General features: G+C 39.4%; 28 protein-coding genes (2 of these 28 only partly in view). 8 read left to right on the top strand and 20 right to left on the bottom strand.

The window, feature by feature from the left end; all coding sequences use genetic code 11:
• From ACSYTE_RS08705 to ACSYTE_RS08670, 8 genes are all read right to left on the bottom strand, one after another.
• On the bottom strand, positions 1-30,883 hold part of the coding region annotated (locus tag ACSYTE_RS08705; RefSeq protein WP_491717666.1) for a beta strand repeat-containing protein (this coding region is incomplete at its 3' end). The annotated region extends 2,993 nt beyond the left edge of the window; 30,883 of 33,876 annotated nt are visible.
• A 273-nt stretch (positions 30,884-31,156) separates the two neighbouring features.
• Entirely contained in the window at positions 31,157-31,933 is a 777-nt protein-coding gene (locus ACSYTE_RS08700; RefSeq protein WP_491717665.1) for a (S)-acetoin forming diacetyl reductase, read from the bottom strand.
• A 67-nt stretch (positions 31,934-32,000) separates the two neighbouring features.
• Positions 32,001-32,570 (bottom strand): NAD(P)H-dependent oxidoreductase, encoded by a 570-nt coding sequence (locus ACSYTE_RS08695; protein WP_491717664.1) that lies wholly within the window; start codon positions 32,568-32,570, stop codon positions 32,001-32,003.
• A gap of 55 nt (positions 32,571-32,625) precedes the next feature.
• Positions 32,626-32,943, bottom strand: a complete 318-nt coding sequence (locus ACSYTE_RS08690) for a hypothetical protein (protein ID WP_491717663.1) — start codon at positions 32,941-32,943, stop codon at positions 32,626-32,628.
• Between the two features lie 84 nt (positions 32,944-33,027).
• Entirely contained in the window at positions 33,028-35,556 is a 2,529-nt protein-coding gene (locus tag ACSYTE_RS08685) for a M1 family metallopeptidase (RefSeq protein ID WP_491717662.1), read from the bottom strand.
• 104 nt (positions 35,557-35,660) lie between these two features.
• Entirely contained in the window at positions 35,661-36,488 is an 828-nt protein-coding gene (locus tag ACSYTE_RS08680; RefSeq protein WP_491717661.1) for a methylenetetrahydrofolate reductase, read from the bottom strand.
• A gap of 299 nt (positions 36,489-36,787) precedes the next feature.
• Positions 36,788-38,125 (bottom strand): aspartate kinase, encoded by a 1,338-nt coding sequence (locus ACSYTE_RS08675; protein WP_491717660.1) that lies wholly within the window; start codon positions 38,123-38,125, stop codon positions 36,788-36,790.
• On the bottom strand, positions 38,125-39,303 hold the full coding sequence (locus ACSYTE_RS08670) for a homoserine dehydrogenase (protein WP_491717659.1): 1,179 nt from the start codon (positions 39,301-39,303) through the stop codon (positions 38,125-38,127). The genes ACSYTE_RS08675 and ACSYTE_RS08670 overlap by 1 nt, the downstream gene beginning before the upstream one ends.
• 118 nt (positions 39,304-39,421) lie before the next feature.
• Between ACSYTE_RS08670 and thrC the strand changes: the two genes are divergently transcribed.
• Genes thrC through ACSYTE_RS08655 form a run of 3 tightly spaced genes read left to right on the top strand, consistent with a single transcriptional unit; the run spans position 39,422 to position 42,222 of the window.
• Positions 39,422-40,909: a threonine synthase gene (gene thrC / locus ACSYTE_RS08665; protein ID WP_491717658.1), complete on the top strand. Its 1,488-nt coding sequence runs from the start codon at positions 39,422-39,424 to the stop codon at positions 40,907-40,909.
• Positions 40,902-41,795: a homoserine kinase gene (thrB, locus tag ACSYTE_RS08660; RefSeq protein WP_491717657.1), complete on the top strand. Its 894-nt coding sequence runs from the start codon at positions 40,902-40,904 to the stop codon at positions 41,793-41,795. The genes thrC and thrB overlap by 8 nt, the downstream gene beginning before the upstream one ends.
• Positions 41,788-42,222 (top strand): ACT domain-containing protein, encoded by a 435-nt coding sequence (locus tag ACSYTE_RS08655; RefSeq protein ID WP_491717679.1) that lies wholly within the window; start codon positions 41,788-41,790, stop codon positions 42,220-42,222. The genes thrB and ACSYTE_RS08655 overlap by 8 nt, the downstream gene beginning before the upstream one ends.
• Positions 42,223-42,259: 37 nt before the next feature.
• Here the strand turns inward: ACSYTE_RS08655 and ACSYTE_RS08650 are convergent, their stop codons facing one another.
• From ACSYTE_RS08650 to ACSYTE_RS08635, 4 genes are all read right to left on the bottom strand, one after another.
• Positions 42,260-42,832: a metal-dependent hydrolase gene (locus ACSYTE_RS08650; protein WP_491717656.1), complete on the bottom strand. Its 573-nt coding sequence runs from the start codon at positions 42,830-42,832 to the stop codon at positions 42,260-42,262.
• A 17-nt stretch (positions 42,833-42,849) separates the two neighbouring features.
• Entirely contained in the window at positions 42,850-43,326 is a 477-nt protein-coding gene (locus ACSYTE_RS08645) for a glutathione peroxidase (protein WP_491717654.1), read from the bottom strand.
• A gap of 135 nt (positions 43,327-43,461) precedes the next feature.
• Positions 43,462-44,802, bottom strand: coding sequence for an FAD-dependent oxidoreductase (locus tag ACSYTE_RS08640; protein WP_491717653.1), 1,341 nt, complete (start codon positions 44,800-44,802; stop codon positions 43,462-43,464).
• Between the two features lie 172 nt (positions 44,803-44,974).
• Entirely contained in the window at positions 44,975-46,333 is a 1,359-nt protein-coding gene (locus ACSYTE_RS08635) for an FAD-dependent oxidoreductase (RefSeq protein WP_491717652.1), read from the bottom strand.
• Positions 46,334-46,541: 208 nt separating this feature from the next.
• On the opposite strand from ACSYTE_RS08635, the gene ACSYTE_RS08630 reads away from it, so the two are divergent.
• A complete protein-coding gene (locus ACSYTE_RS08630) occupies positions 46,542-46,967 on the top strand; it encodes a tautomerase family protein (protein WP_491717651.1) in 426 nt (141 codons plus the stop codon).
• Between the two features lie 79 nt (positions 46,968-47,046).
• On the opposite strand, the gene ACSYTE_RS08625 is transcribed toward ACSYTE_RS08630, so the two are convergent.
• On the bottom strand, positions 47,047-47,676 hold the full coding sequence (locus ACSYTE_RS08625; protein WP_491717650.1) for a carbonic anhydrase family protein: 630 nt from the start codon (positions 47,674-47,676) through the stop codon (positions 47,047-47,049).
• Between the two features lie 181 nt (positions 47,677-47,857).
• Here ACSYTE_RS08625 and ACSYTE_RS08620 point away from each other — a divergent pair, with 181 nt between their 5' ends.
• Together ACSYTE_RS08620 and ACSYTE_RS08615 are read left to right on the top strand one after the other, a co-directional pair.
• Positions 47,858-48,436: a TetR/AcrR family transcriptional regulator gene (locus ACSYTE_RS08620; protein ID WP_491717649.1), complete on the top strand. Its 579-nt coding sequence runs from the start codon at positions 47,858-47,860 to the stop codon at positions 48,434-48,436.
• A gap of 30 nt (positions 48,437-48,466) precedes the next feature.
• Positions 48,467-49,429, top strand: a complete 963-nt coding sequence (locus ACSYTE_RS08615; RefSeq protein ID WP_491717648.1) for an ADP-ribosyltransferase — start codon at positions 48,467-48,469, stop codon at positions 49,427-49,429.
• Positions 49,430-49,478: 49 nt separating this feature from the next.
• Here the strand turns inward: ACSYTE_RS08615 and ACSYTE_RS08610 are convergent, their stop codons facing one another.
• Genes ACSYTE_RS08610 through ACSYTE_RS08600 form a run of 3 tightly spaced genes read right to left on the bottom strand, consistent with a single transcriptional unit; the run spans position 49,479 to position 51,776 of the window.
• The gene (locus tag ACSYTE_RS08610; protein WP_491717647.1) at positions 49,479-50,300 is read right to left on the bottom strand and encodes a transporter substrate-binding domain-containing protein; all 822 of its coding nucleotides are present in this window, start codon (positions 50,298-50,300) and stop codon (positions 49,479-49,481) included.
• 12 nt (positions 50,301-50,312) lie between these two features.
• Entirely contained in the window at positions 50,313-51,056 is a 744-nt protein-coding gene (locus ACSYTE_RS08605) for an amino acid ABC transporter ATP-binding protein (RefSeq protein ID WP_491717646.1), read from the bottom strand.
• 15 nt (positions 51,057-51,071) lie between these two features.
• Entirely contained in the window at positions 51,072-51,776 is a 705-nt protein-coding gene (locus ACSYTE_RS08600) for an amino acid ABC transporter permease (protein WP_491717645.1), read from the bottom strand.
• Between the two features lie 450 nt (positions 51,777-52,226).
• Between ACSYTE_RS08600 and ACSYTE_RS08595 the strand changes: the two genes are divergently transcribed.
• Positions 52,227-52,526, top strand: coding sequence for a hypothetical protein (locus tag ACSYTE_RS08595; RefSeq protein ID WP_491717644.1), 300 nt, complete (start codon positions 52,227-52,229; stop codon positions 52,524-52,526).
• Here the strand turns inward: ACSYTE_RS08595 and ACSYTE_RS08590 are convergent, their stop codons facing one another.
• Together ACSYTE_RS08590 and ACSYTE_RS08585 are read right to left on the bottom strand one after the other, a co-directional pair.
• Positions 52,527-53,018: an O-acetyl-ADP-ribose deacetylase gene (locus ACSYTE_RS08590; protein WP_491717643.1), complete on the bottom strand. Its 492-nt coding sequence runs from the start codon at positions 53,016-53,018 to the stop codon at positions 52,527-52,529.
• A gap of 14 nt (positions 53,019-53,032) precedes the next feature.
• Positions 53,033-53,902: a LysR family transcriptional regulator gene (locus ACSYTE_RS08585; RefSeq protein WP_491717642.1), complete on the bottom strand. Its 870-nt coding sequence runs from the start codon at positions 53,900-53,902 to the stop codon at positions 53,033-53,035.
• A gap of 111 nt (positions 53,903-54,013) precedes the next feature.
• Between ACSYTE_RS08585 and ACSYTE_RS08580 the strand changes: the two genes are divergently transcribed.
• Entirely contained in the window at positions 54,014-55,417 is a 1,404-nt protein-coding gene (locus tag ACSYTE_RS08580) for an APC family permease (RefSeq protein ID WP_491717641.1), read from the top strand.
• A 172-nt stretch (positions 55,418-55,589) separates the two neighbouring features.
• Here ACSYTE_RS08580 and ACSYTE_RS08575 read toward each other — a convergent pair whose 3' ends face one another.
• Entirely contained in the window at positions 55,590-57,239 is a 1,650-nt protein-coding gene (locus ACSYTE_RS08575) for a peptide ABC transporter substrate-binding protein (RefSeq protein ID WP_491717640.1), read from the bottom strand.
• A gap of 31 nt (positions 57,240-57,270) precedes the next feature.
• Positions 57,271-57,671: the 3' portion of a gamma-glutamyl-gamma-aminobutyrate hydrolase family protein gene (locus tag ACSYTE_RS08570; protein WP_491717639.1), read on the bottom strand. The gene runs 316 nt beyond the window's last position; only the last 401 of its 717 coding nucleotides appear in the window; its start codon lies beyond the right edge, outside the window; its stop codon occupies positions 57,271-57,273.

Genomic DNA, 57,671 nt, shown 5'->3' with positions numbered 1-57,671 from the left:
TAGTTGCTAAAGAATTATTGTAACTAACCGCATCCGCAGTGGAACTAGCTTGGCTAGCAAAAGCAACGGCAGTTGAATTAGCGGATTGAGCAGTGGAATTAGTGTTTATGATGTCCTCAGTTAAGGATTTAGCAACTGAGAAGGCACTACTATTCGTAGCACTGTCACCAATGATGACCGCATTGCTAGAATGACTAGCTAGTATTGAATCTACAGCCGCAGATGAGTTTTGAATTGCGTCCTCCATGCTGATAGCTTGGGAATTCATTTGAGCATTATTGGCTGCAATTGAATTAGCCTGTGCATTATTAGAACTAGCTAGTGATTCTAGGCTATCTGCACTAGTCTGGGTTTTTTGTACTAATGAATTGGTTGCATTAGCAGAATTGGTTTCTGCATCTTGGACCTTAGCTGCAGATTGCGCAACCATCAACGCAGTTGATGCACTATCTTTCGCAGCATTTGCAGATTGAACTGCAGTTGTAATTTGAACATTAACGGATGCAATGCTATCAGAAATACTTGCAACTACACTAGCGTAGCTGCTGGCTGCACTAAGCTCAGTACTAGTTTGACTAGCATTACTTTGTGCTTGAGCAATTAATGAATCCGCAGCTGAACTGTCACCCACTTGGGCTGCACTAGCTGCACTGGCTACATTTTGAGCCACCAACGAAGCACTTGCTGAAGCTGCTGCATTAGCTAAGCTAGCTTGATTAGCAACACTTTGCGCTACACTATTTGCAGATTGTACTTTTTGATTAGCAATCGATGCTACGTTGTTAGCTACACTTGCACTGTTAAAGGCATCTTGAGCAGCACTTGCAGCACTGATCACGTTAGCATTGCTTTCATAACTAGAAAGAATTGAACTAACAGTGGAGTTGGCTGCAGCAACAGAACTAAGGTTACCATCAACAACGCTGGCATTAGAAGCAGCTGCTGTTGCATTGGAGTTAGCTTGCGAGCTATTGCTACTTAATCCTGATTGATTAGCAACGATTGAACTCTGAACCACTGAATTAGCACTGCTGATTTGATTAGCACTGACCAATTCTTGATCTTGCTTAGTTGCAGCTTGACTAGCGGATTGAGCAGCACTAGTAGCATCATTATTAGCTTTATTAATTAGCTTCAAATTATCAGCAATGTGCCCATTAGCACTAGTTACTATTGAATTCATTGATGAAATAGCAGATAAATATGAACTTAATGATTGCACATTTGAACTAGCAACACTGGCCTGACTAGCTGCAACACTATTCAAAGAGTCCGCTAGTGAAACTTGGCCTAATTGGGCAGCACTATTCGCTTTATCAGCATTGGTAGTTGCTAAAGAATTATTGTAACTAACCGCATCCGCAGTGGAACTAGCTTGGCTAGCAAAAGCAACTGCAACTGAATTAGCAGATTGGGCAGTTGAATTAGTGTTTGCAATGTCCTCAGTTAATGATTTAGCAACTGAAAAGGCACTACTATTCGTAGCACTGGCTCCAATGATGACCGCATTGCTAGAATGACTAGCTAGTATTGAATCAACAGCCGCAGATGAGTTTTGAATTGCGTCCTCCATGCTGATAGCTTGGGAATTCATTTGAGCATTATTGGCTGCAATTGAATTAGCCTGTGCATTATTAGAACTAGCTAGTGATTCTAGGCTATCTGCACTAGTCTGAGTTTTTTGTACTAATGAATTGGTTGCATTAGCAGAATTGGTTTCTGCATCTTGGACCTTAGCTGCAGATTGCGCAACCATCAACGCAGTTGATGCACTATCTTTCGCAGCATTTGCAGATTGAACTGCAGTGGTAATTTGAGCATTAACGGATACAATGCTATCAGAAATACTTGCAACTACATTAGCATAACTGTTGGCCGCACTAAGCTCAGTACTAGTTTGACTAGCATTACTTTGTGCTTGGGCAATTAATGAATCCGCAGCTGAACTGTCACCCACTTGGGCTGCACTAGCTGCACTGGCTACATTTTGAGCCACCAACGAAGCACTCGCTGAAGCTGCTGCATTAGCTAAGCTAGCTTGATTAGCAACACTTTGCGCTACACTATTTGCAGATTGTACTTTTTGATTAGCAATCGATGCTACGTTGTTAGCTACACTTGCACTGTTAAAGGCATCTTGAGCAGCACTTGCAGCACTGATCACGTTAGCATTGCTTTCATAACTAGAAAGAATTGAACTAACAGTGGAGTTGGCTGCAGCAACAGAACTAAGGTTACCATCAACAACGCTAGCATTAGAAGATGCTGCTATTGCATTGGAGTTAGCTTGCGAGCTACTAATACTTAATCCTGATTGATTAGCAACGATTGAATTCTGAACCACTGAATTAGCACTGCTGATTTGATTAGCACTGGCCAATTCTTGATCTTGCTTAGTTGCTGCTTGACTAGCGGATTGAGCAGCACTAGCAACATCCGTACTAACATTATTGATATCATTCAAGATATCTATAATATGACCGTTAGCAGACTTAACCAAATTATTCATTGAATCAGCAGTCGTTGCATATGAGCTCAATGTCACTGCATCTAAACTGGCGACACTCGCTTGACTAGCAGCGGTACTATTTAGTGAGTCTGCTAGTGAGGCGTTTCCTAACTTAGCAGCACTAGCAGCCTTAACAGCATTTTCAGATGCTAAGGAGTTATTGGAACTCACAGCAACTGCAGCTGAACTAGCCTGACTAGCAGTAATGATCGCAACTGAATTAGCAGATTGAGCTTGCATATTAGTATTAGAAATATCATTTGCTGCAGATTTAGCTACAGAATATGCACTGCTAATTGTTGCGCTATTAGTAATGATCACAGCATTGCTTTCGTGATTAGCCATTAATGAATTAACTGTATTTGATGCAGCCAAAATTGAATCATTCATACTGATTGCTTGATTACTCATTTGGTTATTAACAACAGCAACTGAATTTGTTTGAGAAGTGGTTGAACTAAGCGTTGATTGGTCTCCGTTAGCAATTGCTTGGCCACTTTCTGCAGCACTAGTGACTGAATTAGCAGAAGCAATTTCCGTATCTTGAAGATGGGCTGCTGATTGAGCAGCTAAAAGTGCACTGGAAGCAGCTACACTAGCAGCACTTGCAGATTTTAATGCATCACTAACTCGAATATTTTCAGCACTAATACTGTTATTCATTTCAGTAATAATTCCTGCATATGAATTAGCGACACTTAATTCATTGCTAGCTTGATCAGCTACACTCTTAGCTTGATCAATCAATGAATCAGCAGCAGAGCTAGCACCAACTTGTGCTGAACTAGCAGCAAGTGCAACTAAACTATCGACAAGCAATGCATTCGTTGAAGCTGATGTATTAGCTGCATGAGCCATATTAGCTACGCTTTGGGCAATTGAATTATCACTTTGTGCTTGTTGATTAGCACTTGATATTGTAGCCACAACCGAACTAGCAGCACTCAATGCTGCTTCAGCAGAATTATTAGCGTTAATAACGACTCCGTTACTTGCATATGAGGCAAGAATAGAACCTGTTAAACTAGCAGCATTAACTACAGATTGTAAATAACCACTAGCAGTATTAACTGAGTTGCTAGTCACTGAGGCTTGACCGCTTGCTTGTGAACCAGATGCAATAACAGCAGATTGGTTTACACTAATCGAACTCTGGGTATTGGCATTTGAACTGTGAATTGCATTCAAACTACTCAACTCGAGATCTTGTTTATCAGCAGCCTGAGATGCTGATTGGGTCGCATTGTTAGCAACATCGCTAGCTTTATTCATTAAATTAAGCGTGGTAACAATATTGCTGTTAGCAGAGTCAATAATGCCGTTCATTGATTTTACAACTGCTGAATACTCACTTAACAATTGAGCAGCTGAACTAGCTGAGCTAGCTTGTCCTAAAGCAACACTATTAAGTGAATCAGCTAATGATACCTGACCTAATTGGGCAGCACTAATTGCACTAGCTGCATTTTGGGATGCTAAAGCATTATTAGAACTAACTATTGCAGCAGTAGCAGTTGCTTGACTATTAGCAATGACTGCATTGGAATTTGCAGATTGAGCAATTGAATTAGCATTCGATATATCAACATAGGCTGAACTAGCAAATGAGAAAGCACTACTATTAGTATCGTTATTAGCAATAATTACAGCATTCATGGAATGCCCAGCTAGCATTGATGCAACGGCCGTTGAAGCAGTTGCGATTGCAGCCCGTACACTTTCGGCTTGTCCATTCAAGCCATTATTAACGCTGGCAACTGAGTTAGCTAATGAATTAGCCGATTGAATCAAAGCATCACTACTATTTACGTTCGTTTCAACACTTTGCGCAGCACTAGTAGTTGCATTAGCAGATGATATTTCATTGTCCTGAACAACTGCTGCAGATTGAGCACTTGAAACTGCAACGGAAGCAGAAACATTTGCATCGTTAGCAGAACCAATGAACTGAGCAATGTGACTATTAGCGCTTGTGATGCTATTATTCATCGTCATCACAATATCTGAATACGAACTAGCAGCACTTACATTTGCACTAGCTTGAGCATAAGCACTTTGGGCTTGGGCAATCAGCGAATCAGCAGCACTACTATTCCCGATCTGAGCTGCATTAGCAGCACTAGATGCAGCCTTAGCAGCAGCGGAAACACCAGCAGAAGCAGCTGCATTAGCAGCACTAGCCTGACTAGCAGCCACTTGAGCTGCTGAGCTAGCAGTTTGTGCATCCTGTGCAACGCTTGCCGCTACCGAATTAATGGAACCCACGGTCGAAAGAGCTGCATTAGCGGCGCTATCAGCATTAATGATGATTCCATTATTTGAATACGATGAAAGAATTGCATTAGCAATGCTAACCGATGTAGTCACAGACTGTAAAGCTCCACTAATAGCAGCTGCATTTGATGCTACATTGATAGATTGGACATTAGTTTGTGAACTAAGCGCATTCAACGATGATTTGATTGAAGCAAGTGAATTTTGGAGAGCTGCATTAGAAGAATTAATTGAACTAACACTATTCAACTCATTATCTTGAGTAGTTGCAGCTTGGCTAGCAGCTGCTGCAGCTTTAGAAGATACATAACTAGCTTCATCAATCGCCTTCAAGGTATTAGTAATATTGTTATTAGCAGATGTCACGATTCCATTCAAAGAATTAACAACTGATGAGTAGCTACTTAATGACTGTGCATACGAACTAGCAACTTGTGCCTGCGTTGCTGCAACACTATTAAATGAATCAGCTAATGAAGATTCGCCCAATTGAGCAGCGCTTCTTGCTAATGATGCATTATCAACTGCTAAACTAGCATTTGAATTCAAGACAATCATAGCTGAGCTAGCCTGATTGGCCGCATCGATCGCGCTTGAATTAGCAGATTGTGCGAGTGCGTTCGCATTTGAAATATCAAGGTATGCTGAACTAGCAATTGAGAATGCATCCTCAGTCACCTTATTATTACCATTAATCACTGCGTTACTTTGATGTTTATTTGATAGTGAAGCCACTGCTTCAGAGTCACTTGCAATTACGCTAGTCATGCTATTGGCGTCATTATTCAATTCATTGTTGTTAGCAGCAAGTGAATTCGATTCTGAGCTGTTAGCGATTGTTGATTGGCTAAATCCAGAACCATCTGAAGTAGCGTTATTAGCAGTAGCAGTAGTTGATTGAGCACTTTGTTCCTCTGTATCTTGCTTACCTGCCGCAATAACTGCATCATTAGTTGCATTAGAAGCTAGTGAATTAGCAGCATTAATAATTGCAAAATCTGAATCAATATTAGAACTAACCGTTGCTAGTGAGGCATTCAAGTCCGCCACAGCCGCACTATATCCAGAAGCTGAACTGGCTTGAGCAATAGCTAAACTAACGCTCACTGATGCATTTGAATTATAGGAATTAGCAAGACTGGTTTGTCCCAGATAAGCAGCACTAATTGCATTAGAAGCAGCAATTGATGCCACCGTGTAATTAGATTGAGCAGCTGATTTTGCAACGCTTGCTAGCGATGTGTTTCTACTTGCATTTGAAGATAGCGTATAAATTTGAACACTGTTAATAGTTGCATCATTAAATGCAGAATGAGCACTGGTAGCAGCATTTTCAATCACTGCGGTTGCTGAAATAATAGTATTATTACTTGCCCGACTTGCTAGTAATGAGTTGACAGTGTTGTTATTAGAAGTGATTTGTTGATTCAAACTATTTGCAAGGTTCGTTCGATCAACAATTGAATTGGCATTGGAGCTCACCTGAGTGTTAGTGGCAATTGCAGAGCTATTTGCCGTGTCTGCCGTACTAGCAGCAAGACTAGCAGCCGTATTCAAACTATTTGCTAATGCCGTTTGACTATCTTGAATCGAAGTAGCGTATTGAGCATTCGCATAAGCACTATTCGCAAGTGAACTAGCACTTGCCGCTTTACTATTTGCTAGTGAGACTCGATCATTAGCAGAAGAAACTAACTTAGCTGCATCTACTACATTTTTAGCATACGAACTAGCATTTGAAGCATTTAAGCTAGCTAGACTAGCGTTAGATGATGCAACCGCATTATATGAATCTGCGATGGCAGAATTACCTAATTTAGCCGCACTTACTGCATTTGAAGCAGCAACTGATGCATTTTGAGCTGTTATTTGAGCAGTCGAATTCATATCCGAACTCAAATTGATGTTGGATTGAACCACGGCGCTTGCCGATTGAGCTTGTGAATTTGCAAATGATGCATCAGAAGATGCTGCATTCGCATCCAATCGTGCTTGACTAGCTACGGAAGAGGCAGCCAACACGGAACTATTATTTGGATGACTAATAAGAAGCCCATCAATAGCGTCATTGTCTCCACTCGCATTAGCTTGGTTAGCATTGGCTTGCGTATTAAGTGAATTAGCGTTACTAGCATTATTATTAGCATTACTAGTAATCGTAACGGCAGAATCATAGCTAACTTGAGCATTACTGCTTGCTTTTTCCGCCACTCCTGATTGGACATTGGCAAAACTAATTTCAGCATTTTCACTATCAGCAGCAACTTTGGCAATATCTCTTTGTAAATTAGTATTTGATACGATTGTAGCTAAACTGTTCTGTTCATTATTAACCGTTTGACTGAGGGCGACAATCGATTGGCTATCGGATACTGCCTTACTAGTATAGAAGCTAACTAGACTAGCATAGGTATTCGTATTATCACTTTGGGTCGCAGCAATAGTTGCCAAGGATGCAGCCTCGGATAGATTCCCTAGCTTTGCAGCTGCAATTGCACTATTGGCAAAGCTACTAGCAGAAGCAGCATATAGCTGAGCACTATGGTTAGCAACACTTTCTAGGTTAGTAGCACTAACTGCATCATTACGTAACGTCTTGATTTGATCAGAGTAGCTATTCGCAGAACTCAAAATTGTTGCAGTCTCACTATTAGTCATACTGATTACTGTATTCGCACTAATAATCGTTGCGTTAGTTGTATGGCTAGCTAATATTGAGGCAACCGCACTAGCATCTTTTTGAACTTGATTTGCGGATTGAATAACACCATCATTAATAACCTTAGCATTACTTGCATTAACGATTGCATCAGAGCTGGCGGCCGTTGCACTTTGTTGATTTAAATCAGCAATCGAAGCAGCAGTAGAGGCAGCACTATTTAACGAATTTGCACTACTAATAATTGAATTTTCCACACTAGCAGCAGATGAAGCGGTCGATTGAGCACTAGAAGCAATTATAATTTGAGCAGCTGCAGCAGACTGGGCACTATTAACATCCCGATTAGCACTGCTAATTGTTGTCGATAAAGTTTCAATTGAACCCTTATATGAATTAACAGCCGTGATAAAACCACTTGCGACACTAACAGCAGCACTAGCAGCAGCATTATATTGACTTGCAGCAACCGAATTTCCTAAAATTGCAGCACTAATTGCAGATGCAGCATTTAAAGAAGCTGCATTTGCTGCTGATTGAGCACTTCCATTAGCATCATTTAAACTACTAATTACTGATTGCAGACTACTTTGTGCTTGTTGAGCTAGAGAATTAGCACTGAAAGCAGCTTGAGAATCAACAATGGCATTTGACAGAGCAACATTTGCATCTGAATTAGCACTGACCACAATTGCATTGTCAGAATGACTAGTTAAGATCAAAGCTGTTGCAGATTGATAACTTGAGACTTGTTGAGCATCATAACTAGCTTGACTAGATTGAAGACTAGCGGTATTAGCAATTAATGAGCTAACCGAAGACATTGTAGTTGCCCCTTGAGAAACCTCAGTTCCTAAATCAGAAAAGCTAACAGCCGCTTTTGAACTATTATTAGCAATTGAAATTGCTTCTGATTCAGCAGACGATGCTGAACTAGCGGTTACATAAGCAACCGATGCAGTCGAGCTAGCAACATTAGCAGATTTAACTACACTGCTAATTTGTGAATTTGCTTGCTCAATATTATTATTTAAGCCATTAATTATATCGGTATATGAGTTAGCTAGGCTTACAAATCCACTGGCTAAGTTAGCTAGGCTCTGAGCTTGGCTATTTAAGGTATCAGCACTCCCACTTTGCCCTAGTTTAGCTGCTGAGGTAGCATCATTGGCAACACTTGCAGCAGCAGCGGCTGCACTTTGCGTTGCTGAGTTAGCTGATAACACGCTCACATTAGCAGCACTAGCGCTTTTAACCATCCCGTTAACACTATCTTGAATGCTCTTAGCAGTACTCCATGCAGAAGATGCCAAATCAAAGGCAGCACTAGCTGATCCACTAGCTGCAGAGATTACTGAATTGCTATTATTTTGCGAAAATAGTGATTGAACTGCACTAGAATTAGAAACAACAGTTAATGACTGGGCACTAACATCAACTACTTGGCCGTTGATTACAGATGCGGTGCTTGAAGTTGCAGTATTAGCAGAACTAGCACTTACAGTCACTTGACTACCAACCGCTGAATAACCACTAGCCGCATTCGAAGTATCATTTGCGGATTTAATTTCTCCATCTTGAACACTCACCGCTTGTGAAGTAGCTGCTGATGCACTCAAAGCGCTTGAACTAGCGTTATTAGCGTTGGCAACGATTGAGTTCATTTGAGAATTAGCAGAACTAATTATTGCATTATAAATAACAATATCAGTTGAATATGAATTAGTGAGGCCAGCGTAATACGTAGTGTTAGCAGCATTATCAAACGCATTCTCATTTAATAATTGTGCCAATGATACGTTGCCAGTCTTAGCAGCACTAAGCGCTTCAGAAGCATTCGATGCTGCAGCATCAGCGTTATTTGATGCAGCAATGCTAGCCGATTTAGCCAAACTAAATGCTGATTGGGCGCTGTTAAATGCAGCACTAGCCGTTGAGTAAGTTGAACTAGCACTTAAAAATGCATTCTTAGCCTGATCAGCAGCGCTAATGGCAGCTGATTGAGCGGTATTAACCACCTGATTACTTGAATAGTTAGCGTTGCTATTGACTGATGAAACGACACTTTCAGCACTATTAGCAATGTTTTGAGCAGCAATTACAGAATTGAGTCCATTATTAACACTTTGCGTTGCGCTAATTGCTTGTTGGCTATTAGTAACTGCAGCACTATAAGCTTTGCTAGCAGTACTTTCAGCTATAGATGCAATCGATGCATTGGCATTGGAATTATTATTCAAACTGTTTTCAACAACAGCAGCTGATTGGGCTTGGGATGCAGCATTTGAGGCAATAGCAGCGGCCTGTCCAGCAATTTGTGCATCACTATAGGCACGACTATTAGCAGAAGAAGCGATCGTTACATAATTATTAATGTTTTCAGCATAACTGCTTACTAAAATTGCAGCAGAACTAGCTAAACTAGCACTGGCTTGAGCTTGACTATTTAATGAATCAGCACTTGTAGTTTGCCCCAATTTAGCAGCAACGACAGCCTGACTAGCAGTAGTTGAAGCCTGAATGGCATTTGACTGTAACAAGCTATTCGCACTCGTTGCACTAACTGCAATTGCTTGAGCATTTGAAGCAGCCGATTGAGCTTGTCCACTTGCAATCATAGCATCTGATAATGCTGAATTAACAATTGTAGTCTCACTGGCTACCACAGAAGCAGCACTAGTAATCGTATCATTGCTTGGGTAAACAGAAGCTAATGAATTAACCAACGTGCTATCACTATTAATTTGGACCCTGTTAAAACTAGCTAATGTGGTCCATTGACCTGCGCTTTGATTAGAATGCGTAGCGGTACTATTATCATCATTGACCGCACCACTAGCTACATTTCCAGAGTCAATCGCTGCTGAAGCATTTTGTGTAATGGTACTTGCTGATTTGAGCTCATTATTTTGGGTAACAAATGCAGATTGAGCTGTATTATTAGCTGATGATCCCGCATTGAATGCAGAGCTGACAACGGCATTATAACTATTTACCTGACTAGTTGCAGTACTTTGTACCACTGCATCACTTAATCCAGCTGCTGAATTATCAGTAACAACCTTAGCAGCTGATGCTGCAGCAGAACTAGCTTGACTAGCTATGCTATTAAACGTAGAGGCACTATTAACATCCCCTACCTCAGCGGCGCTAATTGCATTCGATGCATTTACGGATGCCAAACTGGCCTGTTGGCTAACAACTTGATTAGCGGAACTAGCTAAGTAAGCGGCACTACTGATCCGTCCATTAGCAGATTGAGCAGCAGCATTGGCGCTATCTGCACTAGCTGATGCTGCATCAGCAACACTAGTTAAAATGGCAGCAGTTTGTGAAGCACTATTAATCACGGCATTACTTTGTGCACTAGCTTGAATTGCAGCAATTGAATTAACAACGTTGGCTAAGGCACTATTAATAGCACTAGTCGAATTATTTAATGCATTTGTTGATTGAACTGCAGAGGATACCTGTCCATTCAATGAACTAATGGATTGAGCAACTTGACTAGCGGTTTGACTAGTATTGATTGCGCCACTATTAGTAACAGTAGCAACTGAAACTGCAATATCTTGAACACTAGCAGCCTGTTGAGCGGCACTAAGTAGATCAGAAACACTTAGCGATGCATGACTCACAATAATGGCATCTGAGCTAGCACGATTATATGCAGATTGCACAGCGAAACTAAGGTTCATGACGGACTTCGTATCGATCCCAGCTTGACTGGCATATGAACTAGCTAGGGAGGCTTGGTTAGAAGCTTGACTATTCAATTCAGATGCAGCAACAGAATTACCAATTACGGCAGCGCTAATCGCTTTAGCTGCATTATCCGATGCAGATAACGCATTGGCCTGAGCACTCGCATTTTCAGCACTAGCAACGTTAAATAACGAATTTGCACTTGACTGATCGACTGAAGCTGATTGTTGAGCAATCAATGCATCTGCAGATGCTGAATTAGCATTTGTCAAATAGCTATCTGCAACAATTGATGCTGATTGAATAGTTGCATTCGCTGAATGGTCAGATAAAATTGATTTAATACTAGAATTCATGCTATTAACTTGGGACTGATTAGCACTAATTTGTGAGACTAACGAATTAGTACTACCACTATTTAAGCTGGCACCTTGGCTAGCATTACTTGCAGCAATTGACTGTGCAACTGCAGTGGATGAATAGATAGCAGCATTACTACTTGTTACGTTAGCACTACTAATTGCGTCATCCTGCGCACTGGCAGCTGATTGTGCAACTGAGTTTGCGATCGATGCAGCACCGCTTGCTTGATTAATCGTGACTAAATCATTAGCTAGTGCCTGACTAGCTACAATGGCTTGTTGTGCATAGTCGCTAACACTATTATTATATTGGCTAACCAATGCATTCGCTGTACTTGCTGAGTCTGCCTGTAGCTTTGCAATGCTATTGAGGCTATCTGCATTAGCTGAGCTCCCGACTTTAGCAAAGCTAATTGCAGTAGCTGCATTGCTACTTGCCAATTGGGCGTTACTTTGTGCTACCGAATTAGCAGAGCTAGCCTGATTCATTGCCACTTGAGCACTTATTCTTGCTGATTGGACGAGTGAATTATTAACTTCTGCACTAGATAACGCAGCATTGAGCGAATTAATGGCAGCACTAGCGCTTTGTTGAGCAGCTTGGATAACTGAATTACTTTGGCGACTAGCAATTACCGAATTAACTGCCAGTGAATCCTTAGTAGCATTACTTTGTTCAGTATTCCCCTGACTGATGGTGTCACTAGCACTCGAAGCATTTGAAATAACCTGATTATTCGTAGCATTGGCTGAATTAAAACTATTTTCAGCAGCTGAAGAAGCGTTAGCTGCTTGGTTACTAGTTGCATTTGCAGATGTAATTTCATTATCTTGCGCAATCGCAGCACTAGTAGCCACGGATTCAGTACTGTTGGTAACTGCGTTAGCCGATACTATCGTTTCATTTGCACTAGTGATTTTAGCATTGGCTGAGCTAACTTGAGCGTTATAACGATCAACATCTAAAGCCGCCAAACTGGCTGCATTTGCATAGCTAATTGCACTCGAATTAGCTACAGAAGCTTGCGAAAGAAAATCTTCAGCCGAAGCAGAACTACCTAATTCAGCCGCCGATTGAGCTAATTTGGCAAAGCTAGTGGCACTTTCAACATTAATTTGAGCCGATGAATTATTTGAAATTACAGCATTCATTGCAATGGATGCCGAACTTTGTGCCGATTGGGCAAAATTATATTCACTATTAGCAATGCTAAATGCCGAACTAGCATCATTAGATGCTGATTGTGCCGTCCCTAGCGCAGACTGAATAACGCTGTTGCTTGGACGTGCTTTCAACTGATCAGAAATACTTCCAACCACATTGTTAATTGATGAATTAATTGGTGTAACTTGAGAAACAGCCACACTGGCGTTTGAAACAACGGTAGCCAAGCTAGCTTGAACACTTGCAGCAGATTGCTGTGTATTATTAGCAGAAACCGCAACTGATTGCGCATCCCCGCTAATCTGATTAGCACTAGCAGTTTGCTTATCCTGAACGCTAGCAGCCTGTTGAGCAATCGAGTTGTTCTCGCTAACTGTATTAGCATCTATTGATGCTTGAACGATCGTAGATGAAGCATCATTATATGCTGCATTAGCAATATTACTAAACAGTACCAATGAAGCTGAATTTTGTTCAGCCACCTTGGCATATGAATAAGCAACTGAAGCAGCAACCGAAGCTTGTGCATTCGCACTCGCTGCTGCTGATTCACTTCCTAAACTGGCATACGACTTAGCGATAGTGGCATAACTATTAGCAACCACTGATGCAGAGTTCGCATTGCTTTCATTAATAACAGCTAATGAAGCAACACTCTGTGCATTTTGTTCATTTACCTGTACTTGATTATTGGCCTTTGCGATTGCAGTACTATCAGATTGAACAGCGCTAAGTGCCTGCACAGCATTGCTTACTGCTGATTGGATTACTGTATTGCTCGAATGCGTTGAAAGGACAGCATTAGCTGAGTTAACATTAGCACTCGCCTGATTTACATTATCATTTGCACTACTAATAAAACCACTTGTTTGGGTAGCAGAACTAATGATTGAATTCAAATTCCCACTATTACTAGTAACAGCATTGTAAGCGGCACTTGAGGCATTATTAGCACTTGTCATCATTTCATTAGCAGTTGAGATTGCAATGCTTTCTGCAACAGATGCTGACTGAGCAACTGAATTAGCATTGGAAACGGTTGAAGTCGCAATCGCCAATGCATTGTTGTATTGACTAGCAACGTATGCCGCTGATGAAGCAATTGCTGCATAACTAGATGTCAATAGGTTATAAGAATTTACTTCACTCGCAGCAACCGAAGCTGCACTAGCTTGAGAAGAAGCAACTGAATTAACAGAACGTGCAGCTTCAGCACTCCCCTCAGCAGCATAGGAACTGGCAACCGTAGCGTTGCTAAGTGCGATCGCAGCATCAGATTGTGCAACGGAACTCGCTGAATTTGCGAAACTGGCAGTACTTATGGCAGAACTATTAGCAGATTGAGCAGAAGCATTCGCCTCTGAAATAGATGAATTGATTACCCCAACGGTTGAAAAGGCAACACTGGCAGAACTAACCGCTCTTTGAATAATTGCATTACTTGAATTTTGAGTAAGTGCCTGCGAAGCTGCTGTATTCCAATCAGTCGCACTTTGATCAGCAGTCGCTGCAGAATCAGCAATCGACTGAGCTAAGCTAGCATAAGAAGAAGCGTTATTACCAAATGCATTGGCACTTGCAACTGTATTCGAAGCATTAGAGATCGCACTATTAGCACTATTAGTAGTGGTTAACGCAGCGTATGATCCTAAACTACCTTCAAATGAGGCAATTTGAGCACCATGATTATAAAAAGAGGCTTGCGAAGCGGCATTTGAACCAACGGATGCAGCAATCGATGCCCTTACAGAAGCGGACGCAGCCTCTGATGCAAAATATGAGGCCTGTTGTGCTGCCGAAGTTGCGCTATCAGCAACACTATTCGCAACGTTAGCAATGCTTTGGGCAACCACGTTAGCACTGGAAGCACTACTAAAATTACCATTAACTGCATAGCTGCTTGCTAATGATGCACTAGCAGAAGCACTCGCAACTGATTGCCTTACAGCCTGACTTAGTGAGTTTGCAACGGCAGAAGCAGATTGAGCAGATTTATTAGCATCATTAGCTTGACTACTTGCAATTATGGCATCTGAATTAGCCGAACTAGCAAGCACTTCGGCTGATTGAGCATATGCAACGTTCGTTTGAATGACCTTATTAGCTTCATTTGAAGTCAAAGTAGCCATTGCGGAATTCCATTGATCGGTCGCATTAGAATCATAACTACCAGCAACACTGGTCGATGCACCAGTCTGCGATGTGAAAGTACTTGCATCGCTAACGTAACTACCAGCACTATTAACAGCAATAGAAGCAGTTCGATCAGCTTGATCTGCGAACGAACTAGCAGCATTAGCACTACTAATGGCCTTGGATTCTATTGCCACTGCTGATTGAACAGCTGAATTCGCAATTGCGATTTGACTGGCAGCTGAATTCGCAACACTAAGCGCTGAATTAACATCACTAGCAGCAGAACTGGCTCGTTTAACTGCACTATCGGCGTTAAAACTAGCGGTAGATGCATCTTGACTGGCCACAACGGCAACACTAGCGGCTGAACTAGCAACAATTGCAGCGGAACTAGCAGCAGCACTATCGCCTGCAACAGAAGCTGACTGTACTAATTGGTTTGCAGCACTCTCATCACTAATAGCATTTTGTGCGGCCTTAGATGCATTGCTAGCAATTTGAATTGCATTAGCAGCTGCTGAATTAGCAGCACTTGCAATGGATGATTGGTTATCAACATCTGAATTAGCATTATTAACGATTGCAGTCTGTTCAGAAGCAACGCTAACAGCACTGCTAACGATGCTGTTTAGTGAATGCCCACTAGCTAATGAAGTTATCTGTTGATTTGCTTGATTAGCTTGGGATGCGACTGACGAAATCGCAATGGAATTAGGCGTAATTGTACTTGCTGCAGAACTAGCAATTTCAGAATTATTCGATACATTGACAATGTTATTTACAACAGCACTTGCCGCAGAGGTAGCGTTAGCATTAACTGAATTTGCCAGGCTCACTGAGCTATCAATGCCGCTTCTGATTAAGGAATTAGCAATGTTTGCAGCAGATTGAGCGTCGCTAACGGCGTTCGAAATCGCAATGCTATCACTAGTTACTGACGAGGCAGCATTACTACCTGCTAATGAAGCAGCACTAGCAAGGCTAATTTGCGCATTATTCGCACTAGCGGCTGAACTAGCAGTATTCATTGCACTAATTGCTACACTAGCGGCTGACGAAGCAGCACTAGCATCCCCAGTAATCGCTGCTGAACTAGCAACTGAATTAGCGGCAACTGCAATTGAATTGGCCAAAGTAGCTACACTAGCTGCAGATACTGCAACACTACTTGCACTGCTTAAAACAGATTGGGCACTTGCAACAATTGATGATTGGTTCTTCTGATCGCTTAATCTTGAAACAATTGCAGAACTTGCTGAACTAACAACAACAGTAGCAGAACTAACCGCTGAATTACTTGAATTTCTAGCGTTCAAACTATTGATCAAACTTTCTGGACCAGCAATTGAACTAGCATTACTAAGCCCAGCAGCACTTGCACTATTAGCCGCACTTGAATAAACGTTATTATCACTAGCAGCCGCGATAATTGAAGCTGCATTTGAACTAACGTTTTGATTGATTCCGCTAACAACTTGACTCGCAGAACTAGTAACGATTGCAGCGGAGACTGCCGCTGTAATCTGTAAGGCAACTGATTGAGCAGAACTAACGGTTGCAGAAGCTGAATTAGCATTTGATAAATCTATCTGAGCAGCACTATTGGCATTTATTACAGCTGTATTTGCAGAATCGATTGCACTGCTTGCTGACTGTACATCAATGATCGCGGAAAGTGCAACTGAAGCAGCCGAGCTCGCGATTGATGCTGCATTACTTGCGGCCGCGCTGTTAATCGCTATTCCTGCAGATTGAGCAAGTGTACTTTGTGCCTTGGCAACGCTGGATGCTGAACTAATCACGCTCGTTGCAATTGATGCCTTAACATTTGCAGTCGATGCAGCAGCGCTAGCACTAGCCGCAGCTTGTGATTGCGTCTTCATGTCGGCATTAGCTTTTTCAAAGACAGTTGCTGCAGAATTAGCATCTGAATTAACGCTACTTAATTTAGCGTTATTGGAATATTGACTAGCCATACTATTTGTCGCACTTTGGTCAGCGTTAACTCCACTATTTAGCGAAGCTGCCTGTAATGAATCAGTATTAATTGCACTAACGTTAGAATTTACGTTAATGACACTGTTGACCGCTTGGCTTACTAACGAACTATTTGTATTACTTGCAGATGTAGCAGTTGCAGAAGCAGAACTAGCAAGGTGATTAGCACTGGCTAAGCCACTATTAATTACACTTGTTGCCACTGAAGCTGCACTACTAGCATCATTCGCTGCACTGTTTACCAATGCTTGAGCAGAGTTTATTGATTGGACTGCATTCAAAGCAGCGGTTGACTGAGCAGCAGCAATTGAAACTTGAACGCTAGCGCTGTTGGCAGCGTTAGATGCCGTTTGATTAGCAGTAGAAGCAATCGCAGCTGCGCTTTGAACTGCAGAAAGGTCACCACTATTAGCTGCAATTTGTGCAGATAAGGCAGCTGAAGAAGCAATCGCATATTCAGAAGCTGCAATTGATGAATCGATTACAGCACTACTATTGGCACTAATTGCGGTCGTGCTAGCACTAATTGCAATTGATGATTGTTGTATTGCAACCGAATTAGCAGAACTAGCAACTACACTAGCGGAATCAATTACAGTATTAGCACTAGCGACCGTAGCGTTACTTGAATTATTAATATTCAAACCAGCAATCACGTTACTAGCAGCAGCAATCGAGTCAGCGCCACTACTAATGCCGTTATTGACAGCAGATACAACCGCTGCATTGCTACTTACAGCACTTTGGTTGTTAGCAACAATTGCAGCAGAACTAGCTGTCGCGGTATTAAATGAACTGACTGTAGCAACGGATGAATTTACATCATTAGCAATCGATTGAGCACTAGCAACCACTCGGGCTTGTGATGCCGCTGATTGAACGATTGAATTTGCAAGACTGGCGTTATTAGCATCAGCATTAGCTGACGAAACAGCTAAACTAACGGAAACTGAAGCGGCCTGGATTGCAGCACTTGCTGAAGTAGCTGTACTAGAAGCAGCCAGAATAATCGCAGCGTATGAACTAGCAGCATTTGCCGCAGAACTAGCGGCTGCACTATCTAAATTGTTCGTAGCAGTGCTCAAGGCCGCCATTTGATCAGCAACCTGATTGCTAGCGCTAGCGGCTATTACAGCAGCACTAGCTAAACTGACGCTTGCTGCAGAAGCAAGTGCACTTTGTTGAACCGCTAATTGGCTTTGAACAACCGCATCTGAACTAGCGGATGCTACCGCACTGGCATTAACATTAGCTACAGCTAATAAGCTGTTAGCAACACTGTTGTTACTATAAGCAGACTGTACAGAAACCACCACTGACTGTGCAGATTTGGTATCAGCAAAACTAGCATTGATAACGTTCGCTAAACTAAATACTGAACTAGCACTCGAACTGGTTCCATTTAAGCTAATGTTTGCTGATGATTCAACATTAGTGATTCCGTTTTCAGCTGAAGTGGCAGTCGAGTTAGCATTGGAAGCAATACTAGTAGAGCTATTAATTCCACTACTGATTGCCACAAATGCAGCATTAGCAGCACTTTGAGCTGTAGAAGCATTGATACTGAACGCTGCATTATTAGAGACAGCATTAGAAGCGGCAATTGAACCTGCAACATCGGCAGATGAAGCTGCCGTCATTTGAGCACTTGCATCAGAAGCAGCTACCTGTGCAGATGCCAAGTAAACATTGGCTGCACTAATGGCGTTAGCTATCGAATCTGAATTTAAGCTGTTATTATTAGCCATACTAGCTGCAAGACTAGCGCTACTGTTAGCTAATGAGTTTTGATAACTAACCACAGAAGCATCAGCACTGGCATTCGAATTTGCTATTGATGCAGCCGTTGATGCTGAATTAGCAATAGATGATTGTAGCGTTGCATTTTGAACTGCACTAGCAGCAGCACTGAGGGCGGATTGAACTACTGTATTCGCACTCAAAACCACTGCATTATTAGAATTATGATTAATTAAATTATTGATGGTACTGCTTGCGCTATCAACAGCTGTACTATTAGCTTGAACAGACGCACTAGCGCTACTTGCTTGAGCTGAGTAGCTATTAGCACTGTTATTAGCACTAGAAACAGCTACTGAAGCCTGATTAACAGCAATATTGTAATTACTAGTCATGCTAGCAACTGAAACTGCATTACTTGCAGTTGATGACGCCAATGCTGTTTGTGATTCTTGATCAGCATAGTATTTAGCAATATTTACTGCATTACTAGCAGTATCAAAGTTAAAACTAGCTATGTCTGAAGCAGTACTTGCCTGACTAACGGCCGATTGAGCGGTAGAACTATTCGCTTCCGCATCATTAGCAGCACTTTGAGCTGCTTGTGCATAAGATAAAGCAGCACTAGCTGCGGAACTAGCTGCCATGCTATTTCCAGCAACCGATGCGGAACTAGCCGCTTGACTGGCTACAATCGCATTTGAAAATGCATTCGCAGCAACACTAGCATTAACAACAGCAGCAGCACTAGCTGAACTAGCAATCGAAGCGGCTGAACTGGCAACGGATGCCTGTAAGCTAGCACTAGCATTCGCAGCATTCGCCATTGAAACAGCTGAACTAACGTGACTATAAGCAATGCTAACTGAGACGTTATCATTGCTTTGACTAGCTACCATGCTAGCTACAGAATTAATGGAATTAGCGGAACTGTTTTGTTGGCTAATTTGAACACTATTACTATTAACTAAACTGCTAATAGATGTAGCTAAAGAGGCATTACTACTTGTCCCAACAGCATTTGATGATGCAGACTGGTTAACACTAGAAGCGCTATTAGCAGCACTACTAGCAACACTGCTTGCAGATGCCAATCCACTATTAATTATACTTTCGGCTTGACTAGCAGCACTAGATGCATCAATGGCAGCCTGTGAAACGGCACTACTGTTTATCGATACCTGAACAGCAGCTGCAGAAGCCGTACTTAAAGCGCTCTGCAGTGCATTCGATTCAATAATTGCCTCACTTGAAGCCTGGGCAGCGGCACTAGCTGCGCTACTTGCAATTTGATTTGCAGAACTAGCTGCAGCAGAATCACCGCTAGTCGCAGCATTGGATGCAACCACCGCAGCGCTAAGCGCCGTTGAACTAGCTGTTGCAGCTGAAGTAGAAGCGATGAATGCAACACTACTTGCTGATTGAGCGGCAGCAATTGCCTGACTTAATGCTGCACTTTGACTGTTCATTGCAGCAGAAGCAGAGCTAGCTGCTGTAATTGCCGAATCAACAACAACTTCAGCACTTGAAACAGCTGAATTAGCAGAATTAAACTGATTTAAACTAGTTATTACCCCAGAAGCTGAATTAATCACTCCATTACTACTAATAGTCGCACTAGCCTGGCTGCTAATCGTAGTGGAAGTTTGGCTCAATGAGTTCATTACAGTACTATTAGCACTCACAATTTGATTAGCTAAGCTATCAGATTGATTAGCTTGGGATGCAAATGAAGAAGCAGAACTAGCATTGCTAATTGCTGAAGCGACCGTATTAGCAATCGATTGATTTGAATTAGCACTGTTGAGTGCTGCTGCTGCGATCTTACGATCATTTGAAGTGGCAATGGATGCAGCACTAACTACATTGGCAGCAGATGATGCCGTTTGGCTAGCCAATAGTGCATTACTATAATTGCTGCTAGCAACTTGAGCTGCAGACACGGCTAAAGAAGCACTGCTTGAAGCTGCTGATACATTACTATTTTGAAACGCAGTAACAGCATCAGCTGATGCAGATTGAGCAATTGAATTAGCCACACTAGCGGCAGTCGAATAATTAGATGCCATCGCATTAGCACTATTTGCAACAACATTAGCACTATTAATATTGCTCCCTTGTGAGTTGGCATCCAAACTAGCCGATTGAGCAACAGAATTAGCAGAATTAACAACCGCAATTGCACTGCTTAACATTGAATTAACACTTGTATTAGAAGCAATCGAATTTGCAAGCACCGCAACAGAACTAGTTTGTGAACTAATGCTAGTTATCGCATTAGAATCAATTTGTGCAGATGCACCACTATTGGCCACATTAGAGACAACTGCACTAACCGCATTAGAATTAATTAAAGCGTTCTTATTATTATTAGCTGCCGATTGGGCTGCAGCATTTGCCATGCTAGAAGCACTTAAAAGCTCACTTGTTACAACACTATTAGCATAGCTCGCCGCAGAACTAGCAAACGAAAGCGCCGTACTAGCAGCTGAAGAAACAGAAACGACATTTGAGATTAAGGAAAGCGCTTTAGCATACCCACTAGTTAATGATGAATAATTAACTGCAGCGCTATCTTGATATTCTGAAGCCATTTGAACAATTCCTGATACATATGAATAAACAGATGAAGCGGTTGAGTAATCTCCATTACCCGCAGCAGAACTAGCAGCACTTAATGCTGAAGACAAGGCATTGCTACTAGCCGTAATTGATTGTAAATAGCTTACATTAGCTGAGTTAGTCTGAGTTGCAGTTTGTGAGATCGCAATGAAATCGTTGTTTTGACTTGAAGCATTATTACTAGCAGATCCGTAGATAACAGCTTCGGATGCAATAACGCTATTTGCGTAAATCACAGCTGAATCAGAAGCGTTACTTACCCCTAGTGATGCAATTACTGACTGTGCACTAGCAATACTTGCGTTATTAGAACTGATAACACTATTATTAGAACTTAAAGCGTTTTGGTAGCTAATGAACTGTGATTCAATTTGGGTATAAGCTTGGTAGTGGGATACCATACTGTAATAACTATTAAAATTATTGGCCACTGAACTGGTTTCAGAAGCATATGAAGCAGCAATCGATCCATTAATTACGTTGTTTAAATATGAATTAGCACTTTGCGCAGCTGTACTAGCATTCGTAAAATCAAGTTGAGCTGATTGCACAGCATTGGATGCCTCAATTGAAGCAGCTGTTACAGCTGAGCTAGCAGATTGCGCAGACTGAATAGCACTATTTAAAGCATTGGATGCATTCACAACAACAGCAGCTGCACTACTTGCGGCGTAACTATTGGTTATTGATTGAGCTGATGATAACGATGCCATGGCAACGCTTATGCTCGTAGTTGCATTTGATGCAGCCAGTGATGCTGCATTTGCACTCAAAATAGCCATTGAGTATTCATTCATAGCGTTGGATGCATTCGCACTTTGAGAATTAGCATCTGATAACATCGAGTTAGCAGCTGAAGCAGCAGATGAAGCTAATGAACCATTGTTTACAATATAACTATTATTAGAATTAGCACTAACAATGGCGCTAGCACTATTTGCAAATGAGATAGCGATCGATGCTTGTGAACTAACTTGTACAGCATAACTGCTCGTTAAACTAACCGCCGATTGAATATTCGTCGCGATGCTAGGTGCAAAACTAACCATTGAATTGATCGAGGATAAACTACCATTAGCTGTACTAGAAGCTAAAGCTGCTAAGCTAACAGAACTATTAACGGAACTTTGCACATTAGAAATAGCAGTGCTAATCGCAGAATTAGCAACAATTGCAGCAGAACTAACATTACTTAATGCTCCAGACGCTACGAAAGCAGCAGAACTAGCCGCTGTTGCTGCAGAGATAGCAGCGGAATACTCAGAACTAGCGAGTGAATTAATTGAAGCTGCGCTACTTGCCGCCTCACTCGCTGCAATTTGAGCACTAGAGGCTTCTGATAGATATTGAAGCCCCCCACTTGCATCTGTCATTGCAATTGAATTTAAGTTAGCAGCATAACTGCTGATTTGATTTGCGTATGAAGATGCATAACTTGCATTACTAAATGCTGAGCTAGCTGTATTTGCCATCTGAATAGCAATGCTATTTTCATTACTAATAACATTTGAAGCAGAAGACAAGATAGCATTAAAGCTATTAACTACTACGTTGGCACTTGAAATGTCTGAATTGTTAGCATTGTTACTTGCTATTGAATTCAAACTACCGATAGCGGAGTTAAGAGCAGCAGACGAAGCGTTTAAACTACTTGAATCAGAGCCAACTGCATTCGTATTATTGATAACATTGCTGTTCGCATTTGAAGTTTGAACATAGTAGGAATTGATGCTTTGAGCAGCATTATTTACAATTGAAACACTACTTGACGTTAACACAGCTAAACTAGCAGTCTCAGAAAAGGCAGATGCATTGATATAATTAGACGATTGATTGTTCTTTAAGTTAAACATTGTGATGCGATCAACCGTCAGGGCATTATATGCAGAAGTAAAGGAAGCCATTGCTGCCGAGGCACTTGCACTAGCTGCGACTGCAGCATTAGATGCACTGGCAATTAACTGCGCATTGGAAAGTACCACACTTGCAGCAGAACTGGCTGCTACACTATTATTAGCAACTTGAGCGGCGCTAACGGCACTTTCAGCTGAAATAATTTGATTAGAATATGAACTAGCAGCTGCTGAAGCACTAGCAACTATTGAGTTAGCATTAGCAGCTGCTGTACTTGCGGTGACAATCACACTATTTTGGGCTTTCAAGTCAGTATAAGCAGATTCATTAGCACTGACTAATGAACTAGCTTGTGATGCAACTGAAGCAATTGCACTATTATTTGAATTGGCGGCTGCAATAGAATTGATTGCAATATAGTATGAATTAAATGCACCATAGTCATAGGTAGCATCTGAATTAGCTGAAGAGGCAAAAGAAAGTGCTAATGAACTGATGGATGTCATGCTAGTAACGCTGGAATAGTTAGAATATAAGGATAAATAATCACTTGCGGTCGAAGATTGAACACTATTGACCTGGTTTACGTTAGATTGAATTCCACTACTAATAGCGACGGATGCTCGATTAAAAGCAACACTGGCCGTAATGGAAGCATTTGAAATATAATTATTATCATCAAATAAGCCTGCTAATGCACTGTTTCCAATTGCTTTATAAGAATTAGCAGCACTGACGATTGAATTATATTGATTCAAGTATGATGAAACATCGCTCATCGCACTACTTGCTGTTGATGCGGCAGTAGAAGCACCAGAAACGTCATAAGTAGTAACCGCACTGTTAGCAATGCTAGTTTCAAAGTTAGCCACTGAATTAGCACTTGAAATGGAAGCTGCGATCATTAACGCATATGAATTCAGACTAGCAACTGAACTAGTATTGCTATTTCCAGCAGCAACGTCACTATTAATATTGATCATTGCAGAACTGATTTGGACAGAAGCAGAATTAATTACAGATGTAGCACTAATTGCGTCAGAATTAACACTATTAAATCCGTTTAGCGAATTCATCGCTGAAGAAGTTGCACTATATCCACTAACCAATGCAGCAATTGAGGTTCCAGCTGAAGAGACTGTAGATGAATTAACATTTGCTACCGAGTATTGGCTACTAGTAACCGCAGTTACCGATGTAGCAAGGACTGATTGTGAATTTAATAACGTTGAAATACTATTAGTAATTTGGGCATAAGAAGCAGTGGCTGCAGCCTTGGATGCGGTATCAGCATAAACGATCGCAGCACTAGCATTAGTAGAAGCAACGGTATAGTCACTATTCATTGCAACCAATGCATTACTTGCAACAGAATTAGCCGATTGGGCCACTGAATTAGCAGCATTGGCATTAATTAACTGGCCACGTTCATCATTAATTGCAGAAGTTGCCACTTCTGCCGCACTGATGACAATTGAAGTTTGTCCGTTATCATCAGAGTTAAATCGATTATTATAGGCCGATTGAGCCACTGAATTGGCAGACGATGCCACAGATGCATATGAGGATGCCAGACTATTGGCATTAGAAAGGTTGACAAAGGCACTCGAAGCTGCACTGCTTGCAGCAGATAACGTAGCACTTTGTTGCCCTGCATCCACCAAAGCATTGCTGGCTAATGTTGCAACGGAATTAGCTGCAGAATTAGCCGCATTCACTTGTGAATTATTAGAGTTCGCACTAAAAATAACATTCGCGCTAGCTTGAGCTGAGCTAGCAACACTATTAGCACTAACTACTGAAGCATAGACGTTACTTCCAGCAACAAATGAACCGTTCACTGAGTTAGTAGCTAAACTCCCATTACTATAAAGATTAGAAATTGAACTAGCAATATTAGCAACAGAAGAACTGGCAGATGATGCGTTTGAAGAAGCACTTGTAATATCGTTTAACAATGCCCCCATGAGTTTATCAACGGCTGATTGAGCACTGTTAGCAGCACTAACGGCTGAATTAGCGTTAACATTAGCGCTGCTAGCATTCACTGATGCTACGCTTGTCAAACTGGCGGCGATAATCGCTTCACTAGCCGCGTTAGCAGCGTAGGATGAAGCAGCAGAACGGGCAGCAATTGCGTTTGATGCAGCAATTGAAGTTGCTGAAGAATTACCGACCGCTGCATTTTGACTAGCAATTACAGCATATGATGATGCAAGTGAATTGGCGCTACTTGCATTTGTAGCAGCACTGCTGGCAATCACATTAATTGAACTAGCAACTGAGGAAACTGAGTTGGCAGTCGATATTTGTTGACTAGCAGCACTAGCTGCTGAACTCATGATTATTGCAGCGGCACTTACCACTGAACTAGCTTGTTGAACGTCAGAACGATTCGAATAAAGCGATGCCGTTTTACTCATTAAGCTATCTGCACTAGAGAAAACGGTTGCAGCTGATGAATATTCACCATTAGCATTACTGGTGGCAGTACTATTAGCAGCAATGTAATTATTATTACTATTTACTTGACTAATTGCAGTTCCAGCATTATTTGCGAATGAACTTGCATCATTCGCGGCACTACTTGCTTGAGAAGCATTATTATCAATTTGGCTAATAATTGCGTTAATGTTGGAAAGTGCGGTTGACGCATTGGTGCTTTGCACATTTAAGCTAGCAGAATTACTAGTGATGCTAGCTAATGATCCACTCATTGATTGATAATTATTCGAAGCTGCTGTTTCAAGACTGTTCGCTTGACTGGCATAACTAATAACGCTAGCTAATGATTGTTGAACATCATTTAGTGAACCAAATAGTGATGATAAGTCGTTATAATTAGCATTATTGATGTCCTTTTGAATCAAGTTAATAACAGCACTCGCCATTAATCCGTTATTTTGATTGCTAATTGCGGCATTGCTAAGTAATTGTTCCAAACTATTAGCATTGCTGATCCTTTGTGCGTTATCACTTGAGTACGATTGAGCCAAACTAGCAGCAGTAGAAGCCGCTGAAGCATAAGACTGAATGTCAGAATTACTTGGTCGTGAACTAGCAAGTGAAATGGCAGCTTGAGCAGTTGAAGTTACAGTACTTGCAATTGATTGATAGCCAACTTGAGCAGTGTTATTAGAGTTTATTAAGGAGGCCCCGGCGTTAGAATAATTAATAATTGCGCTAGAAGCCGAAACAATTGCCTGACTTTCAGAATTAGCAGTACTGTTAGCAGAGCTAAATGATGTCGAAGCATAACTTACCGCATAAGAAACATCTGAATTAGCAGCATTAGAGGCCACACTCTGTTGGGCATTAAAGGTAACCGATTGATTAAACGCCTTTACATATGCAGAGCTGGCACTAGCAATTGCTGAGTTTGCAGATGCGTTTGCATTAATTGCAGCTTGTGATTGATTACCAATATCACTAGCCAAACTAAGCAACTGGGAGACAGAATTACTATTAATTTGATTGTAGTTCAAAGAAGCTAAAATGTTAGAAATATTAGCAGAATCTTGGGATGCTGCTAAATATGCTGAACTAGCTAAGGCATAAGCATTTGAAGCCGATGAATTTGCACTACTTAAACTAGCCTTTTGTGATGAAACCACCAAAAGGCCACTGTTAAAAGTACTGGATGCACTCTGTGCGAGAGTATTAAATCCATTCGCAGCGTCATTATTAGGGATCAAACTATTGACTAAGCTAGTGATGGAGGTATAGCTAGCAACAGAACTCTTAGTAATAACTGCAGAACTATAGAACGAATCGAGATTAGCAGAACTACTTGAAGTCACTAAATAAGCACTAGATGCATAACTAGAGCTATTTGAAATATTACTATATGCTGTTGAAGCATAGCCACTCAATGCACTGATGAATGATGAGAAATTAGTGGCGGCACTATATGCACTGCTAGCCGTACTCTGTGCGATAGAAGCACTTTGCTGATCATTAATAGCGTTGATTGCAGCACTATATGCAATGCTATTATAGCTATTAACCATACTTACTACAGCACTAGCACTAGTAACAATGGTATTAGCTACTGACGCTGCAGAAACCGCAACGTTAGAAATCGAAGTTTGACTAGCAATCGTCATCCCACGAGCACTATTTAATGCAGCACTAGCGCTTTGAGCGGCAACTAATGCTGAACTAACAGCAACATCCAAACTCGCAATGCTATCGCTCAAAGTATTCGCCGCACTAGAAGCGGAACTAGCGATCGAGGCATTTGATGAAGCATCATTATTATAGCTATTAATTGCAGACATCGCTGAGCTGACAACGCTGACCGAACTAGAATAACTAGGTAAATTGGCATAAACGGAATTACTCAACGAAGCAGAATAACTAGCAACGTTTGAATAATAACTGCCTACGACACTATTAGCAGAAGACGCAATTGAGTAATAGGAATTAGGGACTAATGACGAAATCTGGGTATCACTATTTGAAACTGCACTACTTGCACTACTTGCAGTTGCAACATCTTGTGCAGTATTATTAACGATCAAAGCGTTATCAGTGATCGTTCCAGAGGTCTTTTGAGTAGAGTTATCCGTTGGCCCTAAAATCGGGTTATGACTAGTATTAGTAACGGAGTTAGTGCCATCAGGATTGTTAATTAGGGTCGTACTTTGGTTGGTAACAACATATTGAGCATCAATAATCACACTTTGGATAGTACTACTACCCACAGCATTTAATGGACGAGTGTATTTATATGAGTAACTACCATCAGAATCCTTAGTAAAATCAGAAAATGGGATTGAAATGGTGTATCCATTCCGATAATAAGGATCATTAATTTGAGCAGTTACTTGATCTGGATCTTGGATCATTGTAGTTGAACCAATTGGTAGTTCATCGTTAGCAGTCGTATTTCCGTTCGTACTTACCCGAACGTAAACATTCTTACTAGTATCCAAAACGTTGGCAATAATAATCTTAGCAGAAATATCGTAGCCAGAAGCTGATTGGCCACTAGTATCCTTAATTAAGCTAGGCTGCCCACTAATATATACGGTTGGTGATGCTAAGAAACTTAAGTAATGTGACTTACTATTGTCAAAATTATTCAAGACAGTATTGGTCTGTAACTGACCATTAACCGTGTAAACCGTAATGGGGTTAAAACCACCAGATTGTTGACCAATTTTAACCATATATTGGGGAGTAGGATCTTGAGTTTCATTAACTTGTCCGATCACTGAATATGCAGTAATTGGTGGACTATTAAAGAACTTCCCATAACTAGTTCCATCAGTGACCCCTTGATCGTCATTAAGACCATTCTTACTAAAGATGATCTTACTACCTGGGTTATTCAAAACAACGTTACCAACGTTGTTTAAAAGGGTTAAATTATTGACCCCACCATCTGAATAAATGTAGAGGTTACTTAAATTCATAACGTTTAAGTTCCCACCAACAGTCAATAGGTTCCCGCTGAAACCATTCAAGTTCTTAGTAGCGTGGACCGACAAAGCACCACCGTTTTGCACAACAACGTTCCCATTTAAATTAACCGGATTATTGTCATTTAAACTATTGTTAAATACCGCTTCAAGGGTCCCACCATTGACGTAAACATTACTTTTTGAAGCTGTAAAAATCGCTGACGCTCCATTATTAGGGGTTACAGTTAATCTGGCCCCTTCATTAATAGTCAAACTACTTTGTGAGTTCGTTAAAATGATCCCGTTATTAGCAGCTGCGTTGGTCCCAAACGAACCGGAATCTTCACCATTTCCACCATTTGGAGTTAGGACCATTATAGAGCCCTTATCTAGGGTCAAATTCCCGGAAAGTTCGATGTTATTCCCCATTTGAGTTTTTCCATAGTATTGACTATTGGGTAATAACTCCATACTTTGGGTCTGGATATTTTGTTGATTCCCAGCAAACGTACTAATGGTTCTAAATGGACTAGTATAAGAACCTTCAGAAGTGGTATTAACGATTCCATCAATGTACAGTTTAAAAGACCCTGTAGAATTAGAGTTATACATCTGAGAACCCTCATAATTAACGTTCTTAAAGGTCAAAGTCCCTGTCGTGGAGGCATATTCATTAATTGGTCCGTAATAATTGACTCCATATAGTTTTTTGAAATTTTTAACCACCAAAGAATTAATGTTATACGGATTTTGATGTTCATTATATAAATCAGCAATATGATTTTGACCATTAATAGTCATATTGGTAGTACTTCCAGTAGGCGCAGAGTTTCCAGCATTTGAACCTGCATCAATATCAGTTAAGAGTCTGATTTCACTAGTGCTTCCAGATGGTACGTTTGCAAAGTAGTCATCAAACTGTGAAATATTTGTAATGTAGTAAATATTTTGATTATTAACTTTATTGTAAACATCATTATAACCAATGTTATAAAGAACGTTATTCTGACTAGCGTTATTTAATGCACTAACGTATTTATAATGACTTTGAGCATTATTTAAGGCTGCTTGCGCCCCGTTATATGAAATGGTATATGGATTATTAGAGGTGGCAGAATTATTAGTAAAGACGTTATAAGAACCATTTGCATCGGTCCCGTTCCAACGCCCAGTTTCGGCATCATAGATCCCTTGATTAGCCAAAAAGTAATCAAGTGAATAATTATAAGCCAATGCCCGTGCTGAAGTCGTGACATCAACGTTGGAGCTTAAAGCAACGGAATTACCTGAAATTGCCTGTTGTGAATCGCTAGGTGAATTAACAACGTTAGCGCTACTAGAACGGTTAGCAGCGCCAGAAGTAGTCGTTCCATTAGTATTAGAACCATAGACGTTTGGATCGGCTCCAACTCCAGAGTTCAAGGAACTATAAGTACTAAAAGCATTCAAAACGCCATTGTAAGCGTTCTTATAATAAATGTTACTTACATCAACATTACTAGTAGTAGCAGACTTTAATTCATCTGGATGAACTGAGTTCCAAGCAGCAACAGCTCCAGCATTGGCTAAAGCAAAAGCATTCACACCACTATTAAAGTTACTATTGCTACTTGCAACTGTCGTCCCAGCCAAAGCTGCAGATGAGGCCGCAGAAAATCCATTATTAAAATCAGAAGATGAGTTGGAAGTGGCCGTAGTCGTTGATAAATTACCAGCAATTAGTGTAGTATCGGCATTGGAGTCCGTTCCGACTTTATAGCTAACTAAATCATCTTCAGAAGATCCATCACTACTATTACTATCAGTCGTTGCAGAGCTAGCGCCCTCTGAAGAAGCAGTTGAGCTTCCCGCACTAGAATTAACATCACTATTAGCTGAACTAATAACTTCTGATGTAACGTCACTAGCAGCACTCACTGAGCCATTAGAAATTGAGTTTTCAGAGCTGGTGTTGGAATTAGAGCTACTACTATCGCTTGCACTAGCTACCTCAGAAGAACTATTCGTCGATTTAGAATCGCTTCCACTAGCTGAACTAGTGTCGATTGAATAGTTAACAATGTCGCTACTCCCATCACTACTAGTTGAGCTAGATTGACCAGCATTTGTACTATTTGAAGTACTACTTGAAGAAGCAGAAGTCGAGCTATTACTACTAGTTGAGCTAGATTGACTAGTACTTACACTATTAGATGACACAGAAGCACTCGCACTAGAATGACTGTAGTTATCACCACTACTAGTGGTCGAATCATCGCTATCACTAGACTGCGTTTTAGAAGAAACGTTAGATGTGTTTTCATCAGCACGAGCTGAAACGCCCTGCCCAAACAGACCGACCCCACCAATTGTAGATAGCAATGAAATAGAGACGACTACCCATTGCTTTTTAACCTTCCGTAAGACTTTTTTATCTTTTGTTTTTTTAAACTGAAATTTATTATATACCAATTGTTCACCCTCCAATTTAAAATTGGATCTAAGAAAATAAAACTTTTTTTATCCGTTCATTTTTTATTAAATAATACACTTATACATTTTTAATTTTATCACATAATGAACAATTGTGTATACAACACGAAAAGACCTTAATAAAAAATTGACTGCTCAATTGAACTAAATTAGCATTAGTTAAAAAAGGACCATATAAAACATAAAAAGTTACATAATAACGTAGAATCCGTCATTATGTAACCTTTAAATTTAAAATTATTCAAATGAAATTTATCTGTAAACCATTCCACCATCAACTAAGATTGATTGGCCAGTGATGTAGTTGGAATCTTCGCTAGCTAAAAATGAAACTAAGTTTGAAACATCGCTAGGTTCTGATAAGCGTTTCATTGAAATGTTCTTAGCGAATTGCTCCATTCCCCATGATTCTGGCTTCCCAGCTTCCTTAGCAACACTCTTAGCAATATCTTCCATCATTGGTGTTTTCACAATTCCTGGACAGTAAGCATTTACCGTAATTCCACGTTCTGCTAATTCCTTAGATGCAGTTTGGGTAATCCCCCGAATTGCAAACTTAGTAGAACCATATACAGTTAAATTAGGGTTCCCCTCTTGTCCAGCTTGAGAAGATCCATTAATGACCTTTCCGCCGTGACCAAGCTCCTTAAATGCTTGAATGGCCGCCTGGGTTCCCCAGATTACACCACCAACATTAATCTTGAATGTAAATTCAAGGTCTTCAGGAGTAACATCTTCAATTGGACTTGATGGGGCAACCCCTGCATTATTAACAATCACATTAAAATCACCAAAATGCTCCTTGGTTTGTTTAACAGCGTCGAAAACTTCATCACGGTTAGCAACGTCAGCCTTTACAGCAAATGCTTCACCACCAGCTTGATTTAATTCATCAGCAACTGCTTGCACCTTATCCAAGTGCCGTCCAACTAGTGAAACAGCAAAGCCATCATTGCTTAATCTTTCAGCAATCGACTTCCCAATTCCCTGTCCAGCACCTGTAACTAGCGCTACTTTTTTATTTGTCATAATTAAAAGTCCTCCTAAGGATATTTATTAAAATATGACTGTATTATATGCGGATTTAAATGGCTTGTTAAACGTTTTGAAGCGTGCTTGAGCATTTCTTAATAAATGCGGTCCTTCTTTGCTGAGTATCAGACTTTTTATCTAAGTCTCCTAAAATCGCCTTATGCGTTAGCTTAATTCCACAGAAGCCTAAAATAAAATGCTTCCATCTACTAATCACTCCACCATATAATCCATAAAAGAAAGCGGGCGCATGCGAGGTAACGAAGAGTGATGCCGTTTTATCGCTCAATAGCTTGACCGTTTTGCCCTTATCGTCATATCGATAACCGAATCCAGGTGTAAATACACGATCGACCCATCCCTTTAGAACAGATGGCTCAGCGGACCACCAAACTGGAAAGAAAAACGCTAAGTGATCTGCTTGCTTAATCAGTTCCTGCATTCTGTTCGGATACGATTCATCTTCCATGTGTTTACGATAACCATAACGCAATACTGGATCAAATTGATCACTTGATAAGTCAACTAAGGTAACTTTAATGCCCTGTTGCTTAGCAGTTTCATAATATTGAAGCGCATTGGCATGTGATAGTGATTTTGCATCTGGGCTCCCTTGAATTACTAATAAGTTCATTTAATTTGAACCTCCACAATTACTTAATTTATTAGCTATATTTTACAGGATTAGTTTAATTAATCAAGATACTATTACTCATATAGTAGCGTTTTTCCAGTAATTTAGTGGCTGTTTTTATTTCTGCTAATGGGCTAACTAAAAAATTAGTATGGTGAGATGTAACAACTAGTTTATAACCATTTCGCAATCCATCAATTAACGTTTTTATTAGTTCGTGAATTTCTGCTTCTCTGGATGTAATTGCTGGTATTTGCCAAGTGCTAGCTACATCGCCAATAATCAAATGCCGATCAATATTATTAACAGCAACAAAATCTCTAGGACCATAGATATCCGAAACAAATTGTAACATATATACTTGTTCGTTCATTATAACCATACCTCCCCTCTAATTATTAAATACGCAAAAAGCAGCCCTTCTGATTTTTCAAAAAGGCTGCTTTTTTAGCATTAATTAATATTTTTTCAGAGCTTCAGCAATTGAATCCTTTTCAGATTCAACTAGTGCAACTTTAGTTTCGATTGACTTGATATCCATTTTAATTTCTCGAGTTAACCCAGGAGTGTTGACCTTAGGTTCAAAGAAGTTCTTGAATTCAGTTAATCTTTGCGCAGTATGGAAAACCCGCGTTGTGACAGTGATGAAACTCGTAAATTCCATGTCGCCACCAACGGTATCTTCAAGCCATTGCCATTCATTTCTAACCCAATCCCATGCAAACTGTTGGCCCTTATTATTAGCTAACGTTCCATAGTACCAAGCTCTTAAATCTTGGGGCTTAACGGTATTACTATCCTCAAACTTGTCGACTAGTTCCTTGATCAATTCAACGCTATTGACCTTCGTGATCGCATAGGTTAAATCACTCTTGTAACTAGCATCAGAGGTTTTACGATACTCATTTAACAACTGATCAAATAGTTGCTTGCTTTCGTAATTTTCTACTTCATTAGCAAGAACTAATGCCCGAATATCAGCAGAAACACTCCCTAAATCATTGCTATTTTCAACAAATATTTTATGAGCTGCTCGAATGGAGTTTTCATTCTTACCATAAAGAGAAGCACTTAAAACCGTCGGGCGGACCAATTGATCATCGTTTGATTCATTTGCTTGTGGGAGCCAACCTAATCGATTTACTTGATCACCACTTAGCTTATTAAAGAATTTCCGCAGGTGTTTTTCTGATTCAGAATCAGGAACAACAAATTCTTTGAACTTAGTTGCTAAGCGATAGATTCCATTAACAACGACTGCAGATTGGGTATTGGCAAATTTGGATAGTACCGAAAATACAGAGGCATACTTAACTTGACTCGCTTCCGATAATAATCGTAAATCTTGTAGGATTTGCATTTGATCGATATCATCTAGATCATCAGCACTGCTTAAAACATCATTTAGTAATGCATCGTCGTACTTAACAATAAAGTGGGAATTATTGCCAACGTTCAGTCGGAATGGTTCACCAGCTTGTTCACGTAATTCTGCATAGTCACCTAAGACTAATTTCTCATCAGCAAAAATAGTTGGCACTACATCATAGTTACTATTTAATGGAATTTCCCATAGTCTTCCCTTATCAACCCCATCACCAATGAAAAATTGCTTTTGAGTCAAGGTCAATTGCCCATTAACTACCGATGCGTTAACCACTGGATAGCCAGGTTGTTCCAACCATGTCTTCATAATCTTAGCTAGATCGATTCCTGATGCTTTACCTAGCGCATTCCAAAGGTCATCACCCTTAGCATTTCCGTACTTGTGAGCAGCAAAGTAAGCCTTTAAACCGGTCCGTAAGGCATCATCACCAACTAGCGCCCGAGCCATCACTAACATCCGAGCTCCCTTGGCATAAACGATGGCTGGATCAAATAAGGCATCGATTTCAGCTGGATGACTAACTTCAACGTGAACTGATTGAACACCATCAGTTGCATCCCGTTGTAAGGCAGCTGGAACATCAGAAGTTTGGAAGCTTTCCCAAATGTTCCATTTTGGCTCGATCGCATCAATGGCTACATATTCCATCATGTTCGCAAAGCTTTCGTTCAACCAGAGATCATCCCACCATTGCATCGTTACTAAGTCACCGAACCATTGGTGAGCTAACTCATGTGCGATCACGGTTGCGACCAACTGCTTAGTGGAAAGGGCTGTATTATCTGGGTCCAATAATAAGTATGCTTCTCGATAGGTAACCAAACCCCAATTTTCCATTGCTCCAGCAGAAAAATCAGGTAATGCCAATTGCCAAGAATGAGGAAGTGGGTATGGGGTTTGATAGAAGTCTTCAAAAAATTCGATCGAACGTTTTGCAATATCAACAGCAAAGTCCAATTCCTTTGGCTGGTGAGCTTTAGTAGCAAACACCCCAATTTTAACGCCGCTCTTGGTTTCAGCATATTTACTCTGTAAGTCCCCGAAGCCGAATGCAACTAAATAGGTAGCCATCCGCACAGTTTCCTTAAAGTAATGCACACCATCTTCTTCTTTTTCTTCAGGCATGTTGCTGATCACCGTTTCACCTGGTTGTTCATCAAACTTAATCGCAATCTTAAAGGTTGCTTTAGCCTCTGGTTCATCCACACATGGGAATGCTTGACGTGCAAAGTTAGTTTCAAATTGAGTGCCGACTAATTGCTTTTTTACCCCGTCAACTTCGTAATATGAAGGGTATATTCCCATCATCGTATCAGTTAGTGGCGCAGTATATTCAATCATAATGCTATTATTACCAGTACTTGGTAATTCGAAGTTAATTAATTCAGCGTCATTATCAACGCTAAAATCAATTTCGCTACCATCAACAGTAACAGTAGCTACGTTCAAATCCTTTTGATGAACTGCAACTGCCTTTTGCTTGGCATCAGCAATTATCGTTGTCTTTCCACTAATTAACTTTTTGCCTCGATCTACATTAATGAATAGATCATAATGTTTAGGTTGTAAAATCGGGTACAGTCTTTTAAATTCACTCATTATGATTCTCCTTTAAATCGTTTTATTATTTAAGTTTCATTTATTTATTATAATATTCTAATTATACAAGTTTGTAAACAATCATTCCATTTTTATATCTTACACTAACTAATTTGATTGTTAATAATTTTTTGTAATAAATCTTCATTATTCAAAGAATACAGATGAATCCTATCAACCCCATTTTGCTTCAATTCTAAGATCTGCTGATTCGTAAACTTCAGACCCGCCCGAGCAAATTCTGATTGATCATCAATCTTCAAAATATTAGCCAAGCTTTGTGGAACCGCCACATGTGTTAATGAAATCATTTTACTAACTTGTTCACGATTCAAAACTGGCAATACCCCAACTCTAATCGGTACCGTAATGCCGATTGATCGGGTCTGTTTTATAAAGGCAAATAAACGATGGTTATCAAAGCCAATCTGTGTGACCAACTCAATGCAGCCTGCGTTGATCTTAAATTTAAGGTTTTTAATATCAGTAGTTAAATCGAAAGCTTCATAGTGGCCCTCTGGATAACAGGCTCCCCACATCTTCATTTCTGGATGAATTGCCTTGATAAAAGCAATGAGATCACTAGCATGCGGAAAAACATTTGGTGATTGCTTATTAGCAATGTCATCCCCGCGTAAAATCAACGCACGGTTAATGTTAATATTGATCAGCTTTTCAATCATTAATCGAATGGTCGTCCGTGTTTGATAACGACCAGTAATGTGCGTAACTACTGGAATTTTAAGTTGATTTTGAATTTGATCAGCAAACGTAAACCAATTTGCAGATTGCTGATTTCCACCCGCGTTAAATGGAATAAATACAGCAGCGGGATTGATTCTGCGAAGTAATTCTAAATTACGCTGATTGATCGATGGCGATGGACTTGCCTGAATTTCCAACGTCAGATTAGATCTGGAAACGATGCTCATAATTGTTACCATCCTTAATTCAATTTATTAATCATATTTTACAACAATAAATAAAAGAAGCCCAACGAACAACCTGTGGTTGAACGCTGGGCTCCGTTTAGGATAGAGTTATCAATAAATTTAAGAAAGGAATATTCATTATAATCTATGTCTAATATTAGGAAGAATGGAATTTTAGTAATTTCTATAAAACTTAAAACATTTACTAGGTTCGATAACTATCCATTCCTATTATAAAATTAAACATTCAAATATGTCAACAATAATATTCGGTATCCCTAAAAGTTAAATGTTTCGAATTAGTAATTCATCATTAATCGTGAACTCGTTTCTTTGGTGCGAAAAAATTGTTGATATAAGCATTCGATTGCACGCTGATAATCATTATTATTAACCCCGAATACGACCTTGATATCAGTATTGGTTTGAATTACCTGTTGAACCCGAACCCCATTCGACTCCAGTAAATCAATCATTTTACCGACCAATCTTGGTCGACCATAGAATTCTTCAGAAACTACCGCAATCTTTGCCATTCCAGTCTTCACTTGAATATCATCTGGTTTTACATCAAATTTAATTCGATCGATGAGTTGATTGATTCTTTGTTCATCTAGGTGTCCTGATAACACAAAGTTAATTGAATCACCTGAAAGTGAGTAAGTTGATTTCAAATTGAATGCGCTGACTAGTTTAATTAAACTAATGATCGTATTAACATTATTTGAAAGTTGATATTTTTTGACCGTTAGGATGACTTGATTTTTTTTACCAGCGATTCCAGCAATTTCAGAACCAATTTCAGCCTTTGATTTATCAGTAACTACGAACGTCCCGCCTAAATTAGGCTGATTGGTGTTCATAATTCGAATTGGGATGTGCTTGACACGAACTGGTTGAATAGCTTCCTCGTTAAATACTTTGACCCCCAAATATGACAACTCCTGTAACTCATCATACGACAGAACATCAATTTTGGCGGGATCATTAACGATCCTAGGGTCAACAGCTAAGATTCCATTAGTATCAGTCCAATTTTCATAACATTGAGCATTAACTAAGTTGGCAACGATCGCTCCAGAGGTATCACCACCACCACGTGGCAATAGTGAAATCACTCCACTTGGATCGACACCGTAAAATCCAGGGATCACACAGTGGTTCAATCCCTTGGCCAGTGCCATTAGTCGTTGCTTCGATGCATCGTAATTGACTTTGCCATCAACTAAGACCAAAAAATCAGCCGAGTCAATAAATGGCCATCCCAAGTAGCTAGCGAGTAATTTAGCAGTTAAGTATTCACCCCGTGACACTAGTTGTGCATAGGTCATTTTTTGAATATTTTTAGAAATGTTAAGCCATTCATCATGAATGGGTAAATCTAATTTTAACGCATTAACGATCGATTCAATTCGGTTCCAAACATCATCCAAAGCCGCGGAGTAATCTTGATGTGATTGAACTAGGTCATAGATCGCAATCAACTGGTCAGTTAATTTAACTGGGTTGTTAGTTCCCTTCCCAGCCGCACTAACAACGGCAATTCTTCTTTGTGGATCTTGATTTAAAATGTTGCGGACCTTTTTGAACTGATCTGCATTTGCCATGGAACTTCCACCAAACTTAGCAACAATCATTATTCAACACCTCCGGATACCCGTGCCATAAACGCTTCACTATCTGATGGTAATACCTGCTTCATAATTGAATGCATTGAATCGGCATCAATATCAATAACCTTGTGGTATTCTCCATCATCTTTAACTTGCCAGTCACTAGTTAACTGTTTAAATTCATCGGATGTGGTTCTTACAATGTAAGTGCCCCGTTCTGAATCATTCTTCAATTGGAGTGACTTCTCAAATGTTCTTTCTAAGTGTTTCACTTGGCCGTTAATATCTAGAATATCTTGAACCACTGCATGCCCCGTTGGCATCATCCCAGCTCCCTGACCAATGAAGCCAAGGTCACCGATCGATTCACCATGGAAACTAGCGTAATTGAAGTTATCATTGATACTAGCCTCTACATTCCCCTGTTTGTACAATACAGGTTCGATCACGTAGCTAAAGCTATCGTTTGCTAACTTACTACGGCCGATCAACTTAACGACTAGCCCTAATTTTTTAAAGTATTCAATGTCTTGCGCCTTGATCGTCCGAATCCCAAACTTAGGAAGGTTATCATCTGGATGCACCAAGATGTCATAAGCAACATCCACACTAATACAAAGCTTGTTTTCAATGTCATATCCATCGATATCGGCACTCGGATCAGCTTCGGCATAGCCGAGGTCTTGGGCTTGCTTTAAAACGGATTCAAATGATGCTCCAGTCTTAGTCATTTGATCTAAGATAAAGTTACTAGTACCGTTAAAAATCCCATGTACAGAATCAACTGGATCAATTCTTAAGGCCCGTTCTAGGTTAACGATCCAAGGAATCCCACCACCGACACTGGCTTCAAAACGAAATTGCACGCCATTGTCCCTTGCAACTTGCTTGAACTCTTCCATATATCTAGCTACCACCGCTTTATTTGCAGTCACAACGTTTTTATGGTGTTTTAACGCCTGTTCGATCATCGTATGGGCTGGTTCAATTCCACCTAATACTTCTACCACTGTTTCGACACTGTCATCGTTTAAAATTACATTATAATCAGAAACTAATTTGGCACCTTGGTTAACTTTATCTGCTCGAACGAAGATATGGGAAACATGGAGATCTGCTGTCATCGACATGGGATTGGCACCTTCAATAATTTTATTGATTCCTGTTCCAACGGTTCCTAATCCTAAAATCGCAATATTCATAAAACACAGCCTCCTAAATTATGTAATTGTGTATATTTTTCATAAACACTTGTTTTTTATTTAAAAACATATTATCATGGTTATAAATCAAATGCAAGTATATGGAGGAATAAAAGTTATGGCAGATCAATACATAAGTACACGAAATGGTGATATCAGAATCAATGCAAAGGAAGCGATCATCAAGGGCTTTTCCGATGATAAGGGGTTGTTCGTACTCCCTGACTTGGCTGATAAAAAAATCGACTTAGCTTCATTAATCAAAAAGGATTACCAAGGAATGGCAGCGGAAGTGCTTAAAGTGTTACTCCCCGACTTTACTAATGAAGAAATCGAAAAATGTTTGCACAACGCTTACGATCATTCTTTCAGTACTCCTTTGATCACACCAGTCAAAGATGTTGACGACTTTCATGTTTTAGAGTTGTTCCACGGTCCTACTAGCGCATTCAAAGACGTTGGTTTACAACTATTGCCAGAATTAATGCGGACGGCCCTTACTCCTGAACAACGGGTCATGATCCTGGCAGCAACTAGTGGTGACACTGGAACTGCCGCACTAGCCGGGTTCAAGGATACCGATCAAATGGGCATTAGCGTATTCTTCCCTGATGGCGGGGTTAGCCCAATTCAAAAACAACAAATGTTAACCACTAAGGGAAATAATACCAATGTGGCTGCCATTAATGGTAACTTTGATGATGCCCAAACTAACGTGAAAAAGATTTTCAACGATGAACAACTTAAGGCTAAATTAGGTTCACACATCAGCCTTTCTAGCGCTAATTCAATTAATATCGGCCGCTTGATCCCTCAAATCGTTTACTACTTTAATGCATATAAACAATTGGTTGCAAACGGAAGTGTTGAATTTGGCAAGCCAATTAGTTTCACCGTTCCAACTGGAAACTTTGGGGATGTGCTTGCTGGATATTACGCCAAACTACTGGGACTCCCAGTCAAGAAACTAGTGGTAGCATGTAACTCGAACAAAGTGTTAGCTGACTTCTTTGAAAACGGGGTCTATGACCGTAACCGACCATTCTTTAAGACGGTTGCCCCAAGTATGGATATTCAAATCTCTAGCAACTTTGAAAGATTGCTCTTCTACAAGAGCGGTGAAAACTCAAAGGCCATCAAAAAATTAATGGATGAACTAGAAACGACCGGAAAGTATCAGGTCAGCAAAGAAATACTAGCTTCAATCCAAGCCGACTTTGAGTGTGGTTATAGTGATGATGCCCAAATCGAAAAATCGATCAAGGATGTTTTTGAACAATACCACTATTTAATGGATCCACACACTGCATCTGGATACTCTGTAATGAGAAACGCCCAGGCTAAGGATAAGGATACCCCAATGGTCTTACTAAGTACTGCTAGCCCTTATAAATTCGTTGATGCGGTCGCAGATGCAATTATTGGCCACCACGAAGAAGATGCGATTAAGACCACTCGTGCCATCTATGATTTTACTCACGTAGTAGTTCCAGAAAACTTAGCAAAAGTTTGGTCACTACCCGAAGATAAGGCCCCAGTGATCGATCCTAGCCAAATGGCAGAATTTGTTTACAACCGTTCAATGGAGGTGTTTCAAAATGATTAAAATTTCAGTTCCAGCCACCAGTGCTAACTTAGCCGTGGGATTTGATTGCATTGGAATCGCGGTTACGATGCATTCTAGTTTTGCATTTAGCGCAAATGATTCCAGCCATCTTATGATCACTGGATGCCCCACTGCATTTCAAAATGAAGATAACTTAGTCTACCGAGCATTTAAAGCTGTTTGTGAATATTTAGACCAACCCGTTCCAGACATTCAAATTGCAATTCAAAGTGAAGTTCCTGTTTCAAGGGGACTCGGTAGTTCTGCGGTATGTATCGTTGGTGGACTAGCAGGTGCCAACCAATGGTTTGACAACCCGCTCACTAATGAGCAACTTTTAGAAATTGCTACTGAAATGGAAGGACACCCAGATAATGTTGCACCAGCAATCTATGGTGGACTTTGCATGGCATTTGTTGATTCTAACTCCCAAGTTCAAGTTGTAAGATATCCCGTTAGTGATAAATTTAATTTCACTGCCATCATTCCCAACTTTAAAATTAGCACAGCCGATGCTAGAAACGTATTGCCAAAGCAGATGAGTTATGCTGACGTTACGCATCAAGTTAGCCATAGCTTATTGATGACCCATGCAATTGGGACTGGTGATCTTAATCAACTGCGTGAAGCCATGGATGATCGAATGCATGAACCATTTCGTAAAAAGCTAATTCCACACTTTGCTGATGTTGAGTCCATCTGCAAAGACCAAAATGCAGTATTATACGTTAGTGGTAGTGGCTCAACGATGATGGCGATTACCGATGACTATAAAAAGCAGCGCCATTTAATTTCTGAAATTAGTGAAGACTTTCCAGAATGGACCGCTAAAGCAGTTCAAGTTGATAATCATGGTGTAATGAGCGAGGTGTTCCAAAATCGATAAATATTACGTTATTGATCAATCATTACTCCCAGAAACGTTTGGGAAGGTAATTAAAGCACGGCATTTATTGGATATTGGCAAGGTAAAAAAAATTAGTGAAGCTGTAAAAGAAGTCGGCATTAGCCGCGGCAGCTATTATAAGTATAAGGATCTAGTATATGAAGCTAATAACTCCTCTTGGGATCGAAAAGCCTTAATTTCCTTCATGTTAGATAACCAAAGCGGCCTGTTATCTAAGGTTTTAGCAACTATTTCTAAAAGTGAAGCTAGTATTCTTACAATTAACCAAAACATTCCAATCCACAATGTCGCCAGCGTCGTTATTTCGTTAGATTTAACACACATGCACCATACGATCGATGAATTACTATTCAATATTAAAAAAATCGATGGTACCAGTAAAGTGAATCTATTATCAATTGAATAGTTACAAAAAATAGGGAATTGGCATCCATGCCAACTCCCTATTTTAATAAATAATTACTGTAAAAAATCATTACCGACAAATACGTAAGCGCCAAAACTGAAATTAAATAAAACAACTCTTCAGCAGGGCCACCAGTTTGATAAAAATACCATTTCGAGCGACGACTTCCAGATCTCCGATACTTTTTATAAGAGTCCTTAATCGTCATTGGATAAAACCAATGAACGCCCTGTTTTGAAAAGCTATCTTCTATTAAATGAAGGATATATCCAGCAAAAACGGCCCAATAGAAAACCCGTTGAAAATTAATGGCCGCAAAATTAGCTTCCATTAGTTTAAAAACTGGCAAATAATGAGCAGCCGCCCCCATCAATATCACTGCCCAAATACTATGAGTCCAAGTTCGATGCTTTTGAATTGCAAATATGAATCCAAATACCCCAAAAAAACGATTTATTCTGGTGTTCTTTACATCAATGTCAGGCATTTGAGCGCCAATCCAGACCCCCAAGACACTAATTATTTCAACTGAAATCGGTTGATTAGTAAAATATAACCCACCAATTACTAGTGCCTCTGAAGCGGCGATATGCGTTCTACGCAGTGCCATCGCTTTTTCATCTCTTCCTAGTCCTCAGAATATAGCGCCTCTACTAGTTCTGGTTCCATTTTTTCAGGTTTAGTAATTGGTGCATAACGCTTAATCAACTTTCCATCACGACCAATCAAGAACTTGGTGTAGTTCCACTTGATCCGACCATGACCGGACTCTTCCTTAAGGTAAGCAAACAAATCGTTTTGATCGCTACCGTTAACTTGAACAGTCTTGGTCATTGGGAACGTCACACCATAGTGCATTTGGCAATATTCATTAATTTCTTTATCATCGGAAAGTTCTTGTTTAAATTGGTTAGAGGGAAATCCTAAAATCTCAAGGCCATCTTGATGGTATTTTTTATATAGGGATTCCAAATCTTCAAGTTGACCAGCTAATCCACATTTACTTGCCGTATTAACAATGATCATCACTTTACCCTTGTATTTGCTGAGTGGCAATTCTTGGCCACTCATTTCAACTTCAGTAAAATCATAAATTGAACTCATCAAATAACACCCTTTCATTTTTAATAATAATTAATATTATTACATAATAATATTTTGAATGCTATTCAATTGTATCAAATTTTACACAAAAATAAGAAGCCTCTCAAATTTGAGAAGGCTTCTTATTTTTAGATATTATTGATTATCAGCTTGTGCTTGAGCAGCTTGGCCTAAGATGTTCAAGTAGTTAAACGGACGGTCAAAGTTTGGTTGGAAAAGCATATCAACCATTGCCAATTCATCAATGGTATTCTTATTTTGAATACATACTGATAAAGTATTAGCAGATTGTGAAATATCGTACTTACTCATTAAAGCACCACCAAGGATCCGACGTGTTTCTGGGTCGTAAACTAGTGACATCAATACTGGCGTAGTCGATGGCATAAATTCTGGCCGATAGTTATCTTCGATCACAACTTCACGCGCCTTAATTCCTTGCCGTTCCGCATTGGCCATGGTTAACCCAGTTGAAACGATGGCTTCACCGTATAATTCCAAACCTGATGAGGATTGAGTCCCCATGTACTTAGTAGTTGGCTTTTCGATGTTTTTACCAACTAAAATCCCTTGACGAACTGCATTGGTAGCCAATGGAATGTAAGCATCAGTCCCGGTTGGGTTGTAATGAACAGCAACGCTATCACCAGCACCAAAGATGTCTGGGTTAGATGTTTGCATGTAGTCATTAGTCTTGATAGCACCGTTTGGTAACATATCAACCTTACCCTTTAATAATTCAGTGTTTGGTCTGAACCCAACACAAAGGATTGCAATATCAGTCTTAATTTCAGATTTATCAGTAGTAATCGTTAATTCATCATCTCCAGCAAACTTAGAAACTCGTTGCCCTAATAATAAATTAACCCCGTGTTCTTTATAGCTAGCTTCAATTTTATCAGTAAATTTCTTGTCGAAGTATTTTGACATAACCCGATCATTCGTATCGATCAAGTTTACTTCATGACCGTGATTGGAGTATGCTTCAGCTAATTCAGCACCAATGTATCCACTACCAACGATGGTAATGCGCTTGTTGTCCTTTGCCTTTTCAAATAAGACTTGGGCATCGTGCCAGTTCTTACAGAAGTAAACGTTTTTGTTATCAACACCTTCGATTGGTGGTAATACAGGACGTGAACCAGTTGTAACAACTAACTTATCGTAGCTATCACTAGCAACTGCCTTAGATTCTAAATCTTCAACTTCAACCGTCTTAGCATCAGTATCAACTGACTTAACATCGTGTAGCATCTTAACATCTGCACCTAAATCAGCTAATTCCTTAGGATTAGAGTAGAAGAGCCCTTGTGGATCAGCAACCTTGCCATCAAGATAAAGTGCAATTCCACAAGAAAGGAATGAGATATTGTCATTTCTTTCGTACACCGTAACTTGTGCATCTGGATGTTCCTTTAAAATTTGTTTTACAGCAAAAGTCCCTGCGTGCGTACAACCTATAACAATAACTTTCATAATTAAAACTCCTTTAACATAAACAACTAACGTGTTTTTGTCTTTAAAATAATTTATAACCTAATCATAATATCTTGTGAATTAGAACACAAGAAAAAAGAATTAAGCTTAAGATGAAATTAATAAAAAAATCGTACCATAAATAATGGCACGATTTTTAATCGTTATAGTTTTACTTTAAATCTTCGATTGCTTGTTGAGCAGCCACGTTAATGATGTTCCATGGACGGTCAAAACCAGGTTGGAAGAAGAAGTCAGCATAGGCTAAATCTTCAACCTTTAATTTAGCTTGAATTGCTAGTGAAATTGTATTGATGTTTTGAGTGGAATCTTGGGTCGACATTACTTGCGCTCCTAAGATCACGTGACTTGTTGGATCGTAAGTTAATTTAAAGATTACCTCTGCATTCCCAGCATCATCGGGAACAAATGGTGGTCTAAAGGTATCTTTAACCACTGTTGATTGGGTCTTAACACCAAAGCGCGCTTCAGTTCCTTCCTTAATTCCAGTAGAAGCAAACTTGTAATCAAATACACTCAGCGCACTGGATCCAGAAACTGGAACCATTGCGTGCTTACGACCTAAAGCATTAATCGCAGCATTCCGCCCTTGACGTCTAGCAGTAGTGGCAAGTGCGATCCGTGACTTTCCATCAGTAGCAGCAAATGGAACTAAGGTCGCATCCCCAACGGCGTAGATATCATCATCACTAGTTTGGCAGAATTCATTAGTCTTAATCAAACCATGATCATCTAGATCGACAACGCCATCTAACCATTCAGTGTTGGCATGGATTCCAGCAGCTTCAACTACTAGGTCAGCTGGAATTTCAACCCCTTTTTCAGTAACCGCAGTGGTAACCTTACCATTTTCACCTTTATATTCGGCAACTCCTTGACCACCATAGAAGTCAACGCCATGATCCTTCATCGTAGTAGTCAAAGTGTCAGTGAATTCCTTATCGAGATAGACCCCTAATAAGCGTTCGTTATGTTCAACGATGGAAACCTTCATTCCAGCCTTAGCAAATACTTCAGCAGCTTCGATTCCAATGTATCCAGAACCAATTACGACAACATTTTTAACTGATGGGTCAACGGTTTTTTCCTTGAGTTTAATTGCCCAATCACGGCCACGCATCTTATATACGTTTTCTAAATCTTCACCCTTAACGTGCAGGTTAGCTGGTACAGCACCCGGACTCATGATTAATTTATCATAGCTTTCATCACGTTCTGAACCGTCGTTATGGTTAACGACGTGAACAGTATGCTTGGCAGGATCAACAGCGGTAATTTCTTGTTTTACAAAAACATCAACGCCTTCCTTACGCATTTCATCAGGCTTTGCATAGCTAACGTCATTGACGTGTTTAACCGTTCCTTCAAGGTAGAGTTGCATTCCACATGATAAGAACGAAATAAAGTCACCCTTTTCATACCATTGAATTTCAGTATCTGGAGCATCTAATAAAATTTGACGAACGGCTTCATAACCACCGTGAGAAGAACCTAATACAATAACCTTCATTATTAATATCCTGCCTTTCAAATATAAAATACCATAATAACGTTTTTTATTTTATAATAATTATTAACTAATATCAATTATATCAATTTCAGTTAATTTTACAAGTAAATTATAACAATAAAATATTAGGTCGTAAACGATACATTAATCAGATTGCAAAATTTTACACAAATTAAATCGGTTCACAATAAATCATCAATATTATATAATGGCAATAATAATATTTAAGGATGTGATTGTTTTGCCACTTATGCGAATTGATGTAATTAAGGGTCACGATGAAAAATATTTAAAGGATTTATTAGAGGTATCATACCAAGTAATGTTAAATACCTTTGGAATTCCAAATGGTGATCGTTATCAAGTATTAACCCAACACGAACCATTTGAAATGAACATTCTAGACTCAGGATTAGGAATCGAAAGAAGTAAGGACGTAGTCGTTTTTCAAATTACCACCCGCTCGAGAAACGTTTCTCAAAAAAGAGCCTATTACGATCAACTAGCCAAGGAATTACAAGCTAAAATTGGCCTTGATCCTAAAAATCTGCTAGTTAGTTTATCAACTAACGGTGATGCAGACTGGAGCTTCGGATACGGTAAGGCGCAGTTTGTTGATGGCCCACTACATTAATAAAAAAACTAGCTGTGTGAAGTAAATTCCAATTGGGAATTATTCATACGGCTAGTTTTTTTTTACAATTAATTTCAGATCAAAAATAAAATAGCTTACGATCATTTAATGATTGTAAAGAACGATTATTAGCGTTAAAAATGGCCTGATAGCGAGACAGTTGTTCGCTACTAATCGTAATTTGTGAGTTACTTATAACGATCCATTCGACACCTTCTGTTAATGGTGGGGTCGTTAGTGAACCGAGGTAATGAAAGCCATGTTTGGCATTAAAATTAAGCCAATCGGTAATATCAATTTGCACATCTTGATGCTGCCCACGTTGAAATTTATTCAAAATTTGTTCAAATTGGGGATCAGCGGATCCAAGCGTAACCATTAGGGCAATTACCAGTAACTGACCAATTGCATTTTGGTGTACCAGATGAATTTCGAACGGAAATTGAGCATTATCAATTGTATGTTCGGATGGTGAATGGAAGTGAACTTGTTGAAAGCTAAAGTCACGATTAATGATCTTGGCGCTTCCGTTGCCAGTTAGTCTAATCGTAGTTTCATCATCAATTAAACGATTCAAAATATAATCGGACTCGATTGAATAGCTGAATGACTGTAAATCAACATTGGCATCGCTTCTGTTAAGGGCAACTGGCGATTGTTGGGCGCCAAAGTTATTTTTCCACATGGATTGATTATTATAATCTAACAATTTTTTCCCTCTTTTTAATTGATTTTAATTCCAAAATATCTAATAATAGTGAATAACAGTACAAATGTATGATTTTTATCCACTTTTCTGAAATAGATACTATTAATTAGTACCAGATATGTGTTAGTATCATATTATATTTTATCATAAATTCTTCGCTTAAATTATAGAAGGTGAAAAAATGAACAAAAAAGACATTCGAGTCCAAAAGACTTACAAAGCACTAATTGAATCATTACTTGAACTACAAAAAAGTCAATCATTTGAGGATATCTCAATTAATGATTTATGTAAAAAATCAAATATTGGAAGAGCTACATTTTATCGACATTTTAAAAATAAGGATGACTTTTATCGATTTGCATCTAAGGAATGGGTTAATACTTACTTTCGGACTGCGTTTGATAATTTAGATTTTTTCGTCCAACAAAGAGTCGAATTAATCACCAAAATTGTTCGTCCGATGTTTATTTTTATTAAGGATAACAAGGAAGCCCTTGATGCGGAGAATGGCTTTAACTTATCTAATATTTTTTACGAAACTTTTCAATCTAAAATCAAAATGATCATTGATGGCTATTGTGAAATGCATGGTGTCACATTCAATGGTAATTCTGAACTACTTTCTGCTGAAATTGCTGGTTCCGTTGTTTATGCCGGAACTTGGTATAAGGATAATCTGGATGTTGACTTAGATGCGACCGTTGAAGATGTTGTACACCCATTAGATCGGATCCTCAATATTTATTTCCCTGCTTAAAACAGGAATGAAACATAGGAGTTAATTTTTATGAAGCTTACTAAAGTTACAATTATCGCAAGCATCTTGATTGGTAGTATTGGCATTTCCATCCCTGCTAATGCTAAGGATAACTTTAACCAATCGTTAGTTGAATATAACAATACCAGTTCATATGTTACTGATCTCTCTAGTAATTTATGGACTTTAAATCAAACAATTGAAGCGTATCCATTAGCTGATAAGTTACCTGACTATAATAATCCAGTCACCTTACCGCAATTCACGAGCGGAAGCATCATAAAAAGTTACTTAAATGGTTACTTAGTGCTTTTTGCTAACCAAAATCAACCCCTCTACGTTCAAGACTTTAAGCGATTTACATACTCTTTTCATTCGTCAAATGTAGATAAGGGAATGTATAATAAGCTTCTCAAAATTGAAAAGAAATGGCGCAGTACCCTCACTAAGCAACAAGTAAAGGCAATTAGCAATTACACTAATAACGGGTATACGAATGTCAACGAACACTTACGATATCCCGAACAAAAGGTTAGTAGTAAGGTAAAAAAGCAAACGAAACTGATTAATTCTGCCATTATGAAATTTAAGACCCCGTTTAAAATGACCATTTATCGTGGAATTAACGAAAAGGGCCTTGATGCTAGCATTAATAACCAAACGTTAAAAGTTGGTCGAATCTATCAAGATGCTGCATTTTCATCATCTAGTATCTCACATAAGATCGCTACTGGGTTTCAAAGTTCTATTTTGCTGAAAATTAACATTCCAGCTGGCTATAACGGAGCTTACATTGCCCCGATTTCCATTAATAGTCCAGAAAAAGAATTTCTGCTAAAACCAAACGCAAAGTTAGTAATTTCTAAGATTCAACATGTTACTACCTACTTCTCTATGCATGGAAAAGTAGGAACAGCTAAGCACAACAAAAAGATTAAAGCCAAACCAACTAAAATTAAATATAAATTAATTACCATGAATTTAGTGGAATAAAAAAAACTGACGGAATCGTCAGTTTTTTTATTTCGCTAAATTGATTTAATTACTTAGTAGTGATATCTGAACCAAAGTACTTAATTGATAATTTCTTGAGGGTTCCGTCAGTCCGTAATTCTTCAATTGCCTTGTTAACCTTCTTGGTCAATTGCTTAGAGTTTTTGTTGAACATGATTGAAGTCTTAGCAGGCTTTTGCTTACTTGCTGGGACATCGATTTCCTTCAATCCCTTGGTTGAATTATGCTTTGCATAGTACTTCCAAGCTGGGACTGAATTAATCGTTCCATCAGCACGTCCTTGTTGAATCAATTGATATCCAGTTGCACTTTCAGGAGTTGATGAAACGTTCGCACCAAACTTCTTGGCCACAACTGCATTATCGGTTCCGGCACCATCAACGATGCTCTTTCCCTTAATATCATCAATACTCTTGATGCTAGAATTACTCTTAGTGATCAAAGTATAGTAAGAATAAGTGTAAGGAGTTGAGAAGGAATATAGCTTTTCACGTTCTGGAGTAACGGTCATGTTATTAATTACGGCATCGTACTTGCTACTTCCCAGCCCAGCAATTAAACTATCCCACTTCGTTTGAACGAAGTTAACCTTTAATCCAAGCTTCTTAGAAACATCCTTTGCTAGTTCAACTTCAAATCCTTGTAACTTACCATCTTGACGGTATGAATATGGAGCATACGTTCCTTCTAGTCCAACCGTAAAGGTCCCCTTCTTCACTAATTCTGATTTATAGGAACCATTGCTACTACTTGAGTTGCTTGAAGAATTACCACATGCTGCTAGTAAGACTCCCGCACCCAATAATGCGGTAACAACTGATAAACGTTTAATTAACTTATTAAATTTCATGATTCAACACTCCTAATTATTTTTTAAAGACATTGCTGATAAAAATTCACTAATTCTTTGATTATCTGAGTTAAAGAAGTCATTAGTCTGCCCTTCAAAGCGCACCTGACCATTTTCGATAAAAACAATTTGATCGGCAACCCGTTGGGCAAACGTTAGATTATGGGTAACAATGATCAATGATTGCTTTTCCCTTGCCAAATTCAATAAAACCTTCAAGACCTCTAATTCAATTTCAGGATCAAGAGCGCTAGTGGGTTCATCAAGCAAAATGTATTCTGGATGCATTGCAAGCGACCGCGCAATTGCGACCCGTTGAGCCTGACCACCTGATAACTGGGCGGGATAAGCATTTTCCTTATCAGCCATGCCCACCTTAGCTAATAGCTGTTTTGCTTCTTGCTGAGCATCAGCCTTACTCTTACCTAATACCTGAACTGGCCCTTCCATAACATTTTTAATTACCGTTAAATGCGGAAATAAATTAAAATTTTGGAATACCATACTAGTATGCCGTCTAACGTTCAAGATGGTTTTAGAATTGATTGGTTTGGCAAAATTAATCTTTAAATCATTAAAATCATACTCACCCGATTCTGGAATTTCTAATAGGTTCAAAGATCTTAATAGGGTCGACTTCCCAGATCCCGATGGGCCAACGATCACGGTCGTCTTATCCTTGGGGAACTGAATCGAAACATCGTTCAACGCCCTTTGTTGATCAAAAGTTTTAGTGACGTTAGTTAATTTTAGCATTTCTGGATTCACCCCCTATTCCTTAATGGCGTATTTTGAAACTCGCTTTTCCAAGTATCCCTGTAAAATGGTAAGCACACTACAGATAACTGCATAAATCAATGCAGCTAGGATATACATTATCAATGGTTGATAATTTTGGGCTGCAATTTGTTGACTGACCTCAAATACTTCCACGATCGTAATCGAAGCAGCCAATGAAGTATCCTTAACCAAACCAATGAATTCATTCGACAGCGGAGGAAGGGAAACTCGACTGGCTTGCGGTAAAATGATTCTCCATAATACCTTGCGTTTCGTCATTCCAAGTGAGTAAGCAGCCTCCCATTGTCCAGCTGGAATCGATTGAATTGCACCTCTAATCGTTTCAGATGCGTATGCTCCTGTATTAAGGGAAAACGTTAGGATCCCAGCAACAACAGGGCTTAATTTAATCCCCTCGGGTAATAAACCGGCAATTCTTAGATATGGTAAACCAAAGAAGACAATAAATAATTGCACCAACAGGGGCGTACTTCTGAACAGCCACACATAAAACCGAAAAATCCCCTTAACGATCAAGAACCAATTACGGCGTTTTGAAGTTCGCACTAGTGCAGTTATTAATCCCAGTGCGAGCCCTAGTATAAATGAAACGATTGCAATTGGAATCGTATAAACCAATGCAGCCTTTATTAATTCTGGTAAAGAGCTTTTAACAATATCCCAAGTACTCATCATGTTCCTCCTTCCTAATGTCCAATTAACAAAAAAAGAGCCTTAAATTAATGCTTTTAACACTAATTTACTGCTCTTTTTCATCTACCAAATCCATTTTAGTTTGTGTACAATCAATTAAAAAATGCGTATCTGTGGTTGATAGTTTTCAGAAGGGTCAATAACTAGTGTTAAATAAAGTGCAACAATTCATCCATGAACAACACATTATCTTAGTACTAGTCATTTAGCTCTTCCCCCTACTCGTTAATTGTTAAACTAATACTAACAATTCATTAGTAGATTGTCAACAAAATGAATCATCAGTCTCTATTGATAGCCCTTATAGTTATTTTTAAACTAATTTGTAATAAAAAATAACTAAAAATAATTACAATCTCTTAAATTTGTTTTATAATAAGTTAAAGAAAGTCTTAAGACTTTCCCATCTAGAAATCGAAAGAGGGACTTCACATGTCAAATCGTAGTTACTTAGTTGGACTATACGTAGGATTGGCAGCACTAGCAATTGGATGTCTATTCTTATTTGGTAATTTATTTGCCCATGCTAATAATACTCAACCTAAAATTTCCCACCAAGAAATGAAATCAATTATCGCAGATTATAAATTTTCAAATCAAAATCAGGGCAACAGTTCTGCATTTCAGTTCGTTCCCCGCCAATACTTTAACAATTCTGGATCACACCATGATAAAAATGATCATCATCCAGACGATTTAAAAAAGTCGCAGAAAAATAATTCTTCTCAATAATTATTGAGCAAGCGCATTTTGATATGCATTCAAGGTGTTTTGATCAAAACAAACGATCGTTACTTGAATGGAACTACTAATTGACCTCAAGGTATTAATTGCAATCTGAGCTGCGGAAACGAGTGGATAACCATAAGCCCCCGTACTAATGGACGGAAATGCAACCGTATTGCAATGATATTGCACTGCGACTTTGATCGCATTTAAATAACAATTTTTTAAATCTTGTGCATCGGTCGGTAACCCATGCCAAATCGGTCCTACAGTATGAATAATGTATTTAACAGGCAGTCGATAGCCACGGGTAATTTTTGCTTCGCCAGTTCGACAGCCTTTTAATCGTGCACACTCATTATTCAACTCGGGACCCGCAGCATGGTGAATCGCACCATCTACTCCGCCACCACCCATCAAACTATGGTTAGCAGCGTTAACAATTGCGTCACCACTAAATTTAGTAATATCACCTAATACCAATTTGATTGATTTCATTCATTTAACCCTTCTTAAATTAATTTTTCACGATTTTTGATTAAAAATTCGATAAAGTATTGACTCGCAATGGGAAGGGTCTCTTTATCACGATATACAACCGCAACTGGTCTTTTAACAGCTGGTTCAACGGGCTTACTGACAACCTTAAAATTAGTCCGTTGAAAAACTAATTCTGATAAAATGCTAATGCCTAGGCCTGCTTCTACCATTGCCATAATCGTGTAATCATCTTGAATTCTGTATTTCACATTTGGTTTAACGTGTGAACGCTTGAAAGCTTCTAGGGGTTCACTGTACCCGCCCCCTTCTACAAGAATGAATGGATCATCACACAATTTTTCAATTGGAATCCGATCCAAACTGGATAGTGGATGATTGACTGGTAAAAAGGCATTCATCTGGGTTGTATGGATAATCTGTTTATGAAATCCTTCTCCATAATCTGCTGTCATTAGTCCAAAATCGATCATGCCGTTTTTCAACCAATTCAAAATCATTCCGTAGTCACCCTGTTGAAGAATAAATTCAATATCAGGATACGCTTTCCGAAATTCCTTAAATAAATCTGGAAGCCAATAGCAACTAACACTGGTGATGGCACCAATTCTAACGGTTCCTTTTTTTAACCCGTGAATAGAGCTAGCGGTTTCTTTTAAGGCTTGATATTGTCGAATCGTTTGAATAATATACGGGTATAATTCCTTTCCCTCGGGAGTCAGCTGAATGCCATGTCGGGATCTTTTTAACATTTTCATGTTAAATTCTTTTTCCAAACTGGCCACCATTTGGCTAACGGAAGACTGTGTATAACCTAATAGTTCAGCAGCTTTTGTAAAGCTATTTGTTTGTAAAATCGCTTCGATTACTAGTAGTCTATTCATCTTATATCGCCTTTCCTAATATAACTATTTCAATTATTAATTTTACTTATCCTAATCTTAGTTATATAGTTAGTTAGTCTTAATTATAATAACTAAGGAGGAGCATCACTTATGCAAATATTCAAGAAGGAATCAGTCAGTAACTATTTAAAGGCTGATGCACGATTATCCAAGACCTTAAATGCACGCGACCTAGTGTCACTTGGAATCGGAGCCGTGATTGGAACTGGAATTTTCATCTTACCTGGTCACGAAGCTGCTACCCATGCGGGCCCTTCCGTTGCAATTGCCTTTTTAATCGCAGCAATTGTTTCCGGTTTGGTTGGAATGGCCTACGCAGAATTTTCATCAGCAATGCCAATTGCAGGTTCTGCATATTCATTTGGTTCCGTTGTTTACGGGGAAATTATCGGTTGGATTTTAGGATGGTCATTAATCCTGGAATACTTCCTCGCGGTTTCAGCTGAAGCAACAGGGTTTGCTGCTTACTTTAATAATAACATATTGTCTGCGATAGGAATTAACCTTCCTAAAGCACTCCAAGCAGGTCCCATGGAAGGTGGGGTCATCAACATCACTGCGGTGGTGATCATATTAATCATTTCAGCAATTCTAATGAAGGGAACCGCCCTATCAACAAAGGTCGAAAACGTTGCCGTAATCGTTAAAGTTGCAATTATTATTTTATTCATCATAATTGGTGTTTTCTACGTTAAGTCCAGTAATTATGTTCCATTTTATCCAAAGGAATTCCATTCTAGTTTATTCGGCCTTGGTGGAATATCAACGGCGGCTGCAACTGTTTTCTTTGCCTTTATTGGGTTTGATGCACTTGCTGCTAACTCTGCCGAAACTGTTGATCCTGGTAAAAATGTCATCAAGGGAATCTTAGGAACCGTTGTAATTGCAGTTATTCTATACGTTGCATTTTCATTAGTATTAACTGGAATCGTTAACTATAAGCAACTTAACATCGATGATCCCGCAGCATTTGCGCTTGACGTTATTCACCTTACCGCATGGAACAAATTAATTACCATCGGAGCATTATTCGGAATTTTCACCGCAATGATCACAATGTTCATTGGAGGTTCCAGACTAGTATATGCCCTAGGTCGTGATGGATTACTACCAAAATCAATGGGGAAAGTTTCCAAAAAACACGCTGTGCCATCAAATGCAATCATTATTGCAACCATCATCCAAGCTATTTTTGCTGGATTAGTGCCACTGGCTCAACTAGCATCATTGATTAACGCCGGAACTTTAATTGCATTTACGTTCATCTCATTTGGTATCTTAAGACTAAGAAAGCGTAAAGACATCAAAAACGAAGGATTTAAAATGCCCTGGTATCCATACCTCCCAATTATCGCTGGACTATTCAGTATCTTCTTCATTATCGTCCTACCAGACATCACTAAAATTTCAGTTAGTATCTGGTTGGTAATTGGAATTATTTTCTACTTCGTTTATGGAATTAGACATTCCAAGTTACAAAATAGCCAAAAATAAGCATATTCAAAAGCGAGCCACGAAATGGTTCGCTTTTTTATTTCCACTATTATATCAATCAGAAATCAATTAGCAAGATAAATCACTTCAAATGAAAACCCCGATTTGCCGAACAATCACTGTCCAACAGATCGGGGTCTCCTTACTATTGATTACAAATTATTTTTGATCCTTATTTTACATAAACTTCTGATAAATCCCAAGTAGGACCATTTGGATAATACTTAATGCCATGAATATTAGACTTGATCACTTCTGGTTGAACCTGTTGGTAAAGAGGGACAACCCCTTGTTGTGATAATAGAATATCATTAGCTTTAACCATATCATCCCAACGTTTTGCTTCATTTCCAGCATCACTACCAGTTGCCTTATTCATCAATTCATCATATTGAGCATTCGACCATTTACCGAAATTCAATGAATTTCCAGTAGTCTTAATGTTTAATGGAGATGTTGGATCAGTAACAGATGGTGACCAAAGTGCAACTGCAACTTGGAATTGGTTATTAAGTGAACGACTGACCTTAGTTGGGTGTGGCAACGTCAAACTAGAAACTTTCAAGCCAGGTAGCTTTTCAAGTTCACTTTGCAGAAATTCATTCACTGCCTTTCCTGTCGGTGTATCATCATTTAACAATTGTAAGTTCAACTTGCTAGTCTTAGTTTCAGCAAGTCCCTTCTTCCAAAGGGCCTTCGCTTCCGTTAAATTACTAGAAGTTGCTTCCTTATTGTTAGAGTAATCGGTAAAGTCCTTCCCCTTATAAGAAGCAAGTCCCTTTGGAACCAAGCCCTTAGCAGCGTATGAACCATCACCTAAAATATCTTGCGTTAGTTGATTCCGATCGATTGCAAGTGAGATGGCCTTACGAACGTTAAGGTTCTTAAAAGCAGGCACCTTTGATTGATTCAAAGCTAGGTAATAAACACTGTCAGTATTACGTAAGTGGAGCTGACTACTGTTCTTAAAGTGTTCCACCTGTTGTTTACCGTTTAGTTGTAATTCATCCAATTTACCTGCTTGATATTGATTATATCCAGTCGTTGGATCCTTAACTACAGTATACTTAATGTTTTTAACCTTAGTATCCTGTTCGTTCCAGTAGTAGTTGTTCTTAGCTAAGTTCCAGCCATCATTACTACCAGTCCATCCAGTAACCTTAAACGGTCCATTATAAACGGCTTTTTGACTTTCGGTCCCATAACTAGCACCGAATTTCTTAACAACTGCTTCGCTTTGTGGATAAAAGACTGGGAGGGTTACTAAGTTCTTAAAGTAGCTCTGTGGACTACTCAAATTAATTACTAACTTGTAGTCGCCCTCCGCCTTTACTCCAAGAGCTGAAGCAGGCTTCGTCTTATTTTTGACCTCATCGTAATTTTGAATATGATCAAGATAATAAGCGGCTTGAGAAGCTGTCTTAGGATCAGCACTACGTTGAATTCCGTAAACAAAGTCCTTCGCAGTAACGGGGGTTCCATTACTCCACTTAGAATGACGTAAGTAAAATGTATACGTTTTACCACCGTTAGAGACCTTATAGCTCTTCGCTACACCTGGGGCAACATTATTACCGCCATTGATCGTTAATAATCCACGATATGCATTGTAAACGATCTGATCACTGATACTATCAACGGCTTTCGATGGATCAAGGGTCGAGATACTAGCACTACTCATCCAATTTAAGTCTTTTTTACTACCAGCACTAGAATCTGACTGACTAGAACTACTATTTGAACCACAAGCTGCTAACACCAATGATGATACAGCTGCAACAACTCCAATTTTCCAAATCGAACGACTCTTCAATATAACCACATCCTCTATTTAATTTATTGATAATATTAAATTAAAATACCCGTTTTTTGGCGTTTTCAAAGAATTTTTCAAAAAGTTTATTTTGTTTTTCATCACGTTCCCATAGATTTTCGGGATGCCATTGAACTCCTTGGATCAAACCATTCTTACCTTCAATTGATTCTACGATGCCATCGTCAGCACGCGCAACGACCCGAAGCCCATCGCCAACTCGATTTACGGCTTGATGATGTCGAGAATTAACCTTTGTTCTTGTGCCCAATGATTCAGAAAGGTAGCTATCAGGATCAACATTGAGCATATGCGTTGGAAAGTACCCACGGTCCCAATCAGCAGTGTGATTGAGTAAAAACTTCCGACCAGGCGCTTGCGTATAAATGTCTTGATATAGACTGCCACCAAAGAATACGTTAATTGCTTGCATCCCTCGGC

Source organism: Nicoliella sp. ESL1120, assembly GCF_058508515.1.
Note: the sequence above shows the minus strand (reverse complement) of the source record. Positions and strands in the feature narration are given on the sequence as shown.

Excerpts from the sequence above, each read along its gene's own strand:
- ACSYTE_RS08700 (WP_491717665.1), bottom strand. The coding sequence starts at position 31,933 with ATGACAAATAAAAAAGTAGCGCTAGTTACAGGTGCTGGACAGGGAATT.
- ACSYTE_RS08695 (WP_491717664.1), bottom strand. The coding sequence starts at position 32,570 with ATGAACTTATTAGTAATTCAAGGGAGCCCAGATGCAAAATCACTATCA.
- ACSYTE_RS08690 (WP_491717663.1), bottom strand. The coding sequence starts at position 32,943 with ATGAACGAACAAGTATATATGTTACAATTTGTTTCGGATATCTATGGT.
- ACSYTE_RS08685 (WP_491717662.1), bottom strand. The coding sequence starts at position 35,556 with ATGAGTGAATTTAAAAGACTGTACCCGATTTTACAACCTAAACATTAT.
- ACSYTE_RS08680 (WP_491717661.1), bottom strand. The coding sequence starts at position 36,488 with ATGAGCATCGTTTCCAGATCTAATCTGACGTTGGAAATTCAGGCAAGT.
- ACSYTE_RS08675 (WP_491717660.1), bottom strand. The coding sequence starts at position 38,125 with ATGATTGTTGCTAAGTTTGGTGGAAGTTCCATGGCAAATGCAGATCAG.
- ACSYTE_RS08670 (WP_491717659.1), bottom strand. The coding sequence starts at position 39,303 with ATGAATATTGCGATTTTAGGATTAGGAACCGTTGGAACAGGAATCAAT.
- thrC (WP_491717658.1), top strand. The coding sequence starts at position 39,422 with ATGGCAGATCAATACATAAGTACACGAAATGGTGATATCAGAATCAAT.
- thrB (WP_491717657.1), top strand. The coding sequence starts at position 40,902 with ATGATTAAAATTTCAGTTCCAGCCACCAGTGCTAACTTAGCCGTGGGA.
- ACSYTE_RS08650 (WP_491717656.1), bottom strand. The coding sequence starts at position 42,832 with ATGGCACTGCGTAGAACGCATATCGCCGCTTCAGAGGCACTAGTAATT.
- ACSYTE_RS08645 (WP_491717654.1), bottom strand. The coding sequence starts at position 43,326 with ATGAGTTCAATTTATGATTTTACTGAAGTTGAAATGAGTGGCCAAGAA.
- ACSYTE_RS08640 (WP_491717653.1), bottom strand. The coding sequence starts at position 44,802 with ATGAAAGTTATTGTTATAGGTTGTACGCACGCAGGGACTTTTGCTGTA.
- ACSYTE_RS08635 (WP_491717652.1), bottom strand. The coding sequence starts at position 46,333 with ATGAAGGTTATTGTATTAGGTTCTTCTCACGGTGGTTATGAAGCCGTT.
- ACSYTE_RS08630 (WP_491717651.1), top strand. The coding sequence starts at position 46,542 with ATGGCAATAATAATATTTAAGGATGTGATTGTTTTGCCACTTATGCGA.
- ACSYTE_RS08620 (WP_491717649.1), top strand. The coding sequence starts at position 47,858 with ATGAACAAAAAAGACATTCGAGTCCAAAAGACTTACAAAGCACTAATT.
- ACSYTE_RS08615 (WP_491717648.1), top strand. The coding sequence starts at position 48,467 with ATGAAGCTTACTAAAGTTACAATTATCGCAAGCATCTTGATTGGTAGT.
- ACSYTE_RS08610 (WP_491717647.1), bottom strand. The coding sequence starts at position 50,300 with ATGAAATTTAATAAGTTAATTAAACGTTTATCAGTTGTTACCGCATTA.
- ACSYTE_RS08605 (WP_491717646.1), bottom strand. The coding sequence starts at position 51,056 with ATGCTAAAATTAACTAACGTCACTAAAACTTTTGATCAACAAAGGGCG.
- ACSYTE_RS08600 (WP_491717645.1), bottom strand. The coding sequence starts at position 51,776 with ATGATGAGTACTTGGGATATTGTTAAAAGCTCTTTACCAGAATTAATA.
- ACSYTE_RS08595 (WP_491717644.1), top strand. The coding sequence starts at position 52,227 with ATGTCAAATCGTAGTTACTTAGTTGGACTATACGTAGGATTGGCAGCA.
- ACSYTE_RS08590 (WP_491717643.1), bottom strand. The coding sequence starts at position 53,018 with ATGAAATCAATCAAATTGGTATTAGGTGATATTACTAAATTTAGTGGT.
- ACSYTE_RS08585 (WP_491717642.1), bottom strand. The coding sequence starts at position 53,902 with ATGAATAGACTACTAGTAATCGAAGCGATTTTACAAACAAATAGCTTT.
- ACSYTE_RS08580 (WP_491717641.1), top strand. The coding sequence starts at position 54,014 with ATGCAAATATTCAAGAAGGAATCAGTCAGTAACTATTTAAAGGCTGAT.